The sequence below is a fragment of the Actinoallomurus sp. NPDC050550 genome (assembly GCF_040655075.1).
In the GTDB taxonomy this organism is placed as follows: domain Bacteria; phylum Actinomycetota; class Actinomycetes; order Streptosporangiales; family Streptosporangiaceae; genus Actinoallomurus.
In genome coordinates this window covers 57,672-101,249 of record NZ_JBFAJC010000039.1, presented here as the reverse complement: position 1 = coordinate 101,249, position 43,578 = coordinate 57,672, and the positions used below count along the sequence as shown (strand labels likewise).

Below are 43,578 nucleotides of genomic sequence, written 5' to 3'. Positions count from 1 at the left end.
GGGCTGGGCGCGTTACCCAACGCCAAACACACCAAGGCCAAAATAAGCCCCCCCCAAACAAAAACCCCCCCCCCCCCAAGAACCAGAAACAACAACACAAAACCCCCCCCCCCCCCCCGCCGGCTCACCCGGCGGCGCGAACGACCAGTCCCCGGTCAGGCGAACTCGACCTGGGGCAGCAGCGGGCCGCCGGCGATGAGGTCGGCGGCCCGTTCGGCGATCGCGATCGTCGGGGCGTTCGTGTTGCCCCGGGGCACTGCGGGCATGACCGACGCGTCGACGACGCGCAGCCCGTCCACACCGCGCACCCGCAGCTCCGGATCGCAGACCGAGCCCTCCGCACCACCCATGGCGCACGTGCTGGTGGGGTGGTACAGCGTCACGACCTGGCCACGGATCCAGTCGGTCAGGTCTTCGGCCTCCTCCACGGGGGCGTACTCGCCACCGGTCATGCGGGCCAGCGGGCCACTCGCCGCGATCTCCCTTGCCTGCCAGACCCCCTCGCGGAGAACGTCAAGATCGGCGGCGTCGCCCAGGTAGTTCGGGTCGATCAGCGGCTTCCATCGCGGGTCGGCCGAACGCAGGGTCACGCTGCCGCGGCTCGCCACCGCGACGGCGGTGGCGAACACCGAGATGATCCGCTTGTTCGGGTCGGTCAAGCCCTGGTCCAGGAACGGCGTCGGCAGCACGTGGTACTGCAGGTCCGGAGCGGGCAGGTCGGCCTGGGTCCGCACGAAACCACCCGCCTCGGCGACATTGGAGGCGTACGGGCCGCGGCCCAGCATCTGCCACATCAGGACGCTTCGCGTGTTGACGCTCTCCCAGATCGCCTTCTTCCTGGGGGTGTGCCATAGAACCGGGACCATCGGATGGTCCTGGAGCCCGGTGCCGACCGCGGGCAGGTCCACGACGACGTCGATTCCGAGCGAGCGCAGATGGTCGGCGGGCCCCACCCCCGACAGCATGAGGACCTGCGGTGAGTTGACCGCGCCGCCGGAAAGGATGACCTCGCGCCCGGCGGCGGCCCGCTGCTCCGACCCACCGCGCAGGTAGGCGACGCCCGTCGCCCGGCCGTCCTCGATGACCACCCGGGTGACGAGCGCGTCGGTCAGCACGGTGAGGTTGGGACGCTCTTTGGCCCGGGCGAGGTAGGCGTCGGCCGTCGACCAGCGGCGGCCGCGCCGCTGCGTCACCTGGTAGAACCCCACCCCGTCCTGCTCGGCCCCGTTGAAGTCGGTGGTGGCGGGCAGGCCGAAGGCCGTCGCCGACTCGACCCAGGCGCGGGTGAGCGGATGCTTGTAGCGCAGGTCCTCGACGCGGAGCGGCCCGCCGACGCCGTGGTAGTCCGACGCGCCCCGCTGCTGGTCCTCCGCGCGCAGGAAGTAAGGGAGCAGGTCGGCGTATCCCCAGCCTTTACAGCCGTACTCGTCGCGCCAGGTGTCGAAGTCGTACCGGTGCCCCCGGATGTAGATCATGGCGTTGGTCGACGAGCTGCCGCCGAGGGTCCGGCCGCGCGGCCAGTAGACGCTGCGGTCGGCCGCGTGCGGCTGCGGCGTGGTCGTGTAGTCCCAGTCGTACTGGCTCTTGAACAGCGCCGAGATCCCCGCCGGAATGTGGATCTCCGGGGCGTCGTCGGGCGGCCCGGCCTCCAGGAGCAGGACCTTCGTCCCGGAGTCCGCACTGAGCCGCTCGGCGAGCACACAGCCCGCGCTGCCGGCACCGACGATGACGTAGTCGTACACGGCCGCCTCCACGCCTTGAGAGCTCTGCGCGAAACACTATCGATCACGGACGATCCCGGACAGTGCGTACGGCGGCGGCCTCGGCGTTCTGCGGGACGGGCGTCCGTTGGCAATTGAGACGAACACTTTCCCGGTGCTCTGGCCAACGGCGCCGATCTTCCGCAACGAGTCGATCTCATCTCTGGCGGCGGGGCGCCGGTCGGTGCCACGATTCGTCCCATTACCTACGCTTTACCGTAAGAAGGGCAATTCGTTGCGCAAACTGGCCATCGGTACCCTCATCGGCTTGGCCGCCGCCTCGATCGGGGCGGCGGTTCCGGCGGACGCGGCCGCACAGCCGCGCCTCGACAAGCTGGTGAAACTCAAGGACATCCGCCAGCACCAGAAGGACCTGCAGACGATCGCCACCTACAACGGCGGCACCCGCGCGGCAGGCGAGCCGGGCTTCGAGATCTCCACCAAGTACGTCGTGAAGCAGCTGAAGAAGGCCGGATACCACCCCACGGTGCAGGACTTCCCGTTCGACTACTACAAGGAGAAGACGCCCGCCGTCTTCGACCGGCCCGGCGGCCCCTCGTACGTCTACGGCACCGACTACGCGACCCTGGACTTCTCCGGGTCCGGTGACGTCACCGCCGTCGCCACGGCGGTCGACCCGGCGGGCGCCGGCGTCGGCAGCGGCTGCGAGGCCGACGACTTCGCCGGCCTCCCGAAGGGGAACATCGCCCTCGTCAAGCGCGGCGGCTGCAACTTCTCGGTGAAGGCCGGCAACGCCCAGAACGCCGGTGCCGCCGCCATCGCGATCTACAACGACGGCGCCTCGCCCGAGCGCATGGGCCCGGTGCAGGGCACCGCCAGCACGCCGTGGAAGATCCCGGTGATCGGCCCGACCTACCAGCTCGGCACCGACCTGGTGAAGGCATCGGCGTCCGGCTCGCTGAAGCTGCACATCAAGACCGACACGTTCAGCGAGCAGCGCACCGCGCACAACGTCATCGCCGAGACCAAGCGCGGCCGCGCCGACAACGTCGTCGTCATGGGCGCGCACCTCGACAGCGTCACGGCCGGCCCCGGCATCAACGACAACGGCAGCGGCACCGCCACGATCCTCACCATCGCCGAGCAGATCAACAAGCTCGGCAAGGGCATCAAGAACAAGGTGCGGTTCGCCTTCTGGGGCGCCGAGGAGGAGGGCCTGCTCGGCTCCGAGTACTACGTCGCGCACCTGACCGCCGACCAGAAGGCCAGGATCGCCCTCAACCTCAACTTCGACATGCTCGGCTCGCCCAACGGCCGACGCGGCGTGTACGACGGCGACGACTCCGAGGGCGCCGGCACCAACCCGCCCGCCGGCTCCGGCGCGATCGAGAAGGTCTTCACCGACTACTACGGCAAGCGGAAGCTGGCGACCTCGCCGAGCGCGTTCGACGGCCGCTCCGACTACGGGCCGTTCATCGAGAACGGCATCCCGGCCGGCGGCCTCGACTCCGGCGCGGAGAAGCTGAAGACCGCCGACGAGGCGAAGATCTACGGCGGTGAGGCGGGCAAGGCGTACGACCCCTGCTACCACCAGGCATGCGACACGTACGCCAACGTCAACACCACCATCCTCGACCAGCTCGCGGACGGCGCCGCGTACGCCGCTCAGGTGTTCGCGGGCAGCACCCTGCCGGTCAACGGCGGCCGCGTCGCGGCTCCCAAGGCCGCCCGCGCCCACGTGAAGCACGCGCCCGCCGGTCGCTTGCTCGCCTGACCCGAGCGGCGAAGGCAGATCCCCGGCCCGGCCGGACGGCCACCCGCTCGCCCGGGCCGGACGGCCACGGCAGGTCACCGACCGGGCCGGACGGCCAAGACGGGTCACCGTCCCGGCCGGACGGCAGCCCGCTCGGCGGCGGCCGTCCGGCCGGGCGATCTCGGCACTCGTTAGTGTGACCGCATGGCGAAAGAGCGCGATGACCAGCCCGTCGTCCTGTCGAAGATCTACACGCGGACCGGCGACGACGGTACGACCAACCTCGGTGACATGAGCCGTACGGCCAAGACCGACCCGCGGCTCGTGGCCTACGCCGACGTCGACGAGGCGAACAGCGCCATCGGCGTCGCCCTCGCAATGGGCGGACTGCCCGAGGACATCGCCACCCTGCTCACCCGGGTGCAGAACGACCTGTTCGACGTCGGTGCGGACCTGTGCGTGCCGGTCGTCGCCGAGCCGGAGTTCCCGCCGCTGCGGGTCACCGACGACTACGTCACCCTGCTGGAGCAGGCCTGCGACGAGCACAACGCCGACCTGACCAAACTCCGCAGCTTCATCCTGCCGGGCGGCACCCCCGGCGCCGCGCTGCTGCACGTTGCCCGTACGGTCGTCCGCCGTGCCGAACGCTCGGCGTGGGCGGCGCTCTCGGCGCACGAGGACATGAACCCGCTGACCGCGAAATACCTCAACCGGCTGTCCGACCTGCTCTTCATCCTCGCCCGCAAGGCGAACGCCGAGCGCGGCGACGTGCTGTGGAAGCCCGGCGGCGAGCGCTGACCGTAGGTGATCAGGTGATGGGCGGGCCGACCGAAAAGCGGCCCGACGACCTGGCGGCGAACGCCTCAGGCGATGGGCGGGTCGGCCGAAAGCTCCAGCCGGACGGTGGTGAACGTCTTAGGTGATGGGTGAGCCCGGTGGGGCGGCCTCGAGCCAGGCGAGGAAACCGGTCAGCGCCGCCCCGCCCATCGCCAGCTCGACCACGGTGCCGTTGCCGTCCTGGAGCTCGACGATCCCGGCATCCGGTTGGAGGGCGGCCTCCTCCTCGGCCTCCGGTTTGCGGCGGCCGGAAACGACGAGGCCCCGGCGGTGTACGACCCGCCGGGGCCTCAGCCGAATACCGAAAATCGCGAACCAGAGCAGCTCGTCGCCGTTGTACCGGCCGATGCCGAGCCGCCATACGCCACGGCCATGGGGATCACGCAGACTGCACTCGACCGTGCCGCCGCGGCGTTCGAGCAGCCAACGCCGCAGCGACAGCAGGGCGAACGCGGCGAGCACCGCCACCAGGACGACAACGACCAACTCGCCGATGTCCCACGCCAGGTGCTCGCTCACTCCCCCCTGCTTCCCCCAAACCACCCGTGACGGTCAGACCTCTTCGCCGGCGGCCCGCAGCCGCGCCCGCGCACGACGCTGCTCGACCGCGGCCTCCTCGCCCTCCAGCCCGGAGACCCGCTCGTACTCCGACCGAGCGGCGGCGAGATCGATCTCGCCGCCCAGCTCGGCGTACTCGGCGAGTACCGAGACCTCGTCGGAGGCGACCGAGAAGAAACCGCCGGAGACCATCGCGGAGATGACCGCCTCGTCGTCGGCGGGCTTGATCCGCACGACGCTGCCGTCCACCAGCAGACCGAGGACCGGCGCGTGACCGGGCAGGATGCCCATCTCGCCCTCGATGGTCTTGGCGACGACCATATCGGCTTCGCCGGCCCAGATCTCACGCTCCGGTGAGACGAGCTCGACGTGCAGCTTTGCCACTTGTTCTCCTCCGAACGCCTCGCGGCGTTACTTCTGCAGCTCCTGGGCCTTCTTCTCGGCCTGCTCGATGTCGCCGACCATGAAGAACGCCTGCTCCGGGAGGTGGTCGTACTTGCCCTCGGTGATCGCCTTGAAGGAGGCGATCGTGTCGCTCAGCGGCACGTTCTCACCCACCTGGCCGGTGAACGCCTCGGCCATGTACATCGGGTGCGACAGGAACCGCTCGATGCGACGGGCGCGCTCGACCGTGACCTTGTCCTCTTCCGCGAGCTCGTCGATGCCGAGGAGGGAGATGATGTCCTGCAGCTCCTTGTAGCGCTGCAGGATCCGCTTCACCGACTGGGCGACGTCGTAGTGCTCCCGGCCGAGGATCACCGGGTCCATGATCCGCGAGGTCGAGTCGAGCGGGTCCACCGCCGGGTAGATGCCCTTCTCCGTGATCGCACGCGAGAGCACCGTGGTGGCGTCGAGGTGCGCGAAGGTGGTGTGAGGCGCCGGGTCGGTGATGTCGTCCGCGGGCACGTAGATCGCCTGCATCGAGGTGATCGAGTGACCGCGGGTCGAGGTGATCCGCTCCTGCAGCTCGCCCATCTCGTCGGCGAGGGTCGGCTGGTAACCCACGGCGGACGGCATACGGCCGAGCAGCGTGGACACCTCCGAACCCGCCTGGGTGAACCGGAAGATGTTGTCGATGAACAGCAGCACGTCCTGGTTCTGCACATCGCGGAAGTACTCCGCCATGGTCAGCGCGGACAGGGCGACCCGCAGACGGGTGCCCGGCGGCTCGTCCATCTGACCGAAGACGAGGGCCGTGTCCTTGAGGACGTCGGCCTCCTTCATCTCGATGAGAAGGTCCGTGCCCTCACGGGTGCGCTCACCGACGCCCGCGAACACCGACGTACCACGGTGGTTACGGGCGACACGGGTGATCATCTCCTGGATGAGCACCGTCTTGCCCACACCCGCGCCGCCGAACAGACCGATCTTGCCGCCCCGGACGTACGGGGTGAGCAGGTCGATGACCTTGATGCCGGTCTCGAGGATCTCGGTCTTGCTCTCGAGCTGGTCGAACGCCGGCGCGTGCCGGTGGATCGGCCAGCGCTCGGTGACCTCCAGCGACGCGGTGGGCACGTCGAGGGACTCGCCGATCGTGTTGAACACGTGGCCCTTGACGACGTCGCCGACCGGCACCGAGATCGCGGAACCGGTGTCGACCACCGGGGCGCCGCGGACGACGCCGTCGGTGGGCTGCAGCGAGATGGCGCGGACCATGTTGTCGCCGATGTGCTGGGCGACCTCAAGGGTCAGTGTCCGGCTTCGGTCACCGATCGTGACCTCGATCTGCAGCGCGTTGTAGATCTCCGGCATCGTCTCGACGGAGAACTCCACGTCGATGACGGCGCCGGTGACGCGGGCGACACGGCCCGTCGCCGTGGCTGTTTCTACCGAAGCAGTCATGGTGACTCTCACTCACTCCCCGCGGAACTCTCGGCGAGCGCGTTAGCGCCACCGACGATCTCGCTGATTTCCTGCGTGATCTCGGCCTGACGGGCCTGGTTCGCCACTCGCGTCAGGTTCTCGATCACATCGTTGGCGTTGTCGGTCGCCGACTTCATCGCCCGCCGTCGCTGCGCGTGCTCGGAGGCTGCCGCCTGGAGCAGCATGTGCCAGATCCGGCTCTCGATGTAGTTCGGCAGGAGGGCGTCGAGCACGGTGTCGGCCGACGGCTCGAACTCGTAGGCGGGCAGCACACCCTCGGACTGCTCCGACGGGGCCTCCTCGGCCTCTTCGATCTCCAGCGGCAGCAGGCGGCGGACCTGCGCCGTCTGCGTCAGCATCGACACGAACTCGGTGTAGACGACGTGGATCTCGGCGACCCCGCCCTCCTCGGCGGGCTTCTCGAACTCCGCGACGAGCGTGCGGCCGATGGCCTCGGCGTTCGCGAACCGCGGGTTGTCGCTGAATCCGGTCCACTCGCCCGCGAACTCACGCTCGCGGAAGCGGTACCAGCCGACACCCTTGCGCCCGACGATGTACGGGACGGGCTCCTTGCCCTGCTCCCGCAGCAGCGTCATCAGACCCTCGGCCTCACGGATGACGTTGGCGTTGTAGCCGCCGGCGAACCCGCGGTCGCTCGTGATGAGCAGCACGGCGACTCGGTTGCTGTCGGTCCGCTCCGTCAGCAGCGGGTGGCCGACACCGACGTTGTGGCTGACCAGCGCCGAGATGGCACGCGTGATCTGCCGGGCGTACGGCCCCGACTCCCGAACCCGCTGCTGCGCCTTGACGATCCGGGAGGAGGCGATGAGCTCCTGGGCGCGCGTGATCTTCGCCATCGACTTGGTCGTGGCGATCCGGCGCCGGATCGTCCGAAGCTGGGCACCCATGCCTTACTTCTTCCTCACGCGGGTGATCTTCTCCTGCTCGACGTCACCCTCCTCGATCGCCTCGACCGACTGCTCCTGGAGCAGCAGACCGTGGTGGGTCGTCTCGAAGCCCTTCTTGAACTCCGCGATGGAGTCCTTCAGGGTCGCGATGGCGTCGTCGTCGAACTTGCCGGTCTCCCGGATGCTCTCCAGCAGACCCGCGTTGTTGCGCCTGACGGAGTCGAGGAACTCGTCCTCGAACCGGCGGATGTCCTCGACCGGCACGTCGTCCAGCTCACCGGTGGTGCCGGCCCAGATGGAGACGACCTGCTGCTCCATCGGGTACGGGCTGTTCTGCGGCTGCTTGAGCAGCTCCACCAGCCGGGCGCCGCGGTCCAGCTGGGCGCGCGACGCGGCGTCGAGGTCCGAGGCGAAGGCGGCGAACGCCTCCAGGTCACGGAACTGCGACAGGAACAGCTTGAGGTTCTTCGTGGCGCCGCGCATCGCCTTGGTCATCGCGGCGCCGCCGACGCGGGACACCGAGATACCGACGTTGATCGCCGGGCGGACACCCTGGTTGAACAGGTCGGTCTCGAGGAAGACCTGGCCGTCGGTGATCGAGATGACGTTGGTCGGGATGTACGCCGAGACGTCGTTGCCCTTTGTCTCGATGATCGGCAGACCCGTCATCGAGCCGGCGCCCATGTCGTCCGACAGCTTCGCGCACCGCTCCAGCAGCCGCGAGTGCAGGTAGAACACGTCACCGGGGTAGGCCTCACGGCCCGGCGGGCGACGCAGCAGCAGCGAGATCGCGCGGTAGGACTCCGCCTGCTTCGACAGGTCGTCGAACACGATCAGGACGTGCTTGCCCTCGTACATCCAGTGCTGGCCGATGGCCGAGCCGGTGTAGGGGGCGATGTACTTGTAGCCCGCGGGCTCGGACGCGGGAGCCGCCACGATCGTGGTGTACTCCAGCGCGCCGGCCGCCTCGAGCGTGGCCCGCACCTGCGCGATCGTCGAGCCCTTCTGGCCGACCGCGACGTAGATGCAGCGGACCTGCTTGGTCGGGTCGCCGGTCTCCCACGCCTGCTTCTGGTTCAGGATCGTGTCGATCGCGACCGTCGTCTTGCCGGTCTGCCGGTCACCGATGATCAGCTGCCGCTGACCACGGCCGATCGGCGTCAGGGCGTCGATCGCCTTGATGCCGGTCTGCAGCGGCTCGCCCACCGGCTGACGCTGCATGACGCCCGGCGCCTGCAGCTCCAGCTCGCGGCGGCCGCTCGTCTCGATTGAGCCCTTGCCGTCGATCGGGTTGCCCAGCGAGTCCACGACGCGGCCGAGGTAGCCGTCGCCGATGGGGACCGACAGGACCTCGCCGGTCCGGCGGACCTGCTGGCCCTCTTCGATCTTCGAGAAGTCGCCCAGGATGACGACACCGATCTGCCGAACGTCAAGGTTCAGCGCGATGCCGCGCGTGCCGTCCTCGAACTCAAGGAGCTCGTTCGCCATCGCCGAGGGCAGGCCCTCGACGAAGGCGATGCCGTCGAAGCACTCGACGACGGTCCCGATCTCCTCGCGCGCGGCGGTCTCCGGCTCATAGGCCTGGACGAAGCGCTCGAGCGCGCCCCGGATCTCCTCCGGCCGGATCGTCAGCTCCGCCATGTCTTCTTCGTCTCTCTCCGTGAGTCCGATGCTGGTTTCAGCTCGACCGTTCGATTCGCCGGCGGACGTCTTCCAGCCGGCGAGCGATGGTGCCGTCGATTTCCTCGTCCCCGATCTGAACGGAAATACCGCCCACAACCGCGGGATCTACCTCGATGTTCAAGTGGACGTCTCGCCCGTACTGCGCCGAAAGCGCGGTCGTGAGCCGGGTCCGCTGCCGGTCGTCGAGCTCGACCGCCGTGCGGACGAGCGCGACCAGCCGGTCCCGGCGCTCGGCCGCGATCCGGCCGTAGGTCTCGAGCGCTCGCTCCAGACTACGTCCTCGGGAATGCGTCACCGCCTCGGAGACCAGTCGCACCGTCGCCGCGGTGGTCTTGCCCTCCAGCAGCGTGGTCACCAGCTCGGCCTTGCGCTCGCCCGGCACCCGCCGGTCGACGAGCACGCCGCGCAGCTCCGGCTGCGCCTCGACGATCCGCCCGAACCGGAAGAGCTCGTCCTCCAAGTCGTCGATCCGCCCCTGCTGCTCGGCACCCGCCGCGACAGCGGTCACGGCGAGCTCCTCGACCGCGTCGGCCAGCGCGGTGGACCGCGCCCACCGCAGCCGTACGACCTCGGCGACGAAGTCGCGGACCGCCACGGCGACCCGGCCGTCGAGCACGCCCGCGGCCAGCGCGGCCCGCCGATCGGCCGGCTGGGCCGGATCCGACAGGGCCCGGCGCAGCACGTGCTCGCGGTCGAGCAGGTGCAGCACGGCGAACAGCTCGTCGCCGAACGCCGCCGGGTCACCGGCGGACAGGGCGGCCTCGAGCCGCTCCCTGGCCTCGACGAACGAGGCCCTGCTCGCGCCGATCATCGGTTACGCCCCCGCCCGAGCGCGGTCCTCGAGCTCGTCGAGGAACCGGTCGACGGTGCCACGGCGCCGGGTCTCGTCCTCCAGGGACTCGCCGACGATGCGGCCGGCCAGCTCGACCGAGAGCTGCCCGATCTCCGCGCGGAGCTGGGTGAACGCCAGCTGCCGGTCGGCGTCGATCTGGGCGTGCGCCTGATCGACGAGCCGCTGCGCCTCGGCCTGAGCCTGGTCGCGCAGTTCCGCGATGATCTGCGCGCCCTGCTCGCGCGCCTCCTCGCGGATCCGTGCGGCCTCCTGTCGGGCCTCGGCCAGCTGCGTCTGGTACTGCTCGAGTGTCTGCTGGGCCTCGGCCTGTGCCTCCTCGGCCCGCTTGATCCCGCCCTCGATCGCGTCAGTACGCTCTTCGAGCGTCTTCTGGATGCGCGGCACGAGGACCTTGCCGAGGAAGAACAGCACGACGAGGAACGCGAAGATACCGACGACCATCTCCGCCGCGTCGGGCACCAGAGGGTTCGGGTTCTTCGTGTTCTCGGCGAGAAGCCCGGCGGCGTGTTCGGCCAAAAACATGGCGTGCACAGCCTTCCGTCAGTGAGCCTGGCTCAGGAGGTGTAAATGAAGGGCGCGACCAGACCGATGAGGGCGAGCGCCTCGGAGAACGCGAAGCCCAGCAGCATGTTGGTCCGGATCACGCCGGTCAGCTCCGGCTGGCGGGCGATCGCGTTGACGCCCTGACCGAAGACGATGCCGACGCCGATGCCCGGGCCGATGGCCGACAGGCCGTACCCGATGCTCTTGAGGCCCGGGTTGATGTTGACCTGGTCAGCGGCGGCGGCGAGGATCTGCGACATTCCTTTTCCTTTTCACTCGGCCGGCGGTACGCCCGCCGGTCATGTCCTGGGGTAGTGGGGTTCAGTCTCAGTGGTCGGCGTGCAGGCCGGCGCTGATGTAGAACGCGGCCAGCAGCGTGAAGACGTAGGCCTGCACCGCCTGGATGAACAGCTCGAAGGCGGTCATGACGATCGTCAGGACCACGCCGAGCACGCCGACCCCGAAGCCGGCGGGGGTGACCTTCTCCCACAGGAAGTGGAAGCCGACGGTCGCGAACAGCGCGATCAGGATGTGACCGGCGAACATGTTCGCGAAGAGCCGGACCGCGTGGGTGAAGGGACGGATGAGGAAGACCGACACGAACTCGATCGGGATGACGATGAGGTACAGCGCCGCGGGCAGATCCGGCGGCATCGTGGAGTTCTTCAGCAGGCCGAAGAAGCCCTGGTTCTTGACGCCGACGACCCAGAAGGTCAGGTAGATCAGCACGGCGAGGACCATCGGAAACGCGATCCGAGAGTTCACCGGGAACTGGGCGAACGGGATGACCGACATCAGGTTGCCGATCCAGACGAAGAAGAAAAGGGGCACCAGCAGGCGCATCCACTTCTCGGCGTCCTTACCGAGGAACGGCCGGCCCATCTCGTCGCGGACGAAGATGTACGCCACCTCGCCGAGGTTCTGCACGCCGCGCGGGACGAGCTTCGGCTTGGCGAACGCCGCCCAGAAGAAGGCGACGACGACCACCATCACGAGGAGGCTGAGCACCATCGGCTTCGCGACGGCGACCGAACCGATGTGGAAGAGGGGCTTCCACTGGAAGAGCCAGAGCCCAGGGGCTTCGAAGTCCTTGGCGAGGACGTGCGGCGCACTCACCCGGCGTTCCTTTCGCAGTCGTAGCTCATCAAGGCGGCAACCTTGCTGTCGTCTCGGTGGGCTACGGCTCCGCCGGACGCACTCAGCGTCCGTAGCGGGCGTAGACCAGGTAGCCAGCGAAGACCAGACCGAACACCAGCCCGATGGGGAACAACGCTGACAGGTGCAGCCAGCGAGCGAGCAACCAGCCCGCTCCGCCATAGACCAGCATCCCAGCCACGATGGTGGCAGGTGCGGCCGACACGTCGTTGGCGAACTTGCGGTTCTCCGCTTCGCTGGGCTGACGCCCATTCCCGGTCATCGCGTCTCGGACGATAGCAGGCCACCTCCCGCATAGTCATATTGGAGTAGTCCATTGTCATCATCCGCCCGACTTCTCCTGGTCGCGCGACCGGGGGGCGGTTTCCGTATAGGGCGTCTTCGCGTTGATCGTGGCGTTCGTCTCGGCGGCGAGCCAGACGAGCGTGAGGGCGAGGACGGTCCAGCCGAAGGCGTGCGCGTTCCAGGCGGTCACGCCCTTGAACGCCGCGATCAGGGCGAACACGGCGATGAACTTGATCAGGAAGCTGATCAGGCCCGCCATCATCATCAGCTGCTGGGAAATTTTCGTGACATAGCTGACGACAAGCACCCCGAGGGTGAAGAATACGAGAACAACCGCGACACCGATCGCGGAGCCGAGGGCTCCCTTCGCCCCGGCGAGCGCCAGGCCGGCGAGGATGGCCACCAACCCGACGATGCCAGTCGGGATCGCGGCGCCACGGAGGATCCGGGCGTCGTTGGAGTGCATGAGTGCTCCAAGGTGTTCACGGTGGGTGTTCGGTTGCCCGTTCGTGAAAGCTATCACAAGCTTCTCACAGGTTGGAATTACCTGCCAAGTAACGGTAAAGTCCGCAGGTCAGGCGGCCTGTCGAGGACGCTTGTCCGAGGGGGTCTGCGTCGTACGATGCCGCCTCCCGTGCGGCCGCAGTTGCGGGAACGCCATCACCACGAGCGCCGCGATCGCCACGACACTCGCGGCGGCCAGCACGACCAGCGGTGACTTGGCCGCGGACAGCGCGACCACCCCGAAGGAGAACAGCGCCGTCCAGAGGTACATCACCAGCGCGGCGCCCCGGTGCGAGTGACCGAGGTTGAGCAGCCGGTGGTGCAGGTGCTTCTTGTCCGGCGCGAACGGCGACCGCCCGCCGTACGTCCGGCGGACCACCGCCATGAGCATGTCGGCGTACGGCACCACCAGGATCGCGACCGGCAGCAACGGCAGAATCGTCGGGAACCGGTTGATCGACCCCTTCAGCGCCGCCGGGTCGAACCCGGACACGGTGATCATCGACGTGGCCAGCAGCAGCCCGATCAGCATGGACCCGGTGTCGCCCATGAAGATCCGTGCCGGGCTGAAGTTGTGCGGGAGGAACCCGACGCACATCCCGGTGAGGACCGCCGCGATCAGCGCCGGTGCGCTCTGGTGATCCAGGTGCGCCACGACCGTGACCAGGTAGGCGTACACGAAGAAGGCCATCGCCGAGACGCCCACGATGCCGGCGGCCAGACCGTCGAGCCCGTCGATGAAGTTCACGGCGTTGATGGTCGCGACCACGATGAGGATCGTCAGCGGCACGCCGTACGACGGCGGCAGCGCGAGCGTCTTGCCGGGCAGCGGGATCCACAGCAGCTGGACACCGTTCATGATGAGCAGCCCGGCCGCCGCGACCTGACCGGCCATCTTGGTCAGCGCGTCGATCTCCCACCGGTCGTCGGCCATGCCCACGACGACCAGCAGCCCGCCGGCCGACAGCAGGCCGATCCACGTGGAGTTCTCGGTGAACACCTTGTGGAGATGGGGCAGGCGCGAGGCCATCAACATGGCCGCGCACAGCCCGAAGAACATCGAGAGGCCGCCCATCCGCGGCGTGGGGATGGCGTGCACGTCCCGGTCACGCACCGGCGTCATCGCCTTGAAGGCGATCGCGAACTTCCGCACCAGGGGGACGAGGAGGTAGGTGACGATCGACGCCGTCAAGAACGTGAGGATGTACTCCCGCACCGCCCACCTCCCTTCACCGTCGCCGAGCCTGCCGTGCGGGACACAACTCTATTGCGGATCAGGGAGCGGCGAGAGTCACTCGCCCTCTCGCGGCGCCGACCGGACCCACGTGTCGCCCAGTGTTCACCTACGCCCGAAGGGGACAAGGCCGCCCTTCCAGGACTGCTACGGTCCATGATCGTCAACCCCCGTACCCAACACGGAGGATCAGTGCGTCGCATCGCGACTCATCTCGCCGCCGGGGCCGCCGCGGCCACCGCGGCCATCGCCCTCCTGGCAGCACCGGCCACCGCCGCGACACCGGCGAGCGGTGACCGTCCCCTTCGAGGCGCTCGGCCGCTCGTCACGATCGAGGCCCTGAAGCACCACAAGTGGAAGACCAGCGGCTCGTCCGGTGTCGCGGGCGCAACCGCCCAGGGCACCTGGGCGCGCTTCACGTCGAAGGGCAAGAAGAAGGTCACCCTCTACATCAAGCTCAGGGACACCAGGCCGAAGGACAAGCTGAAGCCCGCCCTCGGGATCAAGATTCCGGGTCAGCCCGAGTACTTCCTGTTCCTCGACCCGGGCCAGAACGCCGGTGCGGGCACGCTGACCTTCACCGCCACCAGCGTGAAGGTGCGCGAGGCGGTCGGAACGCCGATGTCGTCCACCTACTTCAAGCCGTCCAAGCTCGGCAAGAAGTTCAAAACGCTCTTCTGACCCAAAACCCGTCTTAGCGGAAGGGCCTCGCGGCGCGGCGGGCCCTTCCGCTTTCAGGTATACGCCGACCCCCGCCCCGAGTCGACGGACTTCTGCGCTCCGCTCTTAGAGTCCTGTGAGCCCTCCACGGTTCCGTCCTTTTGCGGCCAATAAGCCGACATATAAAAGTTAAAGATGATCTTCTAAGAACTGATACGGTCCTTGATCGTTCATCCCGTATCGATCACGGAGGATCAATGCGTCGTATCGCGACTCTTGTCGCAACGGGGGCCGTCGCAGCGGCTGCGGCCGTTACTCTCACCATCTCGCCCGCCAGCGCCGCCACCAACGGCTTCGGTGGCATCAGCGACACCGGCGTCGGCGCGTCGGCCGTGTCCGCCACAGCCACGCACGGGTGGAAGACCCACTACACGAAGCCCGCAGGCGTCTCCGGCAAGGGCTACTACAGCCTGTCGAAGAGCCGGCGGCTGAGCTTCTGGGGCCAGGTCACCGACAACCGGTCGGGCAAGTACTACGCCTGTGTCCGATTCAGGGCGTTCGACTCGCACGGCCGGAGCGTCATCCAGACGATCCGTAACCCCGTACACCACTCGACGGGGACCTTCGGAAAGTTCACGAGCAACTTCGCCGTCTACCACCTGTGGATCGCCAAGTGCGACGCGACGAAGACCGCCACGAAGAGCGTGCACTACACCGGCGCGTGGTACCACAAGTTCTGAGCGTGACCGCATGAGCGAGGGCCCCGCGATCGGCGGGGCCCTCGTTTTGCTTCCATCCCATTTGTCCATAACGGACGGAATGGGTGGAATGCTAAGATCGTCGCCCGTACCGCGAAAGCGATCCTGGAGGGATCAATGCGGCGAATCGCGACGGCAACCTTGGCAGCCGGCATCGTCATCACGGCGTTCTCGCTGACCGTGAAACCGGCGGATGCGGCAGTCGGGTTCTGGCGGACGGTGGGACTGTCCGGCGTCGACGCCTTCGGCTTCTACAACACCGAGGCGACGAAGGTCACGCTGAACTTCGACCTCAAGGACACGAAGAAGGACGGCTACAGCGCCGCCCTCCGCTTCACCTTCACCGGCACCAAGAAGCAGAAGGACGACGTGCGGGTCGTCGCACTCCAGGGCGACCGCCTCCAGGACAAGTGGCAGACGCTGACGTCCACCCGCCTCAAGCACCTGTACATCCAGGAGTGTCGGGGCACCTGGAGCAAGGGCAAGTTCAGGATCAAGAAGTGCGCCGGCTGGCGCCAGCACTACTGATCCCCTTCCGCCCCGACGACTCCATGACTCCGTGGACGGTGGGCGGACGTCAGCGGTCGGTGGGCGGAGTGTCCTTGTCGGCGTCCGTACGCTCCGAGGAAGCAGGAGTCTTCGCGTCCGCATCGGTCATCGGCGAACGCCCGTTCTGCGAGCCCTCAGCGGCCTTCGCGGAGTCATCGCCGGTCGGCGGTGTGTCCTTCTCGGCGGCCGTACGACCCGGTGATTCGGCCGCCTGCGGTTCGGCCTCCGTACTGGCGGAACGCGCCTCCTGCGCCTCCTCAGCGCTCTTCTCGGCGGTCTCGGGGGCCGCGGCGTCGGCCGGCTCCGGGGCCGGTTCGTCCTCGTCGCTCAGCAGGACGCCGCAGACCTCGCGGAGGCGCTCCTCGGAGATGGCGCCCGCGCGCAGCAGGCGCGGCACCGCGCCCGTCAGGTCGACGATCGACGAGGGCATCGCGTCGCCGCTCGGGCCGCCGTCCAGGTAGACCGCGACCGAGTCGCCCAGCTGGGTCTCCGCCTCCTCCGCCGTGCGGGCCGGGGCGGCGCCGGACCGGTTGGCGCTGCTGACGGCCATCGGGCCGGTCTCCTTCAGCAGCTCCAAGGTGAGCTGGTGCAGCGGCATCCGGATCGCGACGGTGCCCTTGGTCTCGCCGAGGTCCCACGCGAGGGTGGTGTTGGCGCGGCACACGATCGTCAGCGCGCCGGGCCAGAACTCGTCGATCAGGTCCTGGCCGTACGTGCCGAGGTCGTCGACCAGGGCCTGCGCGGCGCGCACCGATCCGACCAGGACGGGGGCGGGCATGTCGCGGCCACGGCCCTTGGCGTCGAGCAGGCCGGTCACCGCCGAGGGCGTGAACGCGTCGGCGCCGATGCCGTACACCGTGTCGGTGGGCAGCACCACCAGCTCACCTCTGCGGACCACCGAGACGGCGTCCGCGATCCCCTTCGTCCGCTCCAGCGGGTCCGAGCAGTCGTATCGTCGGCTCACGCCCGCCATTCTTCCACCGCCGCACCCGCGCCCGGACCAGGATCGTCCAGTGACCGGCTGCTCAGTCCGTGCCGAGGCGGGCGGTGACGAAGCGGTCGCGGCCGGTGAGGTCCTTGTGGTTGCGGACGTCGCGCCAGCCGAGCTCCTCGGCGAAGATCCAGTAGACGGGGTGGCCCTGGAGGTCGCTGTGCTCGACCGCGCACCAGCCGCCCGCGCGCAGCAGCCGCCGGGCGGTGTGCTCGACCACGCGCATGGCGTCGAGGCCGTCGTCTCCCCCGCCCCACAGGGCCGCCGCCGGATCGAAGTCGCGGACGTCCTCGGGGACGTACTCCCACTCTGACATGGGGATGTACGGCGGGTTGCTCACGACCAGGTCGACCTTGCCGTCGAGCTCGTGCAGCGCGTCGCCGAAGTCGCCGAGGTGCAGCTGGACGCGGCCCCGCTCGTCGAGGTCCTCGACGTTGCGGGCGGCATGGACGTAGGCCTTCGGGTCCTTCTCGACCGCGTGGACGCGGGCGCGGGGGACCTCCTGGGCGATGGACAGGGCGATCGCGGCCGAGCCGGTGCCAAGGTCGACGACGAGGGGGTCGCCGACGTCCATCTTGTGGAGCGTGTCGATGGCCCAGCCCGCCATGACCTCGGTCTCCGGGCGGGGGACGAACACGCCCGGTCCGACCTTCAGCTCGAGGTAGCGGAAGAACGCCCGGCCGGTGATGTGCTGGAGGGGCTCGCCCGCCTCACGCCGCGCGATGCCCTCCCAGAACCGCGCGTCGAAGGCGGCATCCGGCACGGTGTGCAGCTCGGCGCGCTTGACGCCGTGCACGAAGGCCGCCAGCTCCTCGGCGTCGGCACGCGGGGACGGAACTCCGGCGGCGGCCAGGCGTGCCGTCGCGCGGGCGATCTCGTCGGACAGCAGGTGGGTCATGTGGCTTCGGCGAGTCTTTGCTCCATGTCGGCGTCGACGAGGGCCTGAGTGACGTTGTGCAGGTCCCCGTCGAGTACCTGGTCGAGGTTATATGCCTTGTAGCCCACGCGGTGGTCGGAGATGCGATTCTCCGGAAAGTTGTAGGTCCGAACCCGCTCGGAACGGTCAACCGTGCGCACCTGGCTCTTGCGCTCGGCCGACGCGGCGGCCTCGGCCTCCTCCTGGGCCACGGCGAGCATCCGCGCGCGCAGGATCCGCATCGCCTGCTCCTTGTTCTGGAGCTGGCTCTTCTCGTTCTGGCAGGAGACGACGACGCCGGTGGGCAGATGGGTGATCCGGACGGCCGAGTCGGTGGTGTTGACGCTCTGGCCGCCGGGGCCGCTGGAGCGGAACACGTCGATGCGCAGGTCGTTCGGGTCGATCTGGACGTCGATGTCCTCGGCCTCGGGCATGACGAACACGCCCGCGGCGCTGGTGTGGATGCGGCCCTGCGACTCGGTGGCGGGGACGCGCTGGACGCGGTGCACGCCGCCCTCGTACTTCAGGCGCGCCCAGACGCCGTCCTCGGACCCGCGGGACTTCACCGCCACGGTGACGTCCTTGTAACCGCCGAGGTCGGAGTGCTGGGCGTCGATGATCTCGGTCTTCCAGCCGGCGCGCTCGGCGTAGCGGAGGTACATCCGCAGCAGATCGCCGGCGAACAGCGCGGACTCCTCGCCGCCCTCGCCGGCCTTGATCTCGAGGATGATGTCCTTGTCGTCGTTGGGGTCCCGCGGCACGAGCAGCCGCCGCAGCGTCTCCTCGAGCTCGGCGATGCGCTTGTCCAGGTCGGCCGCCTCCTGCTCGAAGACGGGGTCCTCGGCGGCCAGTTCGCGAGCGGCGGCCGCGTCGTCCTGGGCGGCCCGCAGGTCGCGGCCGGTCTCGACGATCGGGCGCAGCTCGGCGTACCGCTTGCCCAAACGGCGGGCCGCGGCCTGGTCGGCGTGCACCGACGGGTCGGCGAGGCGCTTTTCGATGTCGGCGTATTCGCCGATCAGATCGTCGAGATTCACGTCAGGTCCTCGGTTTGGCGTAGTCGATCGCAGACAGCCGTAACGCCGGCCGGAAGTATGCGTCTCCGGCCGACGCAGCGGTCTGGCCTACTTCTTGTTGCCGCCCGCGGCCTTCTTGCCGAAGCGCTTCTCGAAGCGCGCCACGCGACCACCGGTGTCGAGGATCTTCTGCTTGCCCGTGTAGAACGGGTGGCAGCTCGAGCACACGTCGGCGTGGATCACGCCGTTCTGCGCGGTGCTACGGGTCTGGAAGGTGTTCCCGCACGTGCACGTCACGGTCGTGACGACGTATTCGGGGTGGATCTCAGGCTTCACTACTTCTCCTCGCTTCAGGCGGTCGCCGGGTCATCCCAGAGGGAATTCGGGGATGTGAACCGGTACCACAGCGCGTACCAGTGTGCCAGAGACGACAACATACCGAGGCCACCGGGCATTCCCGGCCCCTAGCGCAGGGGCGCGCCGACGTCCTGTAGGTGGCCGAGCGCGTGGGCGTACGACTCGATCAGGCCCTCTTCGGCGTACGGGAGGCCGAGGCGCGCGCAGTGCTCGCGTACGAGGGGCTGCGCGGTGCGCAGGTTCGGGCGCGGCATGCTGGGGAACAGGTGGTGTTCGATCTGGTAGTTCAGCCCGCCCAGGAACCAGTCGGTGAGGAGGCCGCCGCGGACGTTCCGGGAGGTGAGGACCTGCTTGCGGAGGTGGTCCCAGCACTCGTCCGGGCCGGGCATCGGCATGCCCTTGTGGTTCGGGGCGAACGAGCAGCCGAGGTGGACGCCGAGCACCGCCTGGTGGACGAAGATGAACGCGACCGCCTTGCCCGGCGACATCACGCTGAACACGAGGCCGAGATAGGCGGCGAAGTGCAGGGCCAGCAGCACCATCTCGAGGAGCGCCATCCGACGCTGCCGTGCCCCGCACCGGCCACGCGCCGCCGCGATGACGGACTGGACGCTGGAGACCTTGAGGTTGAACCCTTCGAGGAGCAGCAGCGGGAAGAACATCCGTCCCTGGTTGCGGGTGAGCCATCGGATGAAGGCGCCGCGCCGGTCCGCGGCCTGCTCGGCGGTCCAGACGAGCACGCCGACGCCGACGTCGGGGTCCTTGTCGACGTGGTTGGGGTTGGCGTGGTGCCGGTTGTGCTTGTCGGTCCACCAGCCGTAGCCGAGACCGAGGCCGAGGTTGCCGATCAGCAAGCCCATGAGCTTGTTCACGCGGCGGGTTCCGGCGATCTGCCCGTGACCGGCGTCGTGCCCGACGAAGTACAGGCGGGTGGTGAGGATCGCGGCGGGCACGGCCAGGGCGAGTTGCCACCATGAGTCGCCGACGAAAACGACCAGGGCGAACGCCGCGCCGTACAGCAGCAGGTCGAGCCCTACCGTGACGGTGTAGCGCAGGGTGCGCCGGTCCAGCAGACCGGCGGCGCGCACCTCCTGGATCAACGGCGCGAAGTCGCCCCTGGGCATGGTGGCGGTCTTGGGCATGCGGGAGTCTCCTCGCGTTCGTGGGGTTCGTACAGTACTGACTGTCACGACACGCTATGAACCCACCAACGCCGCTCCCAGCCGGTGAGCACCCTATGAGGCCGGAGGTATGCCCCCGGTAAAGAGTGGTGCTGGCACCACCATCGGCCGGTCCGCAGGCCCAGTGACCGGAACGCCTCCTCCCGGCACGCTCGACCGTGAATGATGAGGTTTGATCGGGAGGGAACATGAAGATCGGTGCCGCCGTGCTCGCGGTCGTACGGGGGTTCGCGCTGGCGTTGCTCGCGATGCTCGGCTCGCTGGTGTTGTTCGTGTTTTTCGTCGTGTCGTTCGCGCTGTCGATCCCCGGCCTCGGGATCTTCCTGGTTCCGGTGGTGACCGCCGTCGTACGGGGTTACGCGAACCTGCGGCGGCGGCTGGCGTACGAGTGGTTCGGCGTGGAGATCAAGTCGCCGTACAAGCCCAAGCCGCGCTTCCGCCGCGGGCCGGTCGGCGTCGTGCAGCGGTACCGCTGGATCGTGTCCGACCCGGCGACCTGGCGGGACGTGCTGTGGCTGATCGTGGACGCGACCGCGGGCTTCACGATGGGGATCTTCACCTTCGCCCTCCCGATGTACGGCCCGTACGGCTGGGTGCTCGCGGCCGGCGTCTGGAAGCCGATTTTCAACAGTGGCGGCGGCGACTGGTACACCTTCGTCCACGTCGTGGACCAGCACACCGCGAACAAGGCGGCCCTGCTCGGCGTCGCGTACTCCGTGCTCGGACTCCTGCTCGCCCTGCCGATCATGAAAGGGCATTCCGTGCTGGCGCGCGGGCTGCTCGCGCCGACACGGCAGCGGGAGCTGGAGCTTCGGGTGGCGCACCTGACCGAGTCCCGCTCCGACGCCCTCGACACGCAGGCGGCCGAGCTGCGGCGGATCGAGCGTGATCTGCACGACGGCGCGCAGGCGCGGCTGGTCGCCATGGGCATGAGCCTGGGCGCCATCGAGCACCTGATGGAGCGCGACCCGGAGAAGGCCCGCAGGTTGCTGGCGGAGGCGCGCGAGTCGTCCTCCAAGGCCCTCACCGAGCTGCGGGACCTGGTGCGCGGCATCCATCCCCCGGTCCTGGCCGAGCGCGGTCTCGGCGACGCCGTGCGCGCGCTGGCCATGGCGAGCCCGCTGCATACCGAGGTCACGGTGGAGCTCCCGGGCCGGCTCGAGGCGCCGATGGAGTCCGCCGCGTACTTCGCCGTCTCCGAGGTGCTCACCAACGCCGCCAAGCACTCCGGCGCCCAGCGCGTCTGGATCGACATGCGGCACGAGGACGACCGGCTGCGGATAGTGATCACCGATGACGGCCAGGGCGGCGCGGACCTGTCCGGCGGCACGGGACTGCGCGGAATCGAGCGGCGGCTCGGTACATTCGACGGTGTCCTCGCCCTGAACAGTCCCGTGGGCGGCCCGACGATGGTCACGATGGAGTTGCCGTGCGTCCTGTCCTCCCCCTGACGTTGATCCGCCGAGAGGGAATGTGATGCGGGTCGTCATCGCGGAGGATCTGTTCCTCCTGCGCGACGGCCTGATCCGGCTGCTCGAGGCGTACGGCTTCGAGATCGCCGCGGCCGTCGACAACGGCCCGGAGCTGACCCGGGCACTGGTGTCGATCAAGCCCGACGTGGCCGTCGTGGACGTACGCCTGCCGCCGTCCTTCACCGACGAGGGACTGCAGGCGGCGCTGTACGCCCGGCAGAAGGTTCCGGGCCTGCCCGTGCTCGTCCTGTCCCAGCACGTCGAGCAGCTGTACGCGCGGGAGCTCCTCGCCGACGGCAGCGGCGGCGTCGGCTACCTGCTCAAGGACCGGGTGTTCGACGCCGACCAGTTCGTCGACGCCGTACGCCGGGTGGCGGCGGGGGGCACCGCGATGGATCCGCAGGTGATCTCCCAGCTGCTGGCCCGCAACTCACGGAACCAGCCGCTCGGCGGGCTGACGCCCCGCGAGCGCGAGGTGCTGGAACTGATGGCCGAGGGCCGGTCCAACGCGGCGATCGCCCAGCGCCTCGTCGTCACCGAGCGGGCCGTCGCCAAGCACACGTCGAACATCTTCGCCAAGCTGGACCTGGTGCCCTCCGACGATGACAACCGGCGCGTCCTCGCCGTGCTGGCCTTCCTGGGCGACTCCTGAGCGACCGGCTCAGCGGCGCCGCAGCTCCGCGCACTTGGCCCTGAACTCCTCGACGGTGAGCAGTCCCTCCGCGCGGAGCCCGACGAGCTCGCCCAGCCTCCCGGCCAGGTCGCCGATGCGGTGCACCCATGCCTTCACCTCGGCGGCGCTGGGCGCGGTTCGCGGCCAGGAGCCTCCCGACGGGCCGGGCGCGGTCGACGGCACCGGCGTTCCGGCGAGGAACACGTCGATCTCCGCCTCAAGGCGCTCGCCCTCGTCCAGCAGCCCCGCGCACTTGGCGTTCAGCTCCGCCTCGGTCAGCAGGCCGCTCTTGTGGGCGTTGATGAGCTGGGTGATCCGGCCGGCGACGTCGACGAGGCGACGGAGCCGGTCGGTCACGTCGGAGAGCGCGTCGGATCCGTACGGGTCTGCCGGACCGGCCGACGCCTGCCGTACGGGCGAGCCGGAGAGGATGCCGCCGATCGCCGCCTCGAACCGCTCGCCGCCTTCCAGCCGGAAGACCAGGTCCGCCCGGTCGTGTCCCAGTTCCAGGTGGAGGTCCTCGTTGCCCCGGCGGTCCCACGCGTAGTGGTCCACACCTGCGACCTGGGCGAGAGGAACGCGCCGCAGCCCGCCGGGACCGGCGAACACCACCGCACGTCGGGTCAGCGCGAGCAGGCCGCTCTCCCCGGCGAACAGCGCCGCCTCCAGCTCGTGCACCTGGTCGCCGTGCCCGAGCGCGGCGCCGAGCAGGCGGAACTGGTGCGCGTCCGCCCGGCCACCGGCCCGCGAACGGGACAGCGCCGCGGCGACGTCCGGCCGCCGCAGGACGTCGTCCGGCGGAACACCGGCGGGAGCCGGAATCCGCTCCGGCGGGCACTCCCGCATCGCGTCGATGGCCTGCCTGAACCGTTCGGGCTCGCGCAGCCAGGTGAACTCGATGGTGTCGTAGTCGTTGTCCTCGACGATCAGCTTGCCCGGCCCTCCGTCATAGTCGGTGTCGCAGCTGACGTAGTCGATGTCGGTGAAGGCGAGCGCGCTCAGGCCGCCTTCCTGATCGGCGAAGACGACGCGCCGGTCGGTGAGCGCCAGCAGCCCCTGTTTGCCGCTCCACCGCCCGGGCTCCACCTCCTTGACGGGCTCGCCCGCCTCGAGAACGCCGAGCAGCGCGGCCAGCTCGCGCTGGAACGAGCCGACGTCGCTCCTCGTCCGGCTCAGGGCGGCCTCGACGTCGGGCCGGTGAGCCGGACCCTGCGGGGGCGCCGCGGGAGCCACGGGGGGCGCTGACCGGGGCGCCGCGGCGTGGGCGGGTGCCGGCGCGGCGGAGGCGGGTGCCGGCGCGGCGGGCTCCTGTGGTCCGTACGCGCCGAATCGGAGGGCACGGAAGGTCTGCTGGAAGCGGACCGGGTGGTAAATGCCGTGGAAGGGCAGCTCGTCGCCGTCCTCGGCGGCGATCCACACCAGGTTCCCCTCGTGCGTCTCGTTCCAGGTCGCGCGGACGTCGGCGAACTCATGCAACGGGACCGCCGTGTGGCCGCCGAGGTCGTCGTCGGGGCCGAAGCTGAGCAGGTGCCGGTCGGTGAGGAAGAAGACGAGGACGCGCCGGCCGACGGCCAGCTCGATCTCCCGCACCGTCTCGCCGGGTTCCAGGGCCGCCGACAGCGCCGCCAGCTCGCGCACCATGGCGCGGACGCGCGCACTTGCCCGGGCCAGCGCCTCGCCGACGTCCGGGCGCAGGCCGGCGCTGTGCAGCAGTTCGGGGTCGGGGGCGCGGGTCACGCCCTGCAGCGCCCGGGTCACTTGCAGAGTGAACTCCAGCGCCGCCGGGTCGTTGTTGTGCAGCACCGCGTCGACGTCCAGGGCGGGGTCGGGGGCGGACGGGCCGGCCGCCCCGGCGAGCCGGACGCGTACGTAGCCGACACCGCCGTTCGCCTCGACGAGTTCGACCTGGTCGATGGCGGACAGCGGGATCTTGCGGCTCATGCCCTGGCTGGTCACGAGCACGCCCGCGCCGTCGAACTCGGCCCGTCCGTGCAACCCGTGCAGGACGACGCCGGCGCCACCGGGCCGTCCTGGACCGGACAGCCCGTGCGGGAGGCCGCCCTCGGCCGGCGGGGCGGTCATCTCCAGGCGCCGGCTGCGCAGCGTGGTCGCGACGCCCGCGGCGAACAGGAGCGCGTCGGCGCGCTCGGACGCGAAGGACAGGCAGCGCTCACGGTCGGGAACGACGTCGTACTGCTCGCCGACGGCGCGGAACCAGAGGAGGTCGCCTCCCCTGCCCCGGCCTGGCACCAAGGTGACCGCGTCGAGGGCCGCCAGCGGTATGGTCCGGCCCTCGGCGCCCGCCTTCCAGGCCAGACGGACGTTCTGGCCGTCGAAGTGACCGTTGCCGTCGTGGGTCTCGACCGCCGTCGGCCAGCGTGCCTCGACCATGAACTCGCTCGCGGCGGCCTGGGCCACGCCCGTGGACAGGACGGCCGCGTGCAACGCCTCCGCGAGCCGTCGTGCGTCCGCCTCGTGCTCCGGCGGGAACTCGACGAAAAAGGGGTGGTCGTCGGCCGAGATCATCGCTCCGGCCACCGCGTAGAACGGGTCGGCGCCCTCACGCAGAAGGAGCGTCAGCCGTCCCTCCCGCCGCCGGCCCGGAGGCATCAGCTGGACACCGGCCAGCGCGGTCACCGGAAAGGCGAGCCACCCCAGCCGACGGCGCAGCCAGCCGTTCGAGGAAGGTGAATAGTTCATGCGGCACTGCCGCCCATCGAACACCAACTCGGCGTCGATCCCCCGCAACCCCGTAGTCACATTGCGGACATTAGCAACATCCGCGACATTTCACCGCAGCGCCCGCATGTTCGGCGTGCAATCGCACCGGCCGTCCGGATCAGCTCTCCCCGAGGTAGGCGAGCACGGCCTTCACGCGGCGGTGGGTGGTGTCGGTGTGCTGCAGGTCGAGCTTGAGGAAGATGTTGGAGATGTGCTTCTCGACCGCGCCGTCGGTGACGTAGAGCCGCCGGGCCACCGCGGCGTTCGACAGGCCCTCCGCCATCAGGCCGAGCACCTCCCGCTCGCGCGGCGTCAGCGACTCCAGACGGTCGCCCCGGCGCCGCCGCCCCAGCAATTGCGCGATGACCTCGGCATCGATGACCGTGCCGCCGTCCGCGACCCGGCGTACGGCGTCGAGGAACTCCGCCAGGTCGGCGACCCGCTCCTTCAGGAGATAGCCGACGCCCTCCGCGCCGTCGCCGATGAGGTCCGTCGCGTAGCGCTCCTCGACGTACTGCGAGAAGACCAGGATCGGCGTGCCCGGCACCCGCTTCCGCGCCTCGAGCGCGGCCCGCAGGCCCTCGTCGGTGAACGACGGTGGCATCCGGACGTCGACGATGGCGAGGTCGGGACGGTGCTCCTCGACGATCCCGACCAGCCCTGGGCCGTCGCCGGCCGTCGCGACCGTCTCGATGTCCTCATCGGCGAGCAGGCGGATCAGCCCCTCGCGCAGCATCACCGCGTCTTCCGCGATCACCACCCGCACGGGGTTCAGCGTACGGGAAAACGAGCGGGGTCGGCCCCGGCGGCTCAGCCGCCGGGTACGACGCTCGGCCTCACACGGTCACCAGACGCAGGGCAGGTCCGCGCGGATCACGGTCGGTCCCCCGGCGGGGCTGTTCACCGTCAGGATCCCGTCGATGCCGGCGGCGCGGTCCGCAAGGCCGGCCAGCCCGCCGCCGGGCGCGGCGGTCGCCCCGCCGACGCCGTTGTCGGAGACCTCGACGACGACCCAACTCTGGTCGCGCGTGATGCGCACGTACGCCTGCGTCGCACGGGCGTACTTCGCCGTGTTGGTGAGCGCCTCGGAGACGATGAAGTACGCGATGCTCTCGACGGCCGCCGGCGGCCTGGTCGGCAGGTCGATCTCCACCTCGACAGGGACTTGGGCGCGGGCCGCGACCGCGGAGATCGCGGCGTCCAGCCCCCGGTCGGTGAGGATCGCCGGATAGATGCCGCGCGCGAGGTTGCGCAGCTCGGCGATGGCCTCCTTGGCGCCCGCATGCGCCTGCTGGATCAGTTCCTGAGCGGCCACCGGGTCGGTCTCCAGCTTGGCGCGGGCGCGGCCGAGGTCCATGGCGACGGCCAGCAGCTGCTGCTGAGCGCCGTCGTGCAGGTCCCGCTCGATCCGGCGGCGCTCGGCCTCGGCGGCGTCCACCCCGCGCGCCCGGCTGGCCTGCAGCTGCGCCGTACGGGCCCGCAGCGCCTGGGTCTCGTTCGGTCCGAGGAGGTATCGGGCGATGGCCCCGTGCGCCGCGCCGACGGCCCGGACGGCGTACATCGCGACGAGGGCGACCGTCAGCCCCACCGGCACCGCCGGGAGGGTCGTGATCGGGTTGTCCAGCCAGATCTCGTGGGATCCGAACGTGATGTACGGGTACCCGCCGTGGTCCGCCAGGATCCAGGCGGGCATGGTGATCAGCGACAGTGCGAGCGTCCACAGGACCATGGACATGATGAACTCGGCCAGGCCGATCGGGAAGGCCAGGAACAGGTAGACCAGGTCCTTCCAGGTCGCCGGGTCGGCGGCCATCGCCTTCCACTTGCGCAGCAGGCCGCCCTCCGGCAGCGCGCGGTACGGACTCGGAATCCGCACGCCGAAGGCCAGGTACGCGAGCCGCCGCTCCAGCATGGCCGCGCCGCGCCAGAGGATCATGGTCAGGGCGAGACCGACGAAGCCCACCCAGATCACGGTGGTCCCGATCGAGACCGACAGCAGCACGACGAGGCCCACGAAGTAGGCCAGCCCCAGGGGGGCGTGGAAGAGCAGGTAGGCGGCCGACCGCCAGGTCAGCGAGTCCGTCAGGACCCGCGCTGGGCCGAATCGCCGCGACGACGACGTGTCGACGGTGCCGTTCACCGGGGTCCCTCCTGCCGAATGCGCTTACGGGTCAAGCCTCCTGAACGGCGGGGCGTCCCGCCATGGAGCATCCCAGTCTTCAGCGGGTAGGGCTATCCCCACCTCATGGCCGATCCCGCGCCGGCGGCGGACGCGGAGGCGGCCATGTCCCGACCACGGACCGCCGAGGCCATCGCGGGCCGGAAGGACACGCCGCAGAGACGACGACGCCCCGGAGGGTGGGCCTCCGGGGCGTCGATCTGCCGCGCGTCAGTCGTTCAGCGTGGTCTTCTGGACCTGCAGCAGGAACTCGGCGTTCGACTTGGTCTCCTTCATCTTCTCGATGAGGAGCTCCAGCGCCTGCTGGGTGTCGAGGGCGTGCAGCACCCGGCGGAGCTGCCAGACGATCCGCAGCTCCTCCGGAGCCAGCAGGATCTCTTCCTTACGCGTGCTGGAGGCGTCGACGTCGATCGCCGGGAACACGCGCTTGTCGGCGAGCTCGCGGCGGAGGCGGACCTCCAGGTTGCCGGTGCCCTTGAACTCCTCGAAGATGACCTCGTCCATCCGCGAGCCGGTCTCGATCAGCGCGGTGGCCAGGATCGTCAGCGAGCCGCCGTTCTCGATGTTGCGGGCGGCGCCGAAGAACCGCTTCGGCGGGTACAGCGCCGTGGAGTCCACACCACCGGACAGGATCCGGCCGCTGGCCGGAGCCGCGAGGTTGTAGGCGCGGCCGAGGCGGGTGATCGAGTCGAGCAGCACGACGACGTCGTGGCCCAGCTCGACGAGCCGCTTGGCCCGCTCGATCGCCAGCTCGGCGACCATCGTGTGGTCGTCGGCGGGGCGGTCGAAGGTCGAGTGGATGACCTCGCCCTTCACCGACCGCTGCATGTCGGTGACCTCTTCCGGCCGCTCGTCGACGAGGACGACCATGAGGTGGCACTCGGGGTTGTTCTTGGTGATCGCGTTGGCGATCGCCTGCAGGACCATCGTCTTACCGGCCTTCGGCGGCGAGACGATCAGACCGCGCTGGCCCTTGCCGATCGGGCTGACCAGGTCGATGATCCGCGTGGTCAGCTGGTTCGGCTCGGTCTCCAGGCGGAGCCGCTCCTGCGGGTACAGCGGAGTCAGCTTGGAGAAGTCGACGCGGCCCTTGGCCTGCTCCGGCTCCATGCCGTTGACGGTGTCGAGGCGCACGAGCGCGTTGAACTTCTCCCGGCGCTCGCCGTCGCGGGGCTGGCGCACCGCACCGGTGATCACGTCGCCCTTGCGCAGGCCGTTCTTGCGGACCTGGGCGAGGGAGACGTAGACGTCCTGCGGACCGGGCAGGTAGCCGGTGGTCCGCACGAACGCGTAGTTGTCCCGGATATCGAGGATGCCGGAGACCGGGATGAGGACGTCGTCTTCGCTGATCGTGGGCTCGGAGTCGCCGAAGCGCTCACGGCCGCCACGACCGCGGTTGCGCTCGCGGAACCGGCCACGCCGACGCGAGCCCCTGCCGTCCTCGTCGTCGGAGTCGTTCTGCTGGCGCTGGTTCGGACCGCGCTGGCCACGGTCGTCACCACGCTGGCCACGGTCGTCACCACGCTGGCCGCGGTTGTCGTCCCGCGCCGCGCGGTTGTCCTCGCGCTGGCCACGGTTGTCCTCGCGCTGGCCGCGGTTGTCGTCCCGCGCCGCGCGGTTGTCCTCGCGCTGGCCACGGTTGTCGTCCCGCTGGCCGCGGTTGTCGTCCCGCTGGCCGCGGCCTTCATCGCGCTGGCCCTGGCCGTCGCGGTTGCGGTTGCCGCGCTGGCGCTGACGCTGCTGGCCGCCCTCGCGGCCGGCCCTGTCACGCGTCGCGGCGTCGCCGACCGGGTCGGCCTCGACCTTGATCTCCTGCTGTTCCTGCTGCGCGGCCGCCGGGGCCGCCGGGGCCTCCTCGCGCCGGGGGGAGCGCTCGCGCTGTGGCTTGCGCTCCGTGGCGGACGCGGTGGGGGCCGCGGTGGTCTCGGGCGCGGCGGAGGTCTCGCCGTCGGTCTTGGCGGAGCCCGCCGACTCGCCGCCTCCGGCGTTCTGCGTCTGTCGGTCTTGGATGGCGGCGATGAGCTGGCTCTTCCGCATTCCGCCCGTACCGCTGATCCCGAGGCTCGAGGCGAGAGCCTTCAGCTCAGGCAGCACCATCGCCGACAGGCCCGTGCCCGAGCGGCGGCGCCGCGGAGCAGCCTTCTCGGCGGGCGCGGCGTCACTTGCCGTCGCCGCTGCTGCGTCCGAGAGGAGTTCGGTGGATTCGCTCACTAAGGGTCCTTCCCAGGGAGCGGGTGTGGCCGCCGTCGGCCAGGCAACCCGATCGTGCGAACCGGCGGGGGCGCCGGATCAGTCGAGCTCTGCAGATCTCCATGTGATCGGCGCAGAGTTTCGGCCACATCCAGATGATGGAGGCAGGTTCTCGCGAGAGATCCCCGATCCCGATACGTCCGTAGTTTTGATTGAACGCTGAACAACGAGCGGTTTCGTTGCCGGGGAACCACATCCGCGTCACACGGCCGACGTAAGCCGGAGTGGCTGACGAGCCCACGCCCCCGAGCGGGGCATCTGGTGCGGCACTAAGCCTAACATCACCTGGGCACACTGCTATTCCCCGGAGACTCGCGTTTCCTGATCGATCGGCTGAACGCATGCGCCGTGGGGGTCAACGTTCAGCGGGTGTATGTGCCACGGAATACCCACTTCCGAGGCGATCGAATCTCCCTCGCCGTCGGAGACGAACGCGAGGACAGTCGGCCCGGCACCCGAGATCACCGCAGGCACGCCCCGGGAGCGCAGCCGCTCCACCAGCGCGGCCGACTCCGGCATGGCCGGGGCGCGGTACGCCTGGTGCAGCCGATCCTCGGTGGCGTCCAGCAGCAGCTCCGGGCGGCCGGTGAGCGCGGCGATCAGGAGCGCGGCACGACCGGAGTTCGCCGCGGCGTCCGCGTGCGGCACGCTCTCCGGGAGCAGGCCGCGTGCGCGCTCGGTGGCGAGCCGATGCTCGGGCACGAACGCCACCGGCCGTACGCCCGCCGCGACGTCCAGCCTCGCCGTACGAGGCCCGGCACCGGTGTCCCACGCGATGGTCAGCCCGCCCATGAGACACGGCGCGACGTTGTCCGGGTGGCCCTCGATCCGCGTGGCCAGGGCCAGGACGTCCGCGTCGGTGAACCGCGCGCCCTCCGGGTGCAGGGCGCGGGCGGCGAGGATGCCGACGACCGTCGCCGCCGACGATGATCCGAGGCCGCGCGCGTGCGGGATGCGGTTGACGCAGCGGATCCGCAGCCCGGGCGGCGGCGCCCCGCCGATGAGGGCGTACGCCTCCCGGAACGTCCGGACGATGAGGTGCTGTTCGCCGCGTTTGGCGGTCTCCTCGCCCTCACCCGTGACGTCGATCCGGAGGCCGGAGTCGGCCGGTTCGACCTCGACGTCGTCGTACAGGGTGAGTGCCAGGCCCAGGGAGTCGAAGCCGGGACCGAGGTTCGCGCTGGTCGCGGGCGCCCGCACGTGCACGGCCACGGGCGGGACGTGCCTCGCCGTCAAGCGAGTTCCAGCGCGGACGCGGCCGCGTGCGCGTCGACGGGGACCGTGATGGGCGCGGGCGCGCCCGAGATGGCCCAGTCGGGGTCCTTGAGGCCGTTGCCGGTCACCGTGCAGACGACGCGCTCACCCGGGCGTACGAGGCCCTCGTCGCGGGCTTGGAGCAGCCCGGCGACGCTCGCCGCCGACGCCGGCTCCACGAACACGCCCTCCTCGCGGGCGAGCAGGCGGTAGGCGGCCAGGATCTGCCGGTCGGTGACGGCCTCGATCGCTCCCCCGGACTCGTCGCGCGCCTTGAGCGCGAGGTCCCAGGAGGCAGGGTTGCCGATGCGGATCGCCGTCGCGATCGTCTGCGGCGACGCGACCGGCTCCCCGCGAACGATCGGCGCGGCGCCGGCCGCCTGGAAGCCCAGCATGCGCGGACGCGCGTCGGACTCGCGGTAGCCCATCCAGTACGCACTGATGTTTCCGGCGTTGCCGACGGGAAGGCAGTGCACGTCCGGGGCCTCGCCGAGCGCGTCGATGATCTCGAAGGCGGCGGTCTTCTGGCCCTGCAGCCGGAACTTGTTCACCGAGTTGACCAGCGCCACCGGATAGTCGACGGCGAGCTTGCGGGCGAGCTCGAGGCAGTCGTCGAAGTTGCCGTCGATCTGCAGCAGCTTGGCGCCGTGCACCAGCGCCTGCGCGAGCTTGCCCATCGCGATCTTGCCGCGGGGCACGAGCACGGCGCAGACCATCCCGGCGCGCACGGCGTACGCGGCGGCCGACGCCGAGGTGTTACCGGTCGAGGCGCAGATGACCGCCTTGGCGCCCTCCTCGGCGGCCTTGCTGATCGCCATCGTCATGCCCCGGTCCTTGAACGAACCGGTCGGGTTGGCGCCCTCGACCTTGAGGTACACGTCGCAGCCGGTGAGCTGCGACACCCGCGTCGCGGGGAGCAGGGGCGTGCCACCCTCCAGAAGGGTGACGACCGGCGTCCCGGCCGTCACGGGGAGCCGATCGCGATACTCCTCTATGACGCCACGCCATGCCCTGCTCACGAGTTCCTCCTGACCTGCGCTGTCGTCCAGCGAGTCTACGGGCCGACGACGGTGCGTCTCGACGCCATTCCACATCCTGGACGCATTCCTGCGATTACCATCATGGCCCGTGCACCCCCGAGCACGCGTCGCCGGCTACGCCGCGGCCGCCGTCCTGATCGCCGTCGGCGCCCTGTGGGCCACCGGCGGCCTCGACCCGGCCGATGCCCCCGCGCGTGTCGCGCCGGGCAAAGAGGTCGACCAGCACCTGTTCCGGACGAAACTCGTCGGCGCCCATGTCGCCACGATCAAGAAGTTCGGCAAGACCACGCGGATGCTGGTGATCAACGCCTGGGTGACCAACCCGACCCGCGAGACACAGGGGACGTACGCCCTGGACGACAACGTGTTCGCGCACGGGATGTTCCTGTACTGGAGGACCCAGAACGGTCCCCGCCCGAAGCAGGTGGACGCCCAGGGCGTCGCCGGGGACACGCTCTTCCGGGCCCTGCAGCCGCGGCTGCCCACGTACGTCGCCGTGCAGTACGAACTGGCGTCCGGCGCCCGAGTACCGGATCATGTGACGGTGGCTCTGGCGGACTACCAGTACACCGAGTCCGGCCTCCTCGACCCGCGCGGCTACTGGGTGTGGAAGTCCCGCGGATACGAGACGCGGTACGAGACGGACCCGCTGACGCACAAGTCCGGCCGGGTCACCCACATCATCCCCGTACTGGTCGCCAACGTGACCCTGCCGGTGAAGGTGAAACAGTGAGGAAGGCCCTGTCCGCGCTCCTCGCCGTGGGGCTCGCCTGCGCGGCGGTGGCGCTGCAGGGCGCGCACTGGAGCTACACGCGGGCGTACGGCCCGTACGTGAAGAACGGGCGGGTCGGCCAGGTCGTCACCGAGCCGCTGTTCACGATCCGGGTGGAGCCCGTCGAGGCGGCCCGCACGATCTACGTCCCCGGGACCTCGTACTCGAAGGCCCAGGAGATCCCCGCGAACGGCGTGTTCATCGTCGTGATCGCCACCGTCGAGGCCCGGCGCTCCCCGATCTACGCCGGGCAGGCCCGGCTGCACACCCGGTACGGCGACTACTCCCCGACCGACAAGTTCGGCGGCGGAGGCGGGCTGTCCCAGCCGGTCGTCACGCCGCTGAGTTACGTGCGCTTCCAGCCGGGGATGCCGCGCCGGGGCGCCTACGTCTTCGACGTGCCACGCGAGGCCGTGGCCGGCGCGCGGCTCTATGTCAGCGACCACGACGCCGAAGAGGCCCAGTTCGGCTTCTACCGCAACGACCCACGACGGTTCGCCGACGAGGTGCACGTCGACCTCGGACTCGACACGCGCGAGGCCGCCCGGCTCACCCGCACGGCGGCCGCCGGCTACTCGGTCCCGGAGCCGTCGTGAGGCGCGCGGCCCCGGGCATCGCCGTCGTGAAACGCGCGGCCCCGATCGTCGCGCTGCTCGCGCTCATGGGCACGGCGATCTACCTGCCGTTCCGCCAGGAGTGGACGTACTACCGCAAGGACGTGCCCGCCACGCACACCCGGACGGTGCGGCCCGGGAGGCCGGCGGTCTTCCAGCAGATCCGCTGGACCCTGCTCGGGTACGGCCGGGCCGTGCTCAAGCCCGGTGACCTGCCGGCTGAGGGCATCGGATCCCCGATGCGGCCTGGCGAGACGCTCGTGCTGGCCACGCTGCGGGCCGAGCCGCTCACCAAGAACCCGCGCGACTTCGAGATCGACTACTCGCTGCGCGACCGCGCCGGCCACCGCTGGAGCGCCTTCCAATGGCACACCACGATCATCCCGGGCGGCAAGGACCCCGCCTACGTGATGGGGCTGGTGCCCGACTGGGCGGTCGGGACGTTCGAGCTGGTCATGCGTCACCAGCATGAGGATCTGTCGGCGGCGCTGGGCGGTCCGGAACTGGTGTTCCGTCGCTGACGCCCGCCGGGCCTGGGCGGTCCGGAGCCGGTGCTCCATCGTTGACGCCCGCCGGGCCTGGGCGGTCCGGAGCCGGTGCTCCATCGTTGACGCCCGCCGGGCCTGGGCGATCAGGAGCCGGTGTTCCACCGTTGGCGTCCGCCGGCGCTGGGCTGTCCAGCGCCGGTGTTCCGCCGTTGACGCGGCGCATCACGAGATCGAACGTGGCCGCCAGCAGGGCCAGCCGGAGGATCTCCCCGGCCATGCGGTGCCCGAACTCCACCGGCACCAGCACGAGGTTCCAGAACCGTACGGTGTGGTCGGTGCCGATGAGCGCGATCACGCCTCGCTGCAGCGGGTCCAGCAGCACGCCGATCGCCACGTAGCAGAGGCAGAACCAGGCGAACACCGGCGCGCCCGCCCGATGCGCCAGCCGCACCGCGTGTACGACCGGCACGTACTTCTCCCGCAGGCTCCGGCTGGCCACCTCCGCGAGCCGCCGGCGCCGGCCCTCGAGGCGATCGGGCAACCGCTCCAGCGGAGTCCCCCGGATCGTCTCCCGGCCGTCCATCTCCAGGCCGTACACGATCGCGGCGATGGCGAGCCACACCAGCGGCAGTACGAGAGCGTCCTTGACCGGGCCGGGACCCGGCACGTGGACGACATGGGTGATCGCCTGCCAGAACACTCGGTCCGCGAGCCAGCGCTTCGCCCTCAGCACAAGCTGCATGACCGAGTACAAGGCATAAAGGGTGAAGTTCACCTCGAAGAAGGCGGTGAGGACGCCCATGGTGCGGCCGTGCCGCGCCTCGTACCGGCGTTCGCACAGCACTCGCAGCCCCCACGCGACGACCGCGACCGCGAGGCAGACCAGGATCGGCAGCTCGAGGATGTACCCGGCGTTCATCTCGTCGCCGGCCGTCACGAGCCGCTGGGCGTCGGCCCGCAGCACGTCGCGAAGATCCGTGGTGTAGAGGTTCCAGCCCAGGTAGACGAGCACGAATGGGAACAGCGTCCGGCCGATCGCGGCGACGTACGGCTCGTCCGGATCCTTGATCACCGACAGGCCGCGCCCGAGCGTGAACAGCATCCCGATCGCGACCATGAGCGAGGCCAGCACGGCCACGCTGAGCGGCAGGAGCACGGCCGCGTGCCGCAGGCCGCCGTGGCTGCCGCGGCCGAGGTGCGAGATGCCCTGGATCAGCAGGTAGCGGACGATCGCCCCGGCGCTGAACCAGATGGCCAGCGGTACGAAGAATCTCCCTGCGAGCCGGATCGCCGACACCGGCAACAGCGCGATCTCGAGCGCTCCGCCGGCGGGCGGGGTCGGCTCGGCGGCTTCGTCGGAGGCGGCCATCGCCCGCATGCTAGTGGAGCCCGGCCGCCCAGCCGGTTTCTTGCTACTTCTTCTTATTCGTCTTATTCGTCGCCTTCGACGCGCATCACGCTGGCGACCTCGCGGACGATCTCCTGGTCGCGGAGGTTCGCGACGGTGGCCGACAGCGCGCCGTCGGGGGCACGGTGGGTGACGATGACGAGCTGTGCCTCCTGGCCGTGGCCCTCCTGGCGTACGGCCTGGATGGACACGTCGTGCTCGGCGAAGGCGTCGGCGACCCGCGCGAGCACGCCGGGGCGGTCCGCGACGTCCAGGGAGACGTGGTAGCGCGTGATCGTGTCCGCCATGGGCAGTACGGGCAGGTCCGCGTAGGTGGACTCGGCGGGGCCGCGGGTGCCGTTCACCCGGTTGCGGGCGACCGCGACGAGGTCGCCCAGCACCGCGCTGGCGGTCGGGGCGCCGCCCGCGCCCGCGCCGTAGAACATCAGCGAACCGGCGGACTGGGCCTCCACGAACACCGCGTTGTACGCCTCGCGGACGCTCGCCAGCGGATGCGTGCGCGGGATCATCACCGGGTGGACGCGGACGGACACGCCACGGCCGTTCCGGCCGTCGTCCGACGGCACCCGATCGCAGATCGCCAGGAGCTTGACGACGCAGCCCATCGCCCTGGCGCTGGCGATGTCGGCGGAGGTGACGTCCGTGATGCCCTCGCGATGCACGTCGGCGGCGGTGACCCGGGTGTGGAAGGCGAGCTGGGCGAGGATCGCCGCCTTGGCCGCCGCGTCGAAGCCCTCGACGTCGGCCGTCGGGTCGGCCTCGGCGTACCCGAGGGCCTGCGCTTCGTCCAGGGCGTCGGAGAAACCGGCGCCCGAGGAGTCCATCTTGTCGAGGATGTAGTTGGTGGTGCCGTTGACGATGCCCATGACGCGGTGCACGTGGTCGCCGACCAGCGACTCGCGCAGCGGGCGCAGCAGCGGGATCGCGCCCGCCACGGACGCCTCGTAGTAGATGTCGACGCCGTGCTCCCGGGCCGCGCCGAAGAGCGTCGCGCCGTCCTCGGCGAGCAGCGCCTTGTTGGCCGTGACGACCGACTTGCCGGCCTTCATCGCGTCGAGGAGAAGGCCACGGGCCGGCTCGATGCCCCCGATCACCTCGACCACGATGTCGACGTCCGGGCGGGTCACCAGCCCGGTCGCGTCGGTCGTGAGCAGCTCCGCCGGTACGCCCTCGCGCCGCTTGTCCTTCCGGCGCACCGCGATGCCGGCCAACTCCAGCGGCGCGCCGACCCGCGCGGCGAGATCCGCCGCCTGCTCGTGCAGGAGGCGGACCACCTCGGTGCCGACCACCCCGCAGCCGAGCAGAGCGATCTTCAACGGTCCCGCGGAGCTCATGGAGACACCTCCAGGCGCAGCAGATCGTCCTCGGTCTCCCGGCGGAGGATGAGCCGCGCCCTGCCGTCGCGTACGGCGACGACCGCCGGCTTGGGCACGTGGTTGTAGTTGTTGGCGAGCGAGCGGCAGTACGCGCCGGTCGCCGCCACCGCGACCAGGTCGCCCGGGGCGAGGTCCGCCGGCAGCCACAGGTCGCGGACCACCATGTCACCGCTCTCGCAGTGCTTGCCGACGAGGCGGCTGAGCATCGGGGCCGCGTCCGAGCTCCGGGAGACGAGCGCCGAGGTGTACTCGGCGCCGTACAGCGCGGTGCGGATGTTGTCGCTCATGCCGCCGTCCACGGACACATAGGTGCGCAGCCCCTCCAGGGGCTTGACCGTGCCCACCTCGTACAGCGTGACGCCGCCCGGGCCGGCGATCGTACGGCCCGGCTCGACGGTCAGGCGCGGAAGGGGAAGGCCCTTCTCCGAGCAGATGCGGGTGATGATGCCGCGCAGGTTGTCGGCGATGTGCTTCGGATCGAGAGGGTCGTCGCCCTCGAGGTAGGCGATGCCGTAGCCGCCGCCGAGGTCCAGTTCGGGAAGCTCGATGCCGTGCTCGTCGCGGATGGCGACCATCAGCTCGACGACGCGCCGGGCGGCCAGCTCGAATCCGTCGGTGTCGAAGATCTGCGAGCCGATGTGCGAGTGCAGGCCGACGAACTCGAGCTCCTTGATGTCGATGACGCGCCGGGCGGCCTCCTGCGCCGTCTCCCGGGCGAACCCGAACTTCTGGTCGTCGTGGGCGGTGGCGATGAACTCGTGCGTGTGCGCCTCGACGCCCGTCGTGACCCGGATCATCACCTTGGGGCGGACACCCAGCTCGCGGGCGAGGTAGCCGAGCCGGGCGATCTCCTCGTAGGAGTCGACGACGATGTGGCCGACGCCGACCTCCAGCGCCCGCGCCAGCTCGGCCTTCGACTTGTTGTTGCCGTGGAAGGTGATCCGCTCCGGCGGGAACTCCGCCCGCAGCGCGACCGCGAGCTCTCCCCCGCTGCAGACGTCGAGCCCGAGCCCCTCGTCCTTCACCCACCGGGCGATCTCCGTGCACAGGAACGCCTTGCCGGCGTAGTAGACGTCGCCGTCGCTGAAGGCGGCCGCGAACTCCCGGCAGCGCGAGCGGAAGTCCTCTTCGTCGTAGACGTACAGCGGCGTGCCGAACTCTCCGGCCAGATCACGGACGTCCACACCACCGACCGTCAGCACCCCGTCCTCACGGCGCGCACCGCGCGGCCAGACGCTCGGCGTGAGCGCGTTCAGGTCGCTGGGCGGGGGCGACGGGTGGTCCTCCGGCAGCACGTCCGCGTGCCGTGGGCCGGCCGGGTGAACTCGACTCATCGACTGCTCTCTCCGTTGCGCTCAAAGACGGTCGTTCGGGGTCTCACCGAGCATGCGCAGGCCATTGCCCAGGACGACATACGCCGCCCCAGCCAGGTTAAGGCGTGCGGAGTGGTGGCCGGTGATGGGTTCGTCGCCCTTCGGCAACGCCGGACACCACTCGTGGACATCGTGGTACGCATCGGCGATCAGTTCCAACTGCCGCGTGAACGGCCGTGGCTCGTCGGTCCGGGCAGCCTGCTCGGCCCGCCCGGGGAAGTCCGCGATCAGACCCACGAGCCGCCGCTCGCGCGGGTCCTCCAGGGGCCCCTCGGCCGCGCGGACGCCCAGCTCGACCGCCTGCCGCCGTACGGCCGCGGCCCGCGCGTACGCGAAACGCACGACGAATCCGGGGTTGTCGAAGGTCAGCGGGCGCTCCGGCCAGCTCGCTCTCGGCACAGCGATCACGCCGTACGTCTCGTCGACGCGGCTGATCAGCGAGGCACCGACGGCGATCGAGAGGAAACCCGGCCCCGTGACCCGTACGTCGCCCACCCCCGGCATCCGTCCCAGCCGGGTCGCCAGCAGCGCGGCGATCTCCGTGGCGGGCCGCCCGGCGGCACCCGCCAGCCGCAGCGGAAGCGGACTGGCGTAGTCACCGGACGCGGTGGCCGTGACGGGAACGCGCTCCGGGATGGGGACGGCGAACTCACCGTCGGCGACCGCCCCGCGAACGGCGGCCACGACGGCGGCGTTCAGCTCGGCCGGGGTCACGGCCTGAGACTAGTCGACCAACATATGGACACTCTCGCGCTCAGGGCACCGGACCGGCGCCGGCCAGCTCCCGGACCGTACGGATCAGCACGGCCGGGTCGAACGGCTTGGTCACGTAGGCGTCGACGCCGATCTCATGGCCACGCCGGATGTCGTGCTCCTGGGCCCGCGCAGTGATCATGACGACCTTGATGCCCCGCGTCACCGGGTCGTCGCGCAGCTTGATGGCCGTCACCCAGCCGTCGAGCCGGGGCATCATGACGTCGAGGGTGATCACGTCCGGGGCGACGTCCCGTACCCGGTCGAGGCAGTCCTGCCCGTCCACGGCGGTCAGCACCTCGAAACCCTCCAGTTGGAGGTTCACGGCGATCAGCTGCCTGATCACCTCGTCGTCATCGACGACCAGCACACGTCCCAATGTCACGGCCGCCAAGCTAACGCGTCCACCGGCCCGGACACGCGGAGAACCGCCACATGCATTCCACTTGACCGTGGATTCGAGAGCGCAACGATCTTTTCCACCGCCACCGAGGACGCCGTTCGCCCAGCTCAGCCGCGTACGGCAGGCCCGTGGGGCGGCTAATGTGTCCGAGCGAGGGCGGTGAGCTGGTAGTCTCTATCCGTCCCGAGCCCCCTTAGCTCAGGGGATAGAGCACCGGCCTCCGGAGCCGGGTGCGCTGGTTCGAATCCAGCAGGGGGCGCGCGAGATGATCAGCGAAAACCCCGGCTGAACAGCTACAACGCTGTCCGCCGGGGTTTCGTATATGTGCAGCCATGTGCCACCAGACGCCGCCGATTGTCAGTGATCACGGACTATGCACGGATTCGGATCCGTAGCGTCCTCGCAGGGAGCCCCCAAAAAGCAAGAGCCCCGGCGGATTCACCGGGGCTCCGGGCCAGCCGACCAGTGCAGCATCGATCTTGTCGAACCATCGTTCGTCGTGGCCATCGAGACAGTGCGCGTAGACCCGTTCGAGGACTTCCACGGAGTGCCCCGCCCACTCAGCGACATCGGTCGCTGGAGTCCCAGCGTTCAGCCGCAGCGAGACACCCGCGTGACGGAAGTCGTACGGCTTGCGTGCCAGCGGCGACTTGACCTGTGCAGGCGTGGACGCCTTCGGCCGCGCCTTGTCAAGGCGGCGGCGCAAGCGCCGCCGCAGGCCGCCCGCTCCGGCACGCCCTACGGGCCTGCGGCGTGGGCGCCGGCCCCTCCGGCCGTGCCGATCGGACGGCCCCCGGACGAAGGATCAAGCGCGGATTCCTCCAGCCTCCTCCGGCCGGATCGTTCTCGCGGGACGGGCGGCAGGCCCGCCGGCAGACTCGCTCCGCTCGCCCTCCGGCCATCAGACGGTGGGGGAGCACTCGCCCGCGCGGATAGGTCTGTCACCACGTCCCGCCGTCGCGCGGACGAGACACTGGCGTACGGTCGCTCACCGGGACCTCACCAGGAAGGTGCAGGTCAGCGTCCACCGCAGGTGATCGCCGATCAACGGCGCCGACTACCCACGTTGGCGGCGCTTAGCGTGTCACGTCGAGGATTCCCGCAGCTTGGGATGGCCCAAGACTTCGACGAACATGATCTGGTTTTCGACGACGTCGAGGATCAGGTCCCCCTTCTTGGGGATCAAGGGCACGCAGCGATGACCAGAGCCGTATGGCCCGTCGGGCGGTTCGGCCGTGTAGAAGCTTTGGCAGAAATGGTCGTTACAAGTACACCAGCTATGTAGTCGGATATCCCAGGCGGCGATTGAGAGTTCGGTCTCCTCTATTTCCTGGAGACACGCGATCAGCTCAGCTACGAGCTCCGGGAACAGTTCGCGTACAAGTGGCGGATTCTGATCCACGAGGGGACTGTATCTCCATGGGCGACCACCTATGAGCGGGAGCGGTGTGCGATGGTGGCTCCCGGGAGCCACGGCGGGAGCCACCGGGGCGAACGATCTTGACGCCTGCCGTACGAGTCCGGGCAGCCGGAGTGCCGTTCGCATCGGTCCGTGGTGCTCGCCCGCGCGAACGGCGGGACGTGGTGACAGTCCTCATCCCGCGGGTGAGTGCCACGGCTCGTGGGGTTTTGGGGGCGGCGGAGCCCCAGTGGCGCGCTCGATCAACCAACTCCCCCTGGAGCGCCCCTGCCGGAGGCGCTGGTGGGTCAGCCGGGTCGGCGGGTGTAACGGCATTGCCGGTACCAGGCCGCGGCGATCGAGGGAACTGGGAGTATCAGGAATAGGAGCTTCCCAGTGAGCATGGCGAACAGCATCGCCAGGGCCGCAACGGTGACTGTTAGGGCGATCTGCACGCGGAGCGATACCGGCTTCCGGTTGTAGAGCCAGCGTCCGAGGACACGATCGTCGAGTCACATCAGCGCCCGTATCGGATTCCCTATCCGCGGCGTGCTCACACCTCCAGAGGGTGGTGAGCCAACGATATGCCGCAGTGCTGAGCCGTCAGGGAGTTGGGACCGTCCGGAGTTGGCCGCCCGCTCCGGCACGCCCTACACGTGTGTGGCGTGGGCGCCGGTCTCTCCGGCCGTGCCGTAGCGGGCGGCCAGTCACCTCAGTACAACCGCCGAGTCCGAGCCCAACTGCTCACGGCAGCCAGCGTCGCGCGGGAATCGGTCTCTGCTGGTAGCGCCCAGCACCGTCGGGCTCGACCCACCATGCATTCCGACCGGGGAGCATGCCCAGGGCTTCATGAAGCTGATCGCCCACATAGTGCAGGGCGACGCCGTCTTCAGTCGCGTAACCGGCCCGGAGCTTCCCCGCACCGACGAGGTCGCGGAATCGCCTCCGGCGGGGTTGGTCCGCTAGGTCGTCGTGGACGCCGTTGCTGAACGGCAGGAAGCCCAGGCCGTCATCGACTGGATCGAGTTCGTCGCTGAAGGAGTCGGTTACTCCTCCCTGGTGCCAGCAGATGCTGCCGGCGCTCTGTCCGGCGAGTACGACACCCACCTCCCAGCACTCCCGCAAGATGGCGTCGAGCCGATGCGCGCGCCATACCGCCAGCAGGTTCACCACGCTGCCGCCGGACACGAAGATCACATCCTGCGCCAGCAGATGCGCTCGCACAGTCCCGAACACGCCAAGATCTGCCGTTCTCTCGCCACGCACCCATCATGGAGGAGACAGCGTCCAGGTGCGCCCTCAGCCGGATCGGTTGAAGACGCCTCCGACGGGACCGCGGCCCTGGGCCGGGGCGCAAACGGAACTGGTTGGGGCTCGGCGATCCGCCGCCTACTCCTCTTCGAGGTAGTGGGCGAACTCCTCTCGGATCTCGGGGTCGGAACTCTGGTGCGCTTGAGCCGCAAGCTCGGCCAACAGATCCTCTGCGTCAATGTTGCGGATCAGGTTGGCCAATCCGAAATAGTCGGCATAGTAGGAATCATCCGTCAAGGCGGCGATGTTGGATCTGATTAGGTCGCGCAAGGCGTTCATGATCATCTCGTTACGGGTATGGCTGGTTCGGATCACCTCCATAACGAGCCCTATCCAGCGTTGCGAGAGAGACAAGGCGACAAGCGAGGGGAGCAGGGTCGGCACGTCGTCGGGAAATTGCCGCAGAAACAACAGAGCTGCACCCTGATCCCAGTTCGAGCTGCTGGCCATTGCCGCGGCCAGCAGCTCGGTCCGCTCCTCCGCTCGGAGGATTTCGGCCCGCCGCATGTGAACCTGGCGCTCCGCTTCGACCAGTGCGCTCCAGCCTGGATGACTGTGCAGATCATCCGAGTTCATGCCCGCCTCCCTGCCTAATTCAGCTTGTCAAGGTCGTTTGGTTTCGCGTGTACCGCATCACTGTTCGAGGAGATCTCGGGAGCGCAATCCCGTTCGAATCTGGTTCTCAGGATCAACGCATCAGGAATCGATCACCGATGGTTGATCGAGCGCACCGCTGGGGGCTCCGCCGCCCCCAGCCCCCGCGAACCGGAGCACTCGCCCGCGCGTCAGCTTGAGATGCGGGCTTCGATGCCGTCGAGGAGGAACTCAAGGCCGATCTGGAAGGTCTCATCGGCGCTCAGGTGGGGGCCGTCGCGTACGACCGTGGCCAGCGCGGGGAATCGCCCTGTTGCGAAGGTCCGTTCCAGATATGGCCCGTAGGCGGCCTGGAACTGCTTGATGTCCATCCCGCCGGCCCGCTCGGCGCGTCGCTCGGCGATCTTGAATCGGGAGTAGCCATGGACATCGCCATCGTCGGAGCAGGCCTGGGCGGCCTGGCCCTCGCCCGCGTGCTGCACGTCAACGGCATCGACGCCGTCGTGTACGAACGAGAACCGTCGCGCGGTGCGCGCGGCCAGGGCGGCATGCTCGATATCCACTCCGGCCAGCGGGCGCTGCGCGAGGCCGGTCTGATCGAGCGGTTCTACTCGATCGCCCGTGGTGAAGGCCAGGACATGCGTCTTCTCACCCCGGATGGCACCCTGCTGCTCCAGGAGGACACGCCCGACGACGCCCCGCTGAAGCGACCCGAGGTCGACCGCGCCGATCTGCGCAACCTGCTGCTCGATTCCCTCCCCGAAGACATGGTGCGCTGGGGGCACGCGTTCACATCCGCCGACAACGGCCTGCTGCACTTCGCCGACGGCAGCACTGCGACGTATGACCTGCTGGTCGGCGCGGACGGCGCGGCCTCCCGGGTCCGCGCGCTGCTCACCGACGCCCGCCCGGCGCATATCGGCCAGAACGTCGTCGAGGTCGGCATCCCCGATATCGACCGCACGCACCCCGACCTCGCGGCGATGGTCGGGCGCGGCAACTACTGGGTGCTCGGCAACGGAATATCCCTGGCGGCGCAGCGCAACGGCGACGGCCGCGTTCGCATAGGCGTGAGCTTCTACAACACCGCAGAGGACTGGTTCGCCACCAGCGGGATCCCGTTCGACGACCCGGCAGCTGCCCGGGCGCGGCTGATCGACCTGCTCCCTGGCTGGG

At 69.7% G+C, this 43,578-nt stretch carries 44 protein-coding genes and 1 tRNA gene (1 of these 45 cut by a window edge); 12 read left to right on the top strand and 33 right to left on the bottom strand.

What is annotated here, in order from left to right:
• Positions 1-155 precede the first annotated feature (155 nt).
• Positions 156-1,742, bottom strand: a complete 1,587-nt coding sequence (locus AB0I04_RS38480; RefSeq protein WP_360896441.1) for a GMC family oxidoreductase N-terminal domain-containing protein — start codon at positions 1,740-1,742, stop codon at positions 156-158.
• A 253-nt stretch (positions 1,743-1,995) separates the two neighbouring features.
• Between AB0I04_RS38480 and AB0I04_RS38475 the strand changes: the two genes are divergently transcribed.
• Together AB0I04_RS38475 and AB0I04_RS38470 are read left to right on the top strand one after the other, a co-directional pair.
• Positions 1,996-3,495 (top strand): M20/M25/M40 family metallo-hydrolase, encoded by a 1,500-nt coding sequence (locus AB0I04_RS38475; protein ID WP_360896438.1) that lies wholly within the window; start codon positions 1,996-1,998, stop codon positions 3,493-3,495.
• A 183-nt stretch (positions 3,496-3,678) separates the two neighbouring features.
• Positions 3,679-4,272, top strand: coding sequence for a cob(I)yrinic acid a,c-diamide adenosyltransferase (locus AB0I04_RS38470; RefSeq protein ID WP_360896435.1), 594 nt, complete (start codon positions 3,679-3,681; stop codon positions 4,270-4,272).
• 117 nt (positions 4,273-4,389) lie between these two features.
• Here the strand turns inward: AB0I04_RS38470 and AB0I04_RS38465 are convergent, their stop codons facing one another.
• The 12 genes from AB0I04_RS38465 to AB0I04_RS38410 form a co-directional block, all read right to left on the bottom strand.
• Positions 4,390-4,830, bottom strand: a complete 441-nt coding sequence (locus AB0I04_RS38465) for a DUF2550 domain-containing protein (protein ID WP_360896432.1) — start codon at positions 4,828-4,830, stop codon at positions 4,390-4,392.
• A 33-nt stretch (positions 4,831-4,863) separates the two neighbouring features.
• Complete coding sequence (locus tag AB0I04_RS38460) at positions 4,864-5,253, bottom strand: F0F1 ATP synthase subunit epsilon (protein ID WP_360896429.1); 390 nt, start codon at positions 5,251-5,253, stop codon at positions 4,864-4,866.
• A gap of 27 nt (positions 5,254-5,280) precedes the next feature.
• Complete coding sequence (gene atpD, locus AB0I04_RS38455) at positions 5,281-6,711, bottom strand: F0F1 ATP synthase subunit beta (RefSeq protein WP_360896427.1); 1,431 nt, start codon at positions 6,709-6,711, stop codon at positions 5,281-5,283.
• Positions 6,712-6,719: 8 nt separating this feature from the next.
• Entirely contained in the window at positions 6,720-7,640 is a 921-nt protein-coding gene (locus AB0I04_RS38450) for a F0F1 ATP synthase subunit gamma (RefSeq protein ID WP_360896424.1), read from the bottom strand.
• A 3-nt stretch (positions 7,641-7,643) separates the two neighbouring features.
• Entirely contained in the window at positions 7,644-9,281 is a 1,638-nt protein-coding gene (atpA, locus tag AB0I04_RS38445) for a F0F1 ATP synthase subunit alpha (protein WP_360896421.1), read from the bottom strand.
• A gap of 37 nt (positions 9,282-9,318) precedes the next feature.
• Positions 9,319-10,134, bottom strand: a complete 816-nt coding sequence (locus AB0I04_RS38440; RefSeq protein ID WP_360896418.1) for a F0F1 ATP synthase subunit delta — start codon at positions 10,132-10,134, stop codon at positions 9,319-9,321.
• A 3-nt stretch (positions 10,135-10,137) separates the two neighbouring features.
• Positions 10,138-10,698, bottom strand: coding sequence for a F0F1 ATP synthase subunit B (locus AB0I04_RS38435; RefSeq protein ID WP_360896415.1), 561 nt, complete (start codon positions 10,696-10,698; stop codon positions 10,138-10,140).
• Between the two features lie 32 nt (positions 10,699-10,730).
• Positions 10,731-10,979 (bottom strand): ATP synthase F0 subunit C, encoded by a 249-nt coding sequence (gene atpE / locus AB0I04_RS38430; RefSeq protein ID WP_360896413.1) that lies wholly within the window; start codon positions 10,977-10,979, stop codon positions 10,731-10,733.
• Positions 10,980-11,046: 67 nt separating this feature from the next.
• Complete coding sequence (gene atpB / locus AB0I04_RS38425) at positions 11,047-11,835, bottom strand: F0F1 ATP synthase subunit A (RefSeq protein ID WP_360896410.1); 789 nt, start codon at positions 11,833-11,835, stop codon at positions 11,047-11,049.
• An 82-nt stretch (positions 11,836-11,917) separates the two neighbouring features.
• Positions 11,918-12,136 (bottom strand): hypothetical protein, encoded by a 219-nt coding sequence (locus tag AB0I04_RS38420; protein ID WP_252778877.1) that lies wholly within the window; start codon positions 12,134-12,136, stop codon positions 11,918-11,920.
• Between the two features lie 60 nt (positions 12,137-12,196).
• A complete protein-coding gene (locus AB0I04_RS38415; RefSeq protein WP_360896406.1) occupies positions 12,197-12,562 on the bottom strand; it encodes a hypothetical protein in 366 nt (121 codons plus the stop codon).
• A 171-nt stretch (positions 12,563-12,733) separates the two neighbouring features.
• Positions 12,734-13,879: an MraY family glycosyltransferase gene (locus AB0I04_RS38410; protein WP_360896403.1), complete on the bottom strand. Its 1,146-nt coding sequence runs from the start codon at positions 13,877-13,879 to the stop codon at positions 12,734-12,736.
• A gap of 210 nt (positions 13,880-14,089) precedes the next feature.
• Here AB0I04_RS38410 and AB0I04_RS38405 point away from each other — a divergent pair, with 210 nt between their 5' ends.
• The 3 genes from AB0I04_RS38405 (at position 14,090) to AB0I04_RS38395 (ending at position 15,843) form a co-directional block, all read left to right on the top strand.
• Positions 14,090-14,578 (top strand): hypothetical protein, encoded by a 489-nt coding sequence (locus AB0I04_RS38405; protein ID WP_360896400.1) that lies wholly within the window; start codon positions 14,090-14,092, stop codon positions 14,576-14,578.
• Between the two features lie 236 nt (positions 14,579-14,814).
• Positions 14,815-15,297, top strand: a complete 483-nt coding sequence (locus tag AB0I04_RS38400) for a hypothetical protein (protein WP_360896397.1) — start codon at positions 14,815-14,817, stop codon at positions 15,295-15,297.
• 135 nt (positions 15,298-15,432) lie between these two features.
• Positions 15,433-15,843, top strand: coding sequence for a hypothetical protein (locus AB0I04_RS38395; protein WP_360896394.1), 411 nt, complete (start codon positions 15,433-15,435; stop codon positions 15,841-15,843).
• A gap of 49 nt (positions 15,844-15,892) precedes the next feature.
• Here AB0I04_RS38395 and AB0I04_RS38390 read toward each other — a convergent pair whose 3' ends face one another.
• The 5 genes from AB0I04_RS38390 to AB0I04_RS38370 all read right to left on the bottom strand — a co-directional run bounded on the left by AB0I04_RS38390 (position 15,893) and on the right by AB0I04_RS38370 (position 20,283).
• Positions 15,893-16,828: an L-threonylcarbamoyladenylate synthase gene (locus AB0I04_RS38390; protein ID WP_360896392.1), complete on the bottom strand. Its 936-nt coding sequence runs from the start codon at positions 16,826-16,828 to the stop codon at positions 15,893-15,895.
• Positions 16,829-16,889: 61 nt separating this feature from the next.
• Complete coding sequence (gene prmC, locus AB0I04_RS38385) at positions 16,890-17,753, bottom strand: peptide chain release factor N(5)-glutamine methyltransferase (protein WP_360896389.1); 864 nt, start codon at positions 17,751-17,753, stop codon at positions 16,890-16,892.
• Entirely contained in the window at positions 17,750-18,805 is a 1,056-nt protein-coding gene (gene prfA, locus AB0I04_RS38380; protein WP_360896386.1) for a peptide chain release factor 1, read from the bottom strand. The genes prmC and prfA overlap by 4 nt, the downstream gene beginning before the upstream one ends.
• Before the next feature lie 87 nt (positions 18,806-18,892).
• Positions 18,893-19,120, bottom strand: a complete 228-nt coding sequence (gene rpmE / locus AB0I04_RS38375; RefSeq protein WP_360896383.1) for a 50S ribosomal protein L31 — start codon at positions 19,118-19,120, stop codon at positions 18,893-18,895.
• A gap of 128 nt (positions 19,121-19,248) precedes the next feature.
• Entirely contained in the window at positions 19,249-20,283 is a 1,035-nt protein-coding gene (locus AB0I04_RS38370; protein WP_360896380.1) for an acyl-CoA desaturase, read from the bottom strand.
• Positions 20,284-20,510: 227 nt separating this feature from the next.
• Between AB0I04_RS38370 and AB0I04_RS38365 the strand changes: the two genes are divergently transcribed.
• Positions 20,511-21,773: a sensor histidine kinase gene (locus AB0I04_RS38365; RefSeq protein WP_360896377.1), complete on the top strand. Its 1,263-nt coding sequence runs from the start codon at positions 20,511-20,513 to the stop codon at positions 21,771-21,773.
• Positions 21,774-21,798: 25 nt separating this feature from the next.
• Positions 21,799-22,446 carry a response regulator transcription factor gene (locus AB0I04_RS38360; RefSeq protein WP_360896374.1) on the top strand — a complete coding sequence of 216 codons (648 nt, stop codon included), beginning with the start codon at positions 21,799-21,801 and terminating at the stop codon, positions 22,444-22,446.
• A 9-nt stretch (positions 22,447-22,455) separates the two neighbouring features.
• Here AB0I04_RS38360 and AB0I04_RS38355 read toward each other — a convergent pair whose 3' ends face one another.
• From AB0I04_RS38355 to thrC, 6 genes are all read right to left on the bottom strand, one after another.
• A complete protein-coding gene (locus AB0I04_RS38355; RefSeq protein WP_360896371.1) occupies positions 22,456-25,227 on the bottom strand; it encodes a DUF4429 domain-containing protein in 2,772 nt (923 codons plus the stop codon).
• A 79-nt stretch (positions 25,228-25,306) separates the two neighbouring features.
• Complete coding sequence (locus tag AB0I04_RS38350) at positions 25,307-25,954, bottom strand: response regulator transcription factor (protein WP_360896368.1); 648 nt, start codon at positions 25,952-25,954, stop codon at positions 25,307-25,309.
• A gap of 78 nt (positions 25,955-26,032) precedes the next feature.
• Positions 26,033-27,328 (bottom strand): sensor domain-containing protein, encoded by a 1,296-nt coding sequence (locus AB0I04_RS38345; protein WP_360896365.1) that lies wholly within the window; start codon positions 27,326-27,328, stop codon positions 26,033-26,035.
• A gap of 249 nt (positions 27,329-27,577) precedes the next feature.
• On the bottom strand, positions 27,578-29,578 hold the full coding sequence (gene rho / locus AB0I04_RS38340; protein ID WP_360896362.1) for a transcription termination factor Rho: 2,001 nt from the start codon (positions 29,576-29,578) through the stop codon (positions 27,578-27,580).
• Between the two features lie 336 nt (positions 29,579-29,914).
• Positions 29,915-30,853, bottom strand: coding sequence for a homoserine kinase (gene thrB, locus AB0I04_RS38335; RefSeq protein ID WP_360896359.1), 939 nt, complete (start codon positions 30,851-30,853; stop codon positions 29,915-29,917).
• Complete coding sequence (thrC, locus tag AB0I04_RS38330) at positions 30,850-31,890, bottom strand: threonine synthase (protein WP_360896356.1); 1,041 nt, start codon at positions 31,888-31,890, stop codon at positions 30,850-30,852. Before thrC ends, thrB begins: the two co-directional genes overlap by 4 nt.
• 109 nt (positions 31,891-31,999) lie before the next feature.
• Between thrC and AB0I04_RS38325 the strand changes: the two genes are divergently transcribed.
• The 3 genes from AB0I04_RS38325 to AB0I04_RS38315 are packed head-to-tail and all read left to right on the top strand — an operon-like array spanning position 32,000 to position 33,818.
• Positions 32,000-32,644 carry a hypothetical protein gene (locus AB0I04_RS38325; RefSeq protein WP_360896353.1) on the top strand — a complete coding sequence of 215 codons (645 nt, stop codon included), beginning with the start codon at positions 32,000-32,002 and terminating at the stop codon, positions 32,642-32,644.
• Positions 32,641-33,279, top strand: a complete 639-nt coding sequence (locus tag AB0I04_RS38320) for a hypothetical protein (RefSeq protein WP_360896350.1) — start codon at positions 32,641-32,643, stop codon at positions 33,277-33,279. Before AB0I04_RS38325 ends, AB0I04_RS38320 begins: the two co-directional genes overlap by 4 nt.
• A complete protein-coding gene (locus AB0I04_RS38315) occupies positions 33,276-33,818 on the top strand; it encodes a hypothetical protein (RefSeq protein ID WP_360896347.1) in 543 nt (180 codons plus the stop codon). The genes AB0I04_RS38320 and AB0I04_RS38315 overlap by 4 nt, the downstream gene beginning before the upstream one ends.
• Here the strand turns inward: AB0I04_RS38315 and AB0I04_RS38310 are convergent.
• From AB0I04_RS38310 to AB0I04_RS38290, 5 genes are all read right to left on the bottom strand, one after another.
• A complete protein-coding gene (locus AB0I04_RS38310; RefSeq protein ID WP_360896344.1) occupies positions 33,751-35,154 on the bottom strand; it encodes a hypothetical protein in 1,404 nt (467 codons plus the stop codon). The genes AB0I04_RS38315 and AB0I04_RS38310 overlap by 68 nt on opposite strands.
• Positions 35,155-35,216: 62 nt before the next feature.
• Complete coding sequence (locus AB0I04_RS38305; RefSeq protein ID WP_360896341.1) at positions 35,217-36,527, bottom strand: homoserine dehydrogenase; 1,311 nt, start codon at positions 36,525-36,527, stop codon at positions 35,217-35,219.
• Positions 36,524-37,903 (bottom strand): diaminopimelate decarboxylase, encoded by a 1,380-nt coding sequence (gene lysA, locus AB0I04_RS38300; RefSeq protein WP_360896338.1) that lies wholly within the window; start codon positions 37,901-37,903, stop codon positions 36,524-36,526. Before lysA ends, AB0I04_RS38305 begins: the two co-directional genes overlap by 4 nt.
• Positions 37,904-37,924: 21 nt before the next feature.
• The gene (locus AB0I04_RS38295; protein ID WP_360896335.1) at positions 37,925-38,656 is read right to left on the bottom strand and encodes a DALR anticodon-binding domain-containing protein; all 732 of its coding nucleotides are present in this window, start codon (positions 38,654-38,656) and stop codon (positions 37,925-37,927) included.
• 40 nt (positions 38,657-38,696) lie between these two features.
• On the bottom strand, positions 38,697-39,074 hold the full coding sequence (locus tag AB0I04_RS38290; protein ID WP_360896444.1) for a response regulator: 378 nt from the start codon (positions 39,072-39,074) through the stop codon (positions 38,697-38,699).
• A gap of 211 nt (positions 39,075-39,285) precedes the next feature.
• Between AB0I04_RS38290 and AB0I04_RS38285 the strand changes: the two genes are divergently transcribed.
• Positions 39,286-39,357, top strand: a tRNA-Arg gene (locus tag AB0I04_RS38285).
• Positions 39,358-40,182: 825 nt separating this feature from the next.
• Here the strand turns inward: AB0I04_RS38285 and AB0I04_RS38280 are convergent.
• From AB0I04_RS38280 to AB0I04_RS38265, 4 genes are all read right to left on the bottom strand, one after another.
• Positions 40,183-40,500: a hypothetical protein gene (locus AB0I04_RS38280; protein WP_360896333.1), complete on the bottom strand. Its 318-nt coding sequence runs from the start codon at positions 40,498-40,500 to the stop codon at positions 40,183-40,185.
• Between the two features lie 741 nt (positions 40,501-41,241).
• The gene (locus tag AB0I04_RS38275; RefSeq protein ID WP_360896330.1) at positions 41,242-41,721 is read right to left on the bottom strand and encodes a peptidase E; all 480 of its coding nucleotides are present in this window, start codon (positions 41,719-41,721) and stop codon (positions 41,242-41,244) included.
• Between the two features lie 165 nt (positions 41,722-41,886).
• Complete coding sequence (locus tag AB0I04_RS38270; RefSeq protein WP_360896328.1) at positions 41,887-42,384, bottom strand: hypothetical protein; 498 nt, start codon at positions 42,382-42,384, stop codon at positions 41,887-41,889.
• A 209-nt stretch (positions 42,385-42,593) separates the two neighbouring features.
• The gene (locus AB0I04_RS38265; protein ID WP_360896325.1) at positions 42,594-42,884 is read right to left on the bottom strand and encodes a TetR/AcrR family transcriptional regulator C-terminal domain-containing protein; all 291 of its coding nucleotides are present in this window, start codon (positions 42,882-42,884) and stop codon (positions 42,594-42,596) included.
• On the opposite strand from AB0I04_RS38265, the gene AB0I04_RS38260 reads away from it, so the two are divergent.
• Positions 42,825-43,578, top strand: partial view of an FAD-dependent monooxygenase gene (locus AB0I04_RS38260; protein ID WP_360896322.1) — the 5' portion only. The gene runs 356 nt beyond the window's last position; 754 of the gene's 1,110 nt are visible here — the first part of the coding sequence; its start codon is at positions 42,825-42,827; the stop codon falls past the right edge of the window. The genes AB0I04_RS38265 and AB0I04_RS38260 overlap by 60 nt on opposite strands.

Bases quoted from the DNA above. Each gene is read 5' to 3' on its own strand.
- AB0I04_RS38470 (WP_360896435.1), top strand. From the start codon at position 3,679: ATGGCGAAAGAGCGCGATGACCAGCCCGTCGTCCTGTCGAAGATCTAC.
- atpD (WP_360896427.1), bottom strand. From the start codon at position 6,711: ATGACTGCTTCGGTAGAAACAGCCACGGCGACGGGCCGTGTCGCCCGC.
- AB0I04_RS38450 (WP_360896424.1), bottom strand. From the start codon at position 7,640: ATGGGTGCCCAGCTTCGGACGATCCGGCGCCGGATCGCCACGACCAAG.
- atpA (WP_360896421.1), bottom strand. From the start codon at position 9,281: ATGGCGGAGCTGACGATCCGGCCGGAGGAGATCCGGGGCGCGCTCGAG.
- AB0I04_RS38440 (WP_360896418.1), bottom strand. From the start codon at position 10,134: ATGATCGGCGCGAGCAGGGCCTCGTTCGTCGAGGCCAGGGAGCGGCTC.
- AB0I04_RS38435 (WP_360896415.1), bottom strand. From the start codon at position 10,698: ATGTTTTTGGCCGAACACGCCGCCGGGCTTCTCGCCGAGAACACGAAG.
- atpE (WP_360896413.1), bottom strand. From the start codon at position 10,979: ATGTCGCAGATCCTCGCCGCCGCCGCTGACCAGGTCAACATCAACCCG.
- AB0I04_RS38420 (WP_252778877.1), bottom strand. From the start codon at position 12,136: ATGACCGGGAATGGGCGTCAGCCCAGCGAAGCGGAGAACCGCAAGTTC.
- AB0I04_RS38400 (WP_360896397.1), top strand. From the start codon at position 14,815: ATGCGTCGTATCGCGACTCTTGTCGCAACGGGGGCCGTCGCAGCGGCT.
- AB0I04_RS38395 (WP_360896394.1), top strand. From the start codon at position 15,433: ATGCGGCGAATCGCGACGGCAACCTTGGCAGCCGGCATCGTCATCACG.
- prmC (WP_360896389.1), bottom strand. From the start codon at position 17,753: ATGACCCACCTGCTGTCCGACGAGATCGCCCGCGCGACGGCACGCCTG.
- AB0I04_RS38370 (WP_360896380.1), bottom strand. From the start codon at position 20,283: ATGCCCAAGACCGCCACCATGCCCAGGGGCGACTTCGCGCCGTTGATC.
- AB0I04_RS38365 (WP_360896377.1), top strand. From the start codon at position 20,511: ATGAAGATCGGTGCCGCCGTGCTCGCGGTCGTACGGGGGTTCGCGCTG.
- AB0I04_RS38360 (WP_360896374.1), top strand. From the start codon at position 21,799: ATGCGGGTCGTCATCGCGGAGGATCTGTTCCTCCTGCGCGACGGCCTG.
- AB0I04_RS38310 (WP_360896344.1), bottom strand. From the start codon at position 35,154: ATGGCCGCCTCCGACGAAGCCGCCGAGCCGACCCCGCCCGCCGGCGGA.
- AB0I04_RS38305 (WP_360896341.1), bottom strand. From the start codon at position 36,527: ATGAGCTCCGCGGGACCGTTGAAGATCGCTCTGCTCGGCTGCGGGGTG.
- lysA (WP_360896338.1), bottom strand. From the start codon at position 37,903: ATGAGTCGAGTTCACCCGGCCGGCCCACGGCACGCGGACGTGCTGCCG.
- AB0I04_RS38270 (WP_360896328.1), bottom strand. From the start codon at position 42,384: ATGAACTCGGATGATCTGCACAGTCATCCAGGCTGGAGCGCACTGGTC.